Annotated in this window: 45 protein-coding genes and 3 rRNA genes; 13 read left to right on the top strand and 35 right to left on the bottom strand. The window is 55.7% G+C overall.

Annotated elements, in window-relative coordinates; all coding sequences use genetic code 11:
- The first annotated feature begins 45 nt into the window (after nt 1-45).
- On the top strand, nt 46-2,868 hold the full coding sequence (gene uvrA, locus RY075_RS01655) for an excinuclease ABC subunit UvrA (RefSeq protein ID WP_003860287.1): 2,823 nt from the start codon (nt 46-48) through the stop codon (nt 2,866-2,868).
- A 3-nt stretch (nt 2,869-2,871) separates the two neighbouring features.
- Here the strand turns inward: uvrA and RY075_RS01650 are convergent, their stop codons facing one another.
- From RY075_RS01650 to dnaB, 6 genes are all read right to left on the bottom strand, one after another.
- Complete coding sequence (locus tag RY075_RS01650) at nt 2,872-3,225, bottom strand: MmcQ/YjbR family DNA-binding protein (RefSeq protein WP_003860288.1); 354 nt, start codon at nt 3,223-3,225, stop codon at nt 2,872-2,874.
- Between the two features lie 2 nt (nt 3,226-3,227).
- On the bottom strand, nt 3,228-3,644 hold the full coding sequence (locus tag RY075_RS01645) for a secondary thiamine-phosphate synthase enzyme YjbQ (RefSeq protein ID WP_022650227.1): 417 nt from the start codon (nt 3,642-3,644) through the stop codon (nt 3,228-3,230).
- A gap of 112 nt (nt 3,645-3,756) precedes the next feature.
- Nucleotides 3,757-4,470: an acid phosphatase AphA gene (gene aphA, locus RY075_RS01640; protein ID WP_109948761.1), complete on the bottom strand. Its 714-nt coding sequence runs from the start codon at nt 4,468-4,470 to the stop codon at nt 3,757-3,759.
- Between the two features lie 259 nt (nt 4,471-4,729).
- Nucleotides 4,730-5,923 (bottom strand): aromatic amino acid transaminase, encoded by a 1,194-nt coding sequence (gene tyrB, locus RY075_RS01635; RefSeq protein ID WP_022650225.1) that lies wholly within the window; start codon nt 5,921-5,923, stop codon nt 4,730-4,732.
- Between the two features lie 109 nt (nt 5,924-6,032).
- Nucleotides 6,033-7,112 (bottom strand): alanine racemase, encoded by a 1,080-nt coding sequence (alr, locus tag RY075_RS01630; RefSeq protein ID WP_023324011.1) that lies wholly within the window; start codon nt 7,110-7,112, stop codon nt 6,033-6,035.
- A gap of 16 nt (nt 7,113-7,128) precedes the next feature.
- Nucleotides 7,129-8,541 carry a replicative DNA helicase gene (gene dnaB, locus RY075_RS01625; RefSeq protein WP_003860298.1) on the bottom strand — a complete coding sequence of 471 codons (1,413 nt, stop codon included), beginning with the start codon at nt 8,539-8,541 and terminating at the stop codon, nt 7,129-7,131.
- A gap of 60 nt (nt 8,542-8,601) precedes the next feature.
- Here dnaB and RY075_RS01620 point away from each other — a divergent pair, with 60 nt between their 5' ends.
- Nucleotides 8,602-9,585, top strand: coding sequence for a quinone oxidoreductase (locus RY075_RS01620; protein WP_003860300.1), 984 nt, complete (start codon nt 8,602-8,604; stop codon nt 9,583-9,585).
- Nucleotides 9,586-9,769: 184 nt separating this feature from the next.
- On the opposite strand, the gene pspG is transcribed toward RY075_RS01620, so the two are convergent.
- The 4 genes from pspG to RY075_RS01600 form a co-directional block, all read right to left on the bottom strand.
- The gene (gene pspG, locus RY075_RS01615; RefSeq protein WP_003860302.1) at nt 9,770-10,012 is read right to left on the bottom strand and encodes an envelope stress response protein PspG; all 243 of its coding nucleotides are present in this window, start codon (nt 10,010-10,012) and stop codon (nt 9,770-9,772) included.
- A 136-nt stretch (nt 10,013-10,148) separates the two neighbouring features.
- Nucleotides 10,149-11,144 carry a tRNA dihydrouridine(20/20a) synthase DusA gene (gene dusA / locus RY075_RS01610; RefSeq protein WP_032661163.1) on the bottom strand — a complete coding sequence of 332 codons (996 nt, stop codon included), beginning with the start codon at nt 11,142-11,144 and terminating at the stop codon, nt 10,149-10,151.
- An 82-nt stretch (nt 11,145-11,226) separates the two neighbouring features.
- Nucleotides 11,227-12,474, bottom strand: a complete 1,248-nt coding sequence (locus tag RY075_RS01605) for a conjugal transfer protein TraF (RefSeq protein WP_109948760.1) — start codon at nt 12,472-12,474, stop codon at nt 11,227-11,229.
- A gap of 168 nt (nt 12,475-12,642) precedes the next feature.
- Nucleotides 12,643-13,131: a cupin domain-containing protein gene (locus RY075_RS01600; protein ID WP_003860307.1), complete on the bottom strand. Its 489-nt coding sequence runs from the start codon at nt 13,129-13,131 to the stop codon at nt 12,643-12,645.
- Between the two features lie 117 nt (nt 13,132-13,248).
- On the opposite strand from RY075_RS01600, the gene zur reads away from it, so the two are divergent.
- On the top strand, nt 13,249-13,761 hold the full coding sequence (zur, locus tag RY075_RS01595) for a zinc uptake transcriptional repressor Zur (RefSeq protein WP_003860309.1): 513 nt from the start codon (nt 13,249-13,251) through the stop codon (nt 13,759-13,761).
- 47 nt (nt 13,762-13,808) lie between these two features.
- On the opposite strand, the gene RY075_RS01590 is transcribed toward zur, so the two are convergent.
- The 4 genes from RY075_RS01590 to RY075_RS01575 form a co-directional block, all read right to left on the bottom strand.
- Nucleotides 13,809-14,018 carry a CsbD family protein gene (locus RY075_RS01590; protein WP_003860314.1) on the bottom strand — a complete coding sequence of 70 codons (210 nt, stop codon included), beginning with the start codon at nt 14,016-14,018 and terminating at the stop codon, nt 13,809-13,811.
- A 119-nt stretch (nt 14,019-14,137) separates the two neighbouring features.
- On the bottom strand, nt 14,138-15,475 hold the full coding sequence (dinF, locus tag RY075_RS01585) for an MATE family efflux transporter DinF (RefSeq protein ID WP_032661154.1): 1,338 nt from the start codon (nt 15,473-15,475) through the stop codon (nt 14,138-14,140).
- A gap of 63 nt (nt 15,476-15,538) precedes the next feature.
- Nucleotides 15,539-16,147 (bottom strand): transcriptional repressor LexA, encoded by a 609-nt coding sequence (lexA, locus tag RY075_RS01580; protein WP_003860318.1) that lies wholly within the window; start codon nt 16,145-16,147, stop codon nt 15,539-15,541.
- A gap of 108 nt (nt 16,148-16,255) precedes the next feature.
- Complete coding sequence (locus RY075_RS01575) at nt 16,256-16,624, bottom strand: diacylglycerol kinase (protein WP_003860321.1); 369 nt, start codon at nt 16,622-16,624, stop codon at nt 16,256-16,258.
- Nucleotides 16,625-16,778: 154 nt separating this feature from the next.
- On the opposite strand from RY075_RS01575, the gene plsB reads away from it, so the two are divergent.
- Entirely contained in the window at nt 16,779-19,196 is a 2,418-nt protein-coding gene (gene plsB / locus RY075_RS01570) for a glycerol-3-phosphate 1-O-acyltransferase PlsB (RefSeq protein ID WP_058674763.1), read from the top strand.
- 89 nt (nt 19,197-19,285) lie between these two features.
- Here plsB and ubiA read toward each other — a convergent pair whose 3' ends face one another.
- The 5 genes from ubiA to malK all read right to left on the bottom strand — a co-directional run bounded on the left by ubiA (nt 19,286) and on the right by malK (nt 24,353).
- Nucleotides 19,286-20,155 carry a 4-hydroxybenzoate octaprenyltransferase gene (gene ubiA / locus RY075_RS01565; protein ID WP_023315219.1) on the bottom strand — a complete coding sequence of 290 codons (870 nt, stop codon included), beginning with the start codon at nt 20,153-20,155 and terminating at the stop codon, nt 19,286-19,288.
- Between the two features lie 12 nt (nt 20,156-20,167).
- On the bottom strand, nt 20,168-20,665 hold the full coding sequence (ubiC, locus tag RY075_RS01560; protein WP_003860326.1) for a chorismate lyase: 498 nt from the start codon (nt 20,663-20,665) through the stop codon (nt 20,168-20,170).
- Between the two features lie 172 nt (nt 20,666-20,837).
- The gene (gene malM, locus RY075_RS01555; protein ID WP_058674764.1) at nt 20,838-21,776 is read right to left on the bottom strand and encodes a maltose operon protein MalM; all 939 of its coding nucleotides are present in this window, start codon (nt 21,774-21,776) and stop codon (nt 20,838-20,840) included.
- A gap of 114 nt (nt 21,777-21,890) precedes the next feature.
- Nucleotides 21,891-23,201, bottom strand: coding sequence for a maltoporin (locus tag RY075_RS01550; RefSeq protein ID WP_026080558.1), 1,311 nt, complete (start codon nt 23,199-23,201; stop codon nt 21,891-21,893).
- 42 nt (nt 23,202-23,243) lie between these two features.
- A complete protein-coding gene (malK, locus tag RY075_RS01545; RefSeq protein WP_003860329.1) occupies nt 23,244-24,353 on the bottom strand; it encodes a maltose/maltodextrin ABC transporter ATP-binding protein MalK in 1,110 nt (369 codons plus the stop codon).
- A 371-nt stretch (nt 24,354-24,724) separates the two neighbouring features.
- On the opposite strand from malK, the gene malE reads away from it, so the two are divergent.
- The 3 genes from malE to malG all read left to right on the top strand — a co-directional run bounded on the left by malE (nt 24,725) and on the right by malG (nt 28,486).
- Entirely contained in the window at nt 24,725-25,915 is a 1,191-nt protein-coding gene (malE, locus tag RY075_RS01540) for a maltose/maltodextrin ABC transporter substrate-binding protein MalE (protein ID WP_003860330.1), read from the top strand.
- 121 nt (nt 25,916-26,036) lie between these two features.
- Nucleotides 26,037-27,581, top strand: a complete 1,545-nt coding sequence (gene malF / locus RY075_RS01535) for a maltose ABC transporter permease MalF (protein WP_003860331.1) — start codon at nt 26,037-26,039, stop codon at nt 27,579-27,581.
- Between the two features lie 14 nt (nt 27,582-27,595).
- Complete coding sequence (gene malG, locus RY075_RS01530) at nt 27,596-28,486, top strand: maltose ABC transporter permease MalG (RefSeq protein ID WP_003860332.1); 891 nt, start codon at nt 27,596-27,598, stop codon at nt 28,484-28,486.
- A gap of 96 nt (nt 28,487-28,582) precedes the next feature.
- On the opposite strand, the gene psiE is transcribed toward malG, so the two are convergent.
- The 6 genes from psiE to pgi all read right to left on the bottom strand — a co-directional run bounded on the left by psiE (nt 28,583) and on the right by pgi (nt 34,946).
- Nucleotides 28,583-28,993 (bottom strand): phosphate-starvation-inducible protein PsiE, encoded by a 411-nt coding sequence (gene psiE, locus RY075_RS01525; RefSeq protein ID WP_000202963.1) that lies wholly within the window; start codon nt 28,991-28,993, stop codon nt 28,583-28,585.
- A gap of 162 nt (nt 28,994-29,155) precedes the next feature.
- Nucleotides 29,156-31,252, bottom strand: coding sequence for a YjbH domain-containing protein (locus tag RY075_RS01520; RefSeq protein ID WP_032608242.1), 2,097 nt, complete (start codon nt 31,250-31,252; stop codon nt 29,156-29,158).
- Nucleotides 31,252-31,989: a capsule biosynthesis GfcC D2 domain-containing protein gene (locus RY075_RS01515; protein WP_045337030.1), complete on the bottom strand. Its 738-nt coding sequence runs from the start codon at nt 31,987-31,989 to the stop codon at nt 31,252-31,254. Before RY075_RS01515 ends, RY075_RS01520 begins: the two co-directional genes overlap by 1 nt.
- Nucleotides 31,986-32,624, bottom strand: coding sequence for a YjbF family lipoprotein (locus RY075_RS01510; RefSeq protein ID WP_003860339.1), 639 nt, complete (start codon nt 32,622-32,624; stop codon nt 31,986-31,988). The genes RY075_RS01515 and RY075_RS01510 overlap by 4 nt, the downstream gene beginning before the upstream one ends.
- 63 nt (nt 32,625-32,687) lie before the next feature.
- Nucleotides 32,688-32,930, bottom strand: a complete 243-nt coding sequence (yjbE, locus tag RY075_RS01505) for an exopolysaccharide production protein YjbE (protein WP_023315214.1) — start codon at nt 32,928-32,930, stop codon at nt 32,688-32,690.
- A gap of 366 nt (nt 32,931-33,296) precedes the next feature.
- Nucleotides 33,297-34,946: a glucose-6-phosphate isomerase gene (gene pgi, locus RY075_RS01500; RefSeq protein WP_003860343.1), complete on the bottom strand. Its 1,650-nt coding sequence runs from the start codon at nt 34,944-34,946 to the stop codon at nt 33,297-33,299.
- Between the two features lie 374 nt (nt 34,947-35,320).
- Here pgi and lysC point away from each other — a divergent pair, with 374 nt between their 5' ends.
- From lysC to RY075_RS01485, 3 genes are all read left to right on the top strand, one after another.
- Nucleotides 35,321-36,670: a lysine-sensitive aspartokinase 3 gene (gene lysC, locus RY075_RS01495; RefSeq protein WP_003860344.1), complete on the top strand. Its 1,350-nt coding sequence runs from the start codon at nt 35,321-35,323 to the stop codon at nt 36,668-36,670.
- A gap of 93 nt (nt 36,671-36,763) precedes the next feature.
- A complete protein-coding gene (panS, locus tag RY075_RS01490) occupies nt 36,764-37,708 on the top strand; it encodes a ketopantoate/pantoate/pantothenate transporter PanS (RefSeq protein ID WP_022650218.1) in 945 nt (314 codons plus the stop codon).
- 50 nt (nt 37,709-37,758) lie between these two features.
- A complete protein-coding gene (locus RY075_RS01485) occupies nt 37,759-38,031 on the top strand; it encodes a DUF3811 domain-containing protein (protein ID WP_003860346.1) in 273 nt (90 codons plus the stop codon).
- Here RY075_RS01485 and rluF read toward each other — a convergent pair whose 3' ends face one another.
- The gene (gene rluF / locus RY075_RS01480) at nt 38,032-38,904 is read right to left on the bottom strand and encodes a 23S rRNA pseudouridine(2604) synthase RluF (RefSeq protein ID WP_022646725.1); all 873 of its coding nucleotides are present in this window, start codon (nt 38,902-38,904) and stop codon (nt 38,032-38,034) included. It abuts the gene before it with no gap.
- Nucleotides 38,905-39,101: 197 nt separating this feature from the next.
- Between rluF and RY075_RS01475 the strand changes: the two genes are divergently transcribed.
- Together RY075_RS01475 and RY075_RS01470 are read left to right on the top strand one after the other, a co-directional pair.
- Complete coding sequence (locus RY075_RS01475) at nt 39,102-39,404, top strand: type II toxin-antitoxin system RelE/ParE family toxin (RefSeq protein WP_023315213.1); 303 nt, start codon at nt 39,102-39,104, stop codon at nt 39,402-39,404.
- Nucleotides 39,405-39,410: 6 nt separating this feature from the next.
- On the top strand, nt 39,411-39,698 hold the full coding sequence (locus RY075_RS01470) for an addiction module antidote protein (protein WP_032610152.1): 288 nt from the start codon (nt 39,411-39,413) through the stop codon (nt 39,696-39,698).
- On the opposite strand, the gene RY075_RS01465 is transcribed toward RY075_RS01470, so the two are convergent.
- Nucleotides 39,695-41,326 (bottom strand): Na/Pi cotransporter family protein, encoded by a 1,632-nt coding sequence (locus RY075_RS01465; RefSeq protein WP_003860350.1) that lies wholly within the window; start codon nt 41,324-41,326, stop codon nt 39,695-39,697. The two genes, RY075_RS01470 and RY075_RS01465, sit on opposite strands and share 4 nt — an antisense overlap.
- 116 nt (nt 41,327-41,442) lie before the next feature.
- The gene (metH, locus tag RY075_RS01460; protein WP_338627989.1) at nt 41,443-45,126 is read right to left on the bottom strand and encodes a methionine synthase; all 3,684 of its coding nucleotides are present in this window, start codon (nt 45,124-45,126) and stop codon (nt 41,443-41,445) included.
- 193 nt (nt 45,127-45,319) lie between these two features.
- On the opposite strand from metH, the gene iclR reads away from it, so the two are divergent.
- Complete coding sequence (gene iclR / locus RY075_RS01455) at nt 45,320-46,147, top strand: glyoxylate bypass operon transcriptional repressor IclR (RefSeq protein WP_003860353.1); 828 nt, start codon at nt 45,320-45,322, stop codon at nt 46,145-46,147.
- Nucleotides 46,148-46,170: 23 nt separating this feature from the next.
- Here iclR and aceK read toward each other — a convergent pair whose 3' ends face one another.
- From aceK to RY075_RS01420, 7 genes are all read right to left on the bottom strand, one after another.
- The gene (gene aceK / locus RY075_RS01450) at nt 46,171-47,922 is read right to left on the bottom strand and encodes a bifunctional isocitrate dehydrogenase kinase/phosphatase (protein ID WP_003860354.1); all 1,752 of its coding nucleotides are present in this window, start codon (nt 47,920-47,922) and stop codon (nt 46,171-46,173) included.
- Nucleotides 47,923-47,973: 51 nt separating this feature from the next.
- Nucleotides 47,974-49,278 carry an isocitrate lyase gene (gene aceA / locus RY075_RS01445; protein WP_325773959.1) on the bottom strand — a complete coding sequence of 435 codons (1,305 nt, stop codon included), beginning with the start codon at nt 49,276-49,278 and terminating at the stop codon, nt 47,974-47,976.
- 31 nt (nt 49,279-49,309) lie between these two features.
- Nucleotides 49,310-50,911, bottom strand: coding sequence for a malate synthase A (aceB, locus tag RY075_RS01440; RefSeq protein WP_003860359.1), 1,602 nt, complete (start codon nt 50,909-50,911; stop codon nt 49,310-49,312).
- Between the two features lie 269 nt (nt 50,912-51,180).
- Nucleotides 51,181-52,110 (bottom strand): homoserine O-succinyltransferase, encoded by a 930-nt coding sequence (gene metA / locus RY075_RS01435; RefSeq protein ID WP_003860360.1) that lies wholly within the window; start codon nt 52,108-52,110, stop codon nt 51,181-51,183.
- Between the two features lie 224 nt (nt 52,111-52,334).
- Nucleotides 52,335-52,450: ribosomal RNA gene (gene rrf / locus RY075_RS01430) — 5S ribosomal RNA — on the bottom strand.
- Between the two features lie 70 nt (nt 52,451-52,520).
- Nucleotides 52,521-55,426, bottom strand: a 23S ribosomal RNA gene (locus tag RY075_RS01425).
- Nucleotides 55,427-55,626: 200 nt separating this feature from the next.
- A 16S ribosomal RNA gene (locus RY075_RS01420) occupies nt 55,627-57,168 on the bottom strand.
- The 16S, 23S and 5S rRNA genes sit together here, the layout of an rRNA operon.
- Nucleotides 57,169-57,671: the final 503 nt, after the last annotated feature.

The following is a 57,671-nucleotide window of genomic DNA, read 5'->3' as shown; positions in this document are numbered from 1 at the left end:
CCTTCAAACAAATCAGGCAATCCGTGTTCCAACCGGGAAAGGTGAATGGATAAGATCGAAGTTCGGGGCGCCCGCACCCACAATCTCAAGAATATCAACCTCATAATCCCTCGCGACAAACTCATCGTCGTGACCGGGCTTTCGGGGTCTGGCAAATCCTCACTGGCTTTCGACACTTTGTATGCCGAAGGACAGCGTCGTTACGTTGAATCGCTCTCGGCGTACGCGCGTCAGTTCCTGTCGCTGATGGAAAAACCGGATGTCGACCACATTGAAGGGTTGTCTCCTGCTATCTCCATTGAGCAGAAATCCACGTCGCATAACCCGCGATCCACGGTCGGTACCATTACCGAAATCCATGACTACCTGCGTCTGCTGTATGCGCGCGTGGGCGAGCCGCGCTGCCCGGATCACGACGTTCCGCTGGCGGCCCAGACCGTCAGCCAGATGGTGGATAACGTGCTGTCGCAGCCGGAAGGCAAACGCCTGATGCTGCTGGCGCCGATCATTAAAGAGCGTAAGGGCGAACATACTAAAACGCTGGAAAATCTGGCAAGCCAGGGCTATATCCGCGCCCGTATCGACGGCGAAGTGTGTGACCTGTCCGATCCGCCAAAGCTGGAGCTGCAAAAGAAACACACCATCGAAGTGGTGATTGACCGGTTTAAGGTCCGTGAAGATCTGGCGACGCGTCTGGCGGAATCCTTTGAAACGGCGCTGGAACTGTCGGGCGGCACGGCGGTGGTGTCAGACATGGACGATGCAAAAGCGGAAGAGCTGCTCTTCTCCGCCAACTTTGCCTGCCCGATTTGCGGCTACAGCATGCGCGAGCTGGAACCGCGCCTGTTCTCGTTCAACAACCCGGCGGGCGCGTGCCCGACCTGTGACGGCTTGGGCGTTCAGCAGTATTTCGACCCTGATCGCGTGATCCAGAATCCGGAGCTGTCGCTGGCGGGTGGCGCCATTCGCGGCTGGGACAAGCGTAACTTCTATTACTTCCAGATGCTGAAGTCGCTGGCGGAGCACTACAAGTTCGACGTTGAAGCCCCGTGGGCCAGCCTGAGCGCGAACGTACATAAAGTGATCCTGTTCGGTTCCGGCAAAGAGAACATTGAGTTCAAGTACATGAACGATCGCGGTGACACTTCCGTGCGTCGCCACCCGTTCGAAGGGGTGCTGCACAACATGGAGCGCCGCTACAAAGAGACCGAATCCAGCGCGGTGCGTGAGGAGCTGGCGAAGTTCATCAGCAACCGCTCCTGCGCCACCTGCGAGGGCACGCGCCTGCGCCGCGAAGCGCGTCACGTGTTTGTCGAAAACACGGCGCTGCCGACCATCTCAGACATGAGCATCGGCCACGCGATGGACTTCTTCAACAACCTGAAGCTCTCCGGCCAGCGCGCGAAAATCGCTGAAAAAGTGCTGAAAGAGATCGGCGATCGCCTCAAGTTCCTCGTGAACGTTGGCCTGAACTACCTGACGCTTTCCCGCTCGGCTGAAACGCTCTCCGGCGGTGAAGCCCAGCGTATCCGTCTGGCGAGCCAGATTGGCGCAGGCTTAGTCGGCGTGATGTACGTGCTGGATGAGCCGTCTATCGGCCTACACCAGCGCGACAACGAACGCCTGCTCGGCACGCTGGTTCACCTGCGTAACCTTGGCAACACTGTGATTGTGGTTGAGCACGACGAAGACGCCATTCGCGCCGCTGACCACGTGATCGACATCGGCCCGGGCGCTGGCGTGCACGGCGGACAGGTGGTGGCAGAAGGGACGCTGAAAGACATTATGGCGGTGCCCGAGTCGCTGACCGGCCAGTACATGAGCGGCAAGCGCAAAATTGAAGTACCAAAACAGCGCGTGGCGGCGAACCCGGAAAAAGTGCTGAAGCTAACCGGGGCGCGCGGCAACAACCTGAAGGACGTGACCCTGACGCTGCCTGTCGGGCTGTTCACCTGCATCACCGGCGTGTCCGGTTCCGGTAAATCGACGCTGATCAACGATACGCTGTTCCCGATTGCGCAGACTGCGCTGAACGGCGCGACGCTGGCTGAACCTGCACCGTACCGCGACATTCAGGGGCTGGAGCATTTCGACAAGGTTATCGACATCGACCAGAGCCCGATTGGCCGTACGCCGCGTTCCAACCCGGCGACCTATACCGGCGTCTTTACGCCCGTACGTGAACTCTTTGCCGGCGTGCCGGAAGCGCGTTCGCGCGGCTACACGCCAGGACGTTTCAGCTTTAACGTGCGCGGCGGACGCTGTGAAGCGTGCCAGGGCGACGGCGTAATCAAGGTTGAGATGCACTTCCTGCCGGATATCTACGTGCCGTGCGACCAGTGCAAAGGCAAGCGCTATAACCGTGAAACGCTGGAGATTAAGTACAAAGGCAAGACCATCCACGAAGTGCTGGATATGACCATCGAAGAGGCGCGCGAGTTCTTTGACGCCGTCCCTGCGCTGGCGCGTAAGCTGCAAACCCTGATGGATGTGGGTCTGACCTATATCCGTCTGGGGCAGTCAGCGACAACGCTGTCCGGTGGTGAAGCGCAGCGCGTGAAGCTGGCGCGTGAGCTGTCTAAACGCGGTACCGGTCAGACGCTGTACATTCTGGATGAGCCGACCACCGGCCTGCATTTTGCGGATATCCAGCAGCTGCTGGACGTGCTGCACCAGCTGCGCGATCAGGGCAACACCATCGTGGTGATTGAGCACAACCTGGACGTGATTAAAACCGCGGACTGGATTGTCGATCTCGGCCCGGAAGGCGGCAGCGGCGGCGGTGAAATCCTCGTCTCCGGTACGCCAGAGACCGTTGCAGAGTGCGAAGCCTCGCACACCGCGCGCTTCCTCAAACCGTTGCTGTAATCGTTACACGGAGAGCTGCTGTCGGATCGTTTCCGGCAGCAGTTCTACCGCCTGTTGATACGACGCATCTACCAGGTAGTAAATTTGCGAATCTGGCAGCGAGCCGTCGAGAAACACCGTACTCCAGTGTGCTTTATTCAGATGCTTGCTAGGCCTGACATCATCGTGCTGCTGGCGCAGTAAGTCGGCCAGTTCAGGACTGGTTTTCAGTGATGCCGCTGGCCGCGCATCCACCTCTTTCACCATCGCGAACAACACATCCCCCACTTTGATCTGCGTGGCTTTCCAGTCGCTGTGAACGCTCTGTTCTGCGCCCGGCTTGCTCATGCAGTACTGAAGTATCTCCGAAATTGTCATCTTTATTCCCCTTGTAGCGTTGCGATAATTTTACGCGAACCACCGTGAATGCGATGTTCTCCCAGCCAGATCCCCTGCCACGTTCCCAGCAGTAGCCGTCCGTTGTGGACCGGCAGCATCAGCGAGACGCCCAGCAAAGAGGATTTGATGTGTGAGGGCATATCATCCGCCCCCTCGTAATCATGCTCATACGGGGCGTTATCCGGGACGGTTTTCAGAAAATGCCGCTCCATGTCAGACCGGACGGTGGGATCGCAATTTTCATTGAGCGTGAGAGAAGCAGACGTGTGCTGAAGCAGCAGATGCAGCAAACCCGTTTTGACGCGCGACAGGTCGCGGATTTGCCCGATGACTTCGTCCGTCACAAGGTGAAATCCGCGTGGTTTTGCGCTTAAGGTCAGGGTCTGTTGATACCACATGTGTTGCTCCATTATGAAAGGTGAATCTTTCTAAGTGTGCAGCAAGAAAGCGAAAGGTAAAACCCGCGCAGCGAGATTTGCTTAAAAAAGCATTCACCCCGCCGTTAATGCATCAGTATTCAGAGTTAACGATCACCTCTTCACCAAATTTTCCGGCCATCGGCAGCGGTCGGTAGGTGGAGTTCGAGGCGCGTAACACCCTGATACCTCTGGCTCCCACGTCGTGCGCCGCGGTGATGTCGTTATCTGAATCCCCGTAGAACACTTTGATATTTTTCTTTTCCAGCCACTGGGTTTTGGTGTTTTGCCCTTCCTGGTCCCCGGCAAAAATGACCGGATTCATGCTGGCCGCCGGGATCAGAAAATCATCCTGTAGCGTTTTCGAGACGGTTTCGGTTTTGGTCTGGCTACGTCCGGTCACGAAGTAAATGCTGTCGCCGCGCTTTACGTGCATGGCGATCAGCGCGCGGGCAACCTCTTTCGGGATACTGAACTCATCCCAGCTGTTGTTCATCTTTTCCCAGAATTCCGGGTTTTTCAGATAGGCTTCGCTGTCCGGGGAGTACGTTTTTTTGCCGCGCCAGAAACCGGGGCTGGAGAAGAGAACGGTATCGTCAATATCGAAGCCCACGGCCATCGGCGGGCGACCCGTCAGGCTGTTTTCAATTTGTGCCACTGAAACCCAGTGAATGGGGGCCTGTTCGGCAAGAATGGCGGCGGTGGTGCCGGTGTAAAGCGGCGTGGGTGCAGAAGCCCGCGCAACAACGGTACTATTAAGCGAGAACAATAAGCAGGCGGCGCTGAGCGCCAGTGTGATCTTGCGCATATTTTCCCCTGAATATTCAGTTTGTTATCTTTTTATTTTGAGCGGATGGTCAAAAAACTATCCGACCATAACCCCAGCGGGAGGGGAAGGAAAGGAGTTTTTACTTATGAAGCGGAATAAAAAGAAGACGATCACAAAGTGTGGATGAGTGATGTAGGCCCGGTAAGGCGCAGCCGCCACCGGGCAAGATTTTCTGCGGCCTGATGCCCTCACCCCAGCCCTCTCCCACAGGGAGAGGGAGATAATAAGTAGTGAGTACTTACATCACAGCTGCAAACGCCTGCGCCACGCGCTGGACGTTGCTGGCATTCAGACCCGCCACGCACATACGGCCGCTGGCGATCAGGTAGACACCGAACTCTTCACGCAGGCGATCGACCTGCGCTGCGCTCAGTCCGGTGTAGCTGAACATCCCGCGCTGCTTGAGAAGATAATCAAAGTTATGCCCAGGCACGGCCTCTTTCAGGACGTTAACCAGCTCCTGACGCATCGACAGGATGCGCTTACGCATCGCTTCCACTTCCGCAAGCCAGGTGGCTTTCAGTGTTTCGTCACCGAGAACTGTCGCCACCACCTGCGCACCAAAGTTCGGCGGGCTGGAGTAGATACGGCGGACCGTCGCTTTAAGCTGGCCCAGCACGCGGCCCGCCGCTTCAGCGTCTTCACACACCACGGACAGACCGCCAACGCGCTCGCCGTACAGGGAGAAGATTTTTGAGAAGGAGTTGCTGACCAGAGCGGGAAGCCCCGCGCTGGCAATCGCGCGAATGGCGTAGGCGTCTTCCTCCATGCCCGCGCCAAAGCCCTGATAGGCGATGTCGAGGAACGGGATCAGGTTACGCGCCTTCAGTATCTCGATCACCGCATCCCACTGGGCATTGGTGAGGTCCGCACCCGTCGGGTTATGGCAGCACGGATGCAGCAATACGATGCTGCGCTCCGGCAGGGTGTTCAGTTTTTCCAGCAGCGCATCAACGCGCACGCCGTTCGTTTCGCTGTCGAACCACGGATAGGTTTCAACCTTAAAGCCCGCGCCCTCGAAGATCGCAACGTGGTTTTCCCACGTCGGGTCGCTGACCCACACGCCGGAATCCGGGAAGTACTTTTTCAGGAAATCTGCGCCTACCTTCAGCGCACCCGAGCCACCCAGCGTCTGGATAGTCGCTACGCGCTTTTGCGCGAGCACCGCGTGGTCCGCACCAAACAGCAGCGGCGCGATAGTGTTGCGGTAGGTGTTTAATCCTTCCATCGGCAGATAAAGCGAAGCACCGTGCGGGGTTGCGTTAAGACGCGCTTCAGCTTCAGCAACGGCTTTCAACTGAGGAATGATGCCGTCTTCGTTGTAGTAAAGACCAATGCTGAGGTTCACTTTGTCGCTGCGAGGATCTTCTTTGAAACGCTCCATCAAGGAGAGGATAGGGTCGCCGGCGTAGGCGTCTACTTTCTGAAACACGCGATGTTCTCCGGATTATTATGAGGCAGGGAATTCAACAATAAACCGGAAGCGGAAGAAGATCGAGGGGATGTTAACAGAAGCGGGATGCACCGCATCCCGCTCATGCTTAGTCGACGTATTTCATCGCGACCCTTGAGGTAAGACGCGTGATAAGTTCGTAAGCACTCACTTTTGTTATTTCAGCAATACGTTCTACCGGCAGGCCTTCGCCCCACATCACCGCATCGTCCCCCGCTTTATCCTGCGCGTCGGGCCCCAGATCAACACAAATCATGTCCATCGCCACGCGGCCGACAATCTTCACTTCACGACCGTTGACCAGCACCGGCGTGCCCGTTGGTGCGGCGCGGGGATAGCCGTCACCGTAGCCCATCGCCACCACGCCAAGACGGGTATCGCGCTCGCTGATCCAGGTGCCGCCGTAACCTACCGGCTCTCCCGCTTTGTGCTCACGCACGGCAATCAGCTTTGAAACCAGCGACATCACCGGCTTAAAGCCAAAGTCCGGCCCCCAGGGTTTGTGCTCCAGTGGCGATACGCCGTAAAGAATGATGCCCGGACGCGCCCAGTCGAAGTGCGACTGCGGCCACAGCAGAATACCGCCGGATGCCGCGATCGAGCGCATCCCCGGTTTGCCTTCGCAGAAGGTGTTGAAGATATCAAGCTGCTGTTCCGTTGCGCCGCATTCAGGCTCATCGGCGCGGGCAAAGTGGCTGACGATGTTTACCGGCTGACGCACATTTTTGCACTGACACAGACGCTGATAAAACGCCTCCGCGCTTTCCGGCCGCACGCCCAGACGGTGCATGCCCGTGTCGAGCTTCATCCAGACGGTGACCGGTTCGCTCAGTTCGGCCGTTTCCAGCGCGGCCAGCTGTTCTTCGTTATGCACCGCCGTGTGCAGGTGCTGATCGGCAATGGTCGGCAGGTCCGAGGCTTCAAAAAAGCCTTCGAGGAGCAGAATCGGTTGCGTAATTCCACCTGCGCGCAGGCGGAGAGCTTCTTCGAGACGGGCGACGCCAAAAGCGTCGGCATCGGGGAGCGTTCGCGCGGTCTCAAGAAGACCGTGTCCGTAAGCGTTCGCTTTCACGACTGCAACGAGCTTACTGGCGGGCGCCAGTTCTCGCAGACGTTGCAGGTTGTGTCGCAGAGCGCGGCGGTTAATAACAACAGTTGCCGCTTGCATTTGAATTCCTTAGAAATTACTCATCATCATATTGAGGACCGGCATAGTTGTCGAAACGCGACCACTGGCCGTTAAAGGTCAGACGTACCGTACCGATGGGGCCGTTACGTTGCTTACCAATAATAATTTCGGCGATCCCTTTCAGGTCGCTGTTCTCGTGATAAACCTCATCACGATAGATGAACATGATTAAGTCGGCATCCTGCTCGATGGAGCCGGATTCACGCAGGTCGGAGTTGACCGGGCGCTTGTCTGCACGTTGTTCCAGAGAGCGGTTAAGCTGCGACAGCGCCACCACCGGCACGTGCAGCTCTTTGGCTAACGCCTTAAGCGAGCGCGAAATCTCGGCAATCTCCAGCGTACGGTTGTCGGAAAGCGACGGAACGCGCATCAGCTGAAGGTAGTCGATCATGATGAGACCGATGCCACCGTGTTCACGGGCGATACGGCGCGCGCGGGAGCGCACTTCCGTCGGCGTCAGGCCGGAGGAGTCATCAATATAGATGTTCCGTTTTTCCAGCAAAATCCCCATGGTGCCGGAGATCCGCGCCCAGTCCTCATCGTCCAGCTGACCGGTACGGATGCGGGTCTGATCCACGCGCGACAGGGACGCTAGAGAACGCATCATGATCTGTTCAGAGGGCATCTCCAGACTGAAGATAAGCACCGGCTTATCCTGCAACATCGCCGCGTTTTCGACGAGGTTCATTGCAAATGTCGTTTTACCCATCGACGGACGTGCGGCCACGATAATCAAATCCGACGGCTGAAGACCTGCCGTTTTCTTGTTGAGATCGTCATAACCGGTGTTCACCCCCGTCACGCCATCGTGCGGCTGCTGGAAAAGCTGCTCAATACGTGCAACGGTGGCGTCGAGCACATCGGCGATGTTTTTCGGGCCTTCGTCTTTATTCGCACGGCTTTCGGCGATTTTAAAGACGCGGGATTCCGCCAGGTCGAGCAGATCTTCGCTGGTGCGCCCCTGGGGATCGAAACCGGCCTCGGCGATCTCATTCGCCACCGAGATCATCTCGCGGACAACGGCACGTTCACGAACGATATCAGCGTAAGCGCTGATGTTCGCGGCACTTGGCGTGTTTTTTGACAGTTCTGCCAGATAGGCAAATCCGCCGACGCTGTCGAGCTGTCCCAGACGCTCCAGCGATTCTGCGAGCGTAATCAGGTCGATCGGGCTGCCCGACTCCTGCAAACGCGCCATTTCCGTAAAGATGTGGCGGTGCGGGCGGGTATAGAAGTCTTCCGCGACAACGCGCTCGGCGACGTCGTCCCAGCGTTCGTTATCCAGCATTAAACCGCCCAACACCGACTGTTCCGCTTCAATCGAGTGCGGCGGGACTTTTAACCCGGCGACCTGATAATCACGCTCACGAGGTTCAGTCTGTTTGTTGAAGGGTTTGTTTCCTGCCATAGTGAATGGAGTTACCGAGATAAAGAGTGGGTCGAAAGATTACCACATTCTGGAGGAAGCATGGCAACACGTATTGAATTTCACAAGCATGGTGGCCCTGACGTACTCAAAGCGGTGGAATTTACCCCCGCTGCGCCTGGCGAGAACGAAATCCAGGTGGAAAACAAAGCTATCGGCATTAACTACATCGATACCTATATTCGCGGCGGCCTCTATCCGCCTCCGTCGATGCCGAGCGGGCTGGGCACCGAGGCGGCCGGCATCGTCAGCAAAGTGGGCAGCGCGGTTAAGCACATTAAGGAAGGCGATCGCGTGGTGTACGCGCAGTCGGCGCTGGGCGCTTACAGCTCCATCCATAACGTTCCGGCCGAGAAAGCGGCGCTTCTGCCAAATGCGATCGGCTTCGAGCAGGCTGCCGCCTCATTCCTGAAAGGGCTGACGGTCTATTATCTGCTGCGTAAAACCTACGAAATTAAGCCTGACGAGCAATTCCTGTTTCACGCAGCCGCAGGTGGCGTGGGGCTGATTGCCTGCCAGTGGGCGAAAGCCCTGGGCGCGAAGCTGATCGGCACCACAGGCAGCGCGCAAAAAGCGCAGCGTGCGCTGGACGCGGGCGCATGGCAGGTGATCAACTACCGGGAAGAGAGCATCGTTGAGCGGCTAAAAGAGATCACTGGCGGCAAAAAGGTCCGCGTGGTGTATGACTCGGTGGGGAAAGACACCTGGGAATCTTCGCTGGACTGCCTGCAACGTCGCGGGCTGATGGTGAGCTTCGGTAACGCCTCCGGGGCTGTCACCGGGGTGAACCTGGGCATTCTGAATCAGAAAGGATCACTGTACGTCACTCGCCCTTCCCTGCAAGGTTACATCACCAACCGGGAAGAACTTGAGGAAGCCAGCAACGAGCTGTTCTCGCTGATCGCCAGCGGGGTGATTAAAGTGGATGTGGCAGAGGCGCAGAAATATCCGCTGACCGATGCGCAACGTGCGCATGAGGTGCTGGAGAGCCGGGCAACGCAGGGGTCGAGTCTGTTAATTCCCTGAGCCATAAAAAGAAATTGGGCTTCCCGTGGGAAGCCCTTTCTTTTTTTAGTTCGGCTGTATGTAGGGTACAGCTCGATGAATTCTTTAGCGGCAGCCATAGTGACAGATTCGATAAGTAAATCCTATTCTGTTCTAAGGATTGCTGCCGGAAAAGTTGCAGGTATGTGACGTACCCCTCAATACCTTAGTAACGGAAGCGGTTATTACGCTGATAACTGGGCAGTTTTGGTGATTTAATCGCCCGTATGGCCCATACCACCGCAATCGCCAGAAGTAACCACGGCAAGAGTTTAATCGTCAGGGCAAATAAACCGCCGACAAACATCACCACCGTGGCCACAACGAGCGCGGCCAGGATACCGAGCAGCGACACGCCCGTGACCATCAGCATGATAAAGAAACCAATCACAAAAAGTAGTTCAAGCATGGTGCTCTCCCACGAGTTCCCGAATGATGCTGCGATCGTTACAAGAATCATGCCAAAAATAAGTTGTTGTTCTGAAAGCAAAACGCCCCGCAATGTGTTGCAGGGCGTGGCGTATTTGACCATCTTTTAGCGAAATTTAACGTTTATCCGCAACCAGACGCAGCGCGTGTTCCAGTACCTCAATATCCGCACCGGCTTTATGCGCGTTCTCGCTGAGATAACGACGCCACTGGCGCGCACCAGGAATGCCCTGGAACAGGCCAAGCATATGGCGGGTAATGTGGCCCAGATACGTACCATGACTCAGCTCGCGCTCAATGTACGGATACATGGCGCGCACTACGGCCACGGGATCGGTGTCAGCACCCTCAACGCCAAAGATTTCCCGGTCAACCGTCGCCAGAATGCCCGGATTCTGATACGCCTCGCGTCCGACCATCACGCCATCCATATGTTCGAGGTGCGCTTTGGCCTCGTCCAGCGACTTAATACCGCCATTGATCGACATGGTCAGGTGTGGGAAGTCGCGTTTCAGCTGGTACACGCGCGGGTAGTCCAGCGGCGGGATCTCGCGGTTTTCTTTCGGGCTGAGGCCAGAGAGCCAGGCTTTACGGGCGTGGATGATAAACATCTCGCATTCACCCTTCCCTGATACGGTGTTGATGAAATCACACAGAAACTCATAGCTGTCCTGGTCGTCTATGCCGATACGGGTTTTGACCGTGACCGGGATAGAGACGACGTCGCGCATCGCTTTGATGCAGTCCGCCACCAGGTGTGCATTACCCATCAGACACGCGCCGAACATACCGTTTTGCACACGGTCGGACGGGCAACCGACGTTGAGGTTAATCTCGTCATAGCCGCGTTCTTCAGCCAGCTTCGCGCACTGCGCCAGCGCAGCCGGATCGCTGCCACCCAGTTGCAGCGCAACCGGATGCTCCTCTTCGCTGTACGCCAGATAATCGCCCTTGCCATGAATAATTGCGCCGGTAGTGACCATTTCGGTGTACAGCAGCGTATGGCGGGAGAGCTGGCGCAGGAAATAGCGGCAGTGTCTGTCCGTCCAGTCGAGCATTGGCGCAATGGAGAAACGGTGTGCAGGGAAAACGGTCTGGAATTCTGACGACATGGCGAAGTTTTAAGCATCTGGTGGAAAAGGGGCGCTACTATAGCACAAAGAAAAGCCGGAGGCGCAGCGCCTCCGGCGGACTTTAGAACGTCATACTCAACTGTGCCCCTGCGCCCCAGGTCTCGTCTTCGCCATAAAGCCCCATCAGGTCAACGTGGACGGCGTTGAACGGCGCGAAACCGACACCGCCGGTAAAGACATTGCTGTCGTTACCCTTCACGTCGGCACGATAACCCGCACGCACCGCCAGCCAGCTCAGCGGCGTCAACTCGGCACCGACACCCACGTACTGCGACGTATCTTCGCTCTTGAAGCCTTTGGTTTCGGTCAGATCGCCATCGGCGGTCAGCGTCACCAGGTCGTTGTGCCAGGCAGCACCGGCGGTCACTACAGGACTGATTTGATAAGTATCACGCACGCCATCCACTTTCTTCGTGTCGATATCCCGGGAAAAGAGATTTTGTCCGGTTAAACCAACGGTCCAGTTATCGCCGAAGTCAGCAGCAAGACCGGCATCAACGTTAAAACCAGTATCATCATTACGATAGCGACTACTATTGATATCGCCGCTGTCGAAGTTGTAGATGGAAACCGTATAGTTATAGAGCCAGGTTTTTTGCAGCTTTGGCGTGATACCTACGGAGACCGGTACGCCGCTAATGTCAAACTGACGCGCCACCGCCACACCATAGTCCGAAACGATCGCCGCGCGACCAAAACCTTTTGACTTCAAATCATTCGGAGTTACCGCTAACGCGGTGGCTGGAACGGCCTCAATACCGCGCAATGTGTCAATATCGCCCTGATCGATATAGGAACTCACGCGTGCACGCGCATTCGCTTTTGCAACGAATGCTACGGATAACACGTCATTAGGAATACTGACAGCAATCCCGGCACCCGCTTTACCGCTGGCTGTTTTTCCTTTCAGAGAATCCAGTTGATTACCAAGATCGCCAGCGGCGGCTGAGACGTTCCGGGAGGCCGGACTCGTGGGAATGAAGAGATCGACGAAATTGATATTATCCAGCGTGCTGCGATATTTGCTGACGTCGTCGCTGATATCATCAATCTTATCGCGCAGATTGTCCTTATCCGAAATTTGAGCGCCAATGGACGGCAGAATAACCGTGACATCGTCGTCCGGCCTTGCCTTTGCCAGCAGCGCCGGGTTTATCAACACTGCACTGCCATAGTTCCCAGCCGCAACGCCGGTGCCACCCATTGCGTCGCTGCGTGATTCCGTCCAGGTATTGGCTGCTCCCGCCTGATTTGCCATAAAAAAGGAGACAGCGATGCTAACCATCGAAAATTTAAAATGTTTTTTCACAGTGTGCTCGTAAATAGTTTGTTATTAGTTAACCCTGTCTGTTATCACCCAAACAGGAACGAACTATTGCTGTGAATAAGTGCAAAAAGACCCGCTATTTCCTTAAGTTAAATTCCATCCCGGCCTGTTGTAATATGTGACGACCATCAATATTTATAGAAGAGGAAATTATTTTCGCCCAGGTTTTCCATCGTGCGGCCCAAAAAACTGAGGCGGATGGTCGACCCAGCGGTCTTCGCGCGTCGCGGCATACACCGGATTGAGCGGATAGTAGATACGGTTATGTTTTTTATTGGCCTCACCCACCACCAGTAAGCGCACCTCTTCATCGGTATTGTTGATAAAGGTGTGACACACGCCCGTCCCGGCTGGAAATCCCACGCTGTCTCCGGGTTCGAGCTTCCATAAATAGCCATTGATCCAGGCCTCAGGGTAACCCTCCAGAACGTAAACAAACTCCTCTTCGTCGCTTTCCGCATGCGGATAAGATGTGCGGCGTCCGGGCGGCAGCCGTTCATGGTGAATACCAATGCGGCCGAGACCCAGTTTGCGGGCCAGCGGCGCGCCAATAGAAAAACGTTCGTTGCTGTCAGGATACGTTGCGTCATCAGCGCCTTCCACGTCCCGCCAGTGCCGAATACAGTCAGGTCTTTTCATTTTGCGATCTCCTGATTTGCGATGCGTCAGGTATAGCACAGCCTGGCGGATCTCGGTGTTTTTAGCAGAACATGATAAAGTGAGAGTTTTCACCCCTTACCACATCCGAGGTGCCCGATGGACAAGTCCACAAAAGAGCTGTTAGCGCAAGCTGAAAAGCTGTGCGCGCAACGCAATGTGCGCCTGACCCCGCAGCGCCTTGAGGTACTGCGTCTGATGAGCCTGCAACAGGGCGCCATCAGCGCCTACGATCTGCTCGATCTGCTGCGTGAAAGCGAGCCGCAGGCAAAACCGCCGACCGTTTATCGGGCGCTGGATTTTCTGCTGGAGCAAGGATTTGTGCATAAAGTGGAATCAACAAACAGCTATGTGCTGTGCCATCTTTTTGACCAGCCAACTCACACGTCCGCCATGTTTATCTGCGATCGCTGTGGTGTGGTGAAGGAAGAGTGTGCGGAAGGTGTGGAAGATATTATGCATACGCTGGCAGCCAGAATGGGCTTTGCGCTGCGACATAACGTGATTGAAGCCCACGGCTTATGTTCTGCCTGCGTGGAGGTGGAGTCATGCCGTCATCAGGATGACTGTCAGCACGATCACTCTATCCTGGTGAAGAAAAAGCCGCGTTAAAGCCAAAGAAAAAGGCGGCTCAGGGCCGCCCTTGGGGATAGTACCGGTTACCAGCGGTAGTCGTTACGGGTTTCCCAGTCTTTGACTTCGTTTTCCGCCTGATCTTTTTCGTAACCGTAGCGCTCCTGGATTTTACCTACCAGCTGATCGCGCTTACCTTCAATGACGGTCATATCGTCATCTGTCAGCTTACCCCACTGTTCTTTCGCTTTACCTTTGAATTGCTTCCAGTTGCCGCCGATTTCGTCTTTATTCATCATCGTGTCCTCGTGTTAAGCGTCTATGAGTATCGCCCGCTACGTTCTTTTCTGCTGGACGTGATTATTATTGTAGTTAAGGATTCGGTAGTTGTTTTTATATTCGGAATCTTTAACCGTTACGATATATCGTGCGGGGCTGGAAACCAGGTATTGTTTCGCCAGTGACGATGCCAGATAACGGCCAGCGAAAGGCCACGCAGTGAGAGAAACACCGCCAGCGCCAGCCACAGACCATGATTGCCGAGATACGGCAGGGTCAGCAGCGTCAGGCCAAACCCCGCCGCCGCGACGGCCATGCTGTTGCGCATCTCCGCCCCTCGCGTCGCACCAATAAACATGCCGTCCAGCAAATAGCACCACACACCCACCACCGGTAATACTACCTGCCAGAGGATGTAGCGATCGGCCAGCTCACGTAGCGCGGGCAACGAGGTGAGTAGCGCGACAATATGCTCACCAAAACAGGCGTATACCAGAGCAAAGGCCAGCGCCACCAGGCCCGCCTGACGACAGGCAGCACGCCAGACCTCACGTAACTGGCCGCTTTCACGCGCGCCATAGGCCTGCCCTGAATGCGCCTCGACGGCGTAAGCAAAACCATCCAGCGCGTAAGCGGTAAAGGTCAGTAACGTCATGAGCACTGCGTTGACTGCGACGATTTCAGGCCCAAGACGCGCACCAAAAACGGTTAAGGCGCCAAAGCAGAGTTGCAGCAGGAGCGAACGGAGCATGATGTCGCGATTAAGCGCCAGCAGCTTACGAATGTTGCCGCGCCAGGCCGATTTCAGCAGATCCAGGGTGATACCGCGCATCGCCAGTACGCGCCAGACCATTCCCAAACCAATTAGCAGCGTACCGTACTCGGCAATCGCCGTGGCCAGCGCCGCGCCCCGGACGTTCATGTGCAGCCCCATCACCAGCCACAGATCGAGCATAATGTTAAGCAGGTTGCCTACCACCAGCAGGATCACCGGCGCGCGGGCGTACTGCACGCCCAACAGCCAGCCCAGCAGGACCAGGTTTGCCAGTGAAGCGGGCGCGCTGAGCCAGCGAATTTCGAGGAACCGCCGGGCCTGTTCCAGTACGGCATCGCTGCCGCCCACAATATGGAGCGCAAAATCAATCAGCGGCGTACGCAACAGAACGATTAACGCGCCAGCACCGAACGCCAGAATGAGCGGCTGAACCAGCGCACGCGCCAGACGCAGGGGATCTTTTGCACCATACGCCTGGGCCGTCAGGCCCGTCGTACTCATGCGCAGAAAAAGCAGCAGCATAAAGAGAAAGCTGGTCGCCGTTGCGCCGATCGCGACGCCGCCGAGATAAATCGGCGAATCGAGATGCCCGATAACCGCCGTATCCACCAGCCCAAGCAGAGGAACGGTAATATTGGAAAAAATCATCGGTAGCGCAAGACGCCACAACGCCTTATCGGCAGAAGTTAGCAATGCCATGGAAATTACCGGAATCAGAAAACAGGCCAGGCTGTAGAGGAACTACAGCCTGTCAGGAAGAGATTACAGCCATTCACCGTTGCGGATAACGCCGACCGCCAGTCCTTCAATAGAGAAGCTCTGCTCGCGGAGATCCACCACAATCGGGGAGAATTCATTGTTTTCAGGCAGAAGCTGCACGGTATTGCCTTGTTTCTTCAGGCGCTTAACCGTCACTTCATCATCAATGCGCGCCACCACGACTTGCCCGTTACGCACGTCCTGCGTTTTGTGTACCGCCAGCAGATCGCCATCCAGAATACCGATATCTTTCATGGACATTCCGCTAACGCGCAGCAGGAAATCGGCGCTCGGCTTGAACATGCCTGGATCAACCTGATAGTGCCCTTCGATGTGCTGCTGCGCCAGCAGAGGTTCACCTGCCGCTACGCGACCCACCAGCGGAATACCGCTCTCTTCTTCCACCAGCAGACGAATACCGCGTGAGGCGCCGGAAACAATCTCAATCACGCCCTTACGCGCCAGCGCTTTAAGGTGCTCTTCGGCAGCATTAGGAGAACGGAAGCCCAGACGCTGCGCAATTTCTGCACGCGTGGGTGGCATACCCGTCTGGCCGATATGATCCCGAATGAGATCAAACACCTCTTGCTGCCTGGTCGTTAACGCTTTCATACCGCCCCCTGGGTGTATATACAGTTATGCTGTGAGTATATACAGTCAAAGGCGATTTTGGAACCAAAAACTGCACAAAAAACCAGGGACTTAATTATTCCTCGAGGCTCATCGGAAATGCGACCAAAGCAGCGTGACCCAGGTGATCGCCGCAGTGATAATCGCCAGCAGTACGGCAGCGGAACCCATGTCTTTCGCCCGGCCAGACAATTCATGGAATTCCGACCCGATTCGGTCAACAACGGCCTCAATAGCGCTATTAAGAATTTCCACTATCATCACCAGAAAGACAGATCCGATGAGCAGTACGCGGGTGATAGCATCAACATCAAGGAAGCAGGCGATGACAACGGCAACGATTGCAGCAACCGCCTCCTGGCGGAAAGCGGCTTCATTAACCCATGCAGCGCGGAAACCTTTCCATGAATAACCGGCAGCTTTAATGATTCGAGTTAACCCAGTGGTATTATTGGCCATTAAAAGAACCTTTTATGATAAATAGCGTCTGTAACTAAAGCCGCAGCGCGTTTTGCTGCAACCTGAAGTATGACGGGTAACAACAGAAATTTTGCGCGCTTTCTGTTATCCTTGCGCCGCAATTGCATTATTAACCAGAGGCTTTACATCGTTTATGTCCGGCTGGCCACGAATTTACTACAAATTACTTAATTTACCATTAAGCGTCCTGGTAAAAAGTAAGTCTATCCCAGCAGAACCTGCGCTGGAATTAGGGCTCGATACGTCGCGCCCTATTATGTACGTTTTGCCTTATAACTCGAAGGCAGACCTGCTGACGCTTCGCGCTCAATGTCTGGCGCACGATTTACCTGACCCACTTGAACCGCTGGAAGTCGACGGTACGCTGCTGCCACGCTACGTGTTCATCCATGGCGGGCCGCGCGTGTTCACCTATTACACGCCGAAAGAAGAGTCCATTAAGCTGTTCCATGATTACCTCGATCTGCACCGCAGCAACCCCGATCTGGACGTGCAGATGGTGCCGGTGTCGGTGATGTTTGGCCGTCGTCCGGGGCGCGAAAAAGGGGAAGAGAACCCGCCGCTGCGTATGCTCAACGGCATTCAGAAGTTTTTCGCCGTCTCCTGGCTGGGACGCGACAGTTTTGTCCGCTTCTCACCTTCCGTTTCACTGCGCCGCATGGCGGATGAACACGGCACTGACAAAATCATTGCGCAAAAGCTGGCGCGCGTTGCGCGTATGCACTTTGCACGTCAGCGTCTGGCGGCCGTTGGACCACGTCTCCCGGCACGTCAGGATCTGTTCAACAAGCTGCTGGCTTCCAAAGCGATTGCCCGTGCCGTAGAAGACGAAGCGCGCAGCAAGAAAATTTCGCACGAGAAAGCGCAGCAGAACGCAATCGCGCTGATGGAAGAGATCGCCGCGAACTTCTCCTACGAGATGATTCGCCTCTCTGACCGTATCCTCGGCTTCACGTGGAACCGCCTCTATCAGGGGATTAACGTCCACAACGCCGAACGCGTGCGTCAGTTAGCGCACGACGGCCACGAGATTGTCTATGTGCCCTGCCACCGCAGCCACATGGACTACTTGTTGCTCTCTTACGTGCTCTATCACCAGGGGTTGGTGCCACCGCATATTGCTGCCGGTATCAACCTGAACTTCTGGCCAGCAGGCCCGATTTTCCGCCGTCTGGGTGCGTTCTTCATTCGTCGTACCTTTAAAGGTAACAAGCTTTACTCCACCGTCTTCAGGGAGTATCTGGGCGAGCTGTTCAGCCGCGGTTATTCTGTGGAGTACTTTGTTGAAGGCGGTCGCTCGCGTACCGGTCGTCTGCTCGATCCAAAGACCGGCACGCTGTCGATGACCATTCAGGCCATGCTGCGTGGCGGTACCCGTCCTATCACGCTGGTGCCGATTTACATCGGTTATGAACACGTGATGGAAGTGGGCACCTACGCGAAAGAGCTGCGCGGTGCGACTAAAGAGAAAGAGAGTCTGCCGCAGATGCTGCGTGGGCTGAGTAAATTGCGCAACCTCGGCCAGGGATACGTGAACTTTGGCGAGCCCCTGCCGCTGATGACATATCTGAACCATCATGTTCCGGAGTGGCGCGAGTCTATCGATCCTATCGAAGCGGTACGTCCGGCCTGGCTGACGCCAACGGTCAACGGCATTGCATCCGAGCTGATGGTACGCATCAACAATGCTGGTGCGGCAAACGCCATGAACCTGTGTTGTACTGCGCTTCTGGCCTCTCGCCAGCGTTCACTGACCCGCGAACAGCTGACCGAGCAGATTGACTGCTACCTGGATATCATGCGCAACGTGCCGTATTCCGTGGATTCGACCGTGCCGTCTGCCACCGCCAGCGAGCTGATCGATCACGCGTTGCAGATGAACAAGTTCGAAGTCGAGAAAGATACGATTGGTGACATCATCATTCTGCCGCGCGAGCAGGCCGTGCTGATGACCTACTACCGTAATAACATCACGCACATGCTGATGCTGCCGTCGCTGATGGCGGCCATTATTACCCAGCACCGCCGTATTTCGCGTCAGGAGCTGCTGCGCCATATTCAGGCCATCTACCCGATGCTGAAAGCGGAGCTGTTCCTGCGCTGGAGTAAGGATGAACTGGCGGCAGAGCTCGATAAAATGACGGCAGAGATGCATCGTCAGGGGCTGATTACCATCAGTGATGAACTGCATATCAATCCGTCACGTTCACGTACCTTGCAGCTCCTGGCTTCCGGTGCGCGTGAGACGTTGCAGCGCTACGCCATTACCTTCTGGTTGCTGAGTGCAAATCCGTCCATCAACCGCGGTACGCTGGAAAAAGAGAGCCGGACGCTGGCCCAGCGCCTCTCCGTTCTGCATGGCATTAACGCCCCGGAATTCTTCGACAAAGCGGTATTCAGCTCCCTGGTGCTGACGCTGCGCGACGAAGGGTACATTAGCGATACGGGCGATGCCGAGCCGGAAGAGACGATGAAGGTTTACCAGATGCTGGCAGAGCTGATTACCGCGGATGTGCGTTTAACGATTGAGAGTTCGACGCAGGGCGAATGATGCTAAAGCCGGGTGACGCTAACGCTTACCCGGCCTACATGTTCCGCTAAATCGTAGGCCGGGTAAGGCGAAGCCGCCACCCGGCTTTTTTATGACCAGTAACTCATCGCCAGGCCCAGAAACAGCACCAGCCCGACGTAGTTATTATTCAGAAACGCTTTAAAGCAGGCTTCACGCTCGCGCTTCGCGATCAGCTTCTGCTGATACGCAAACAGCAGCCCCGCCACCAGTACGGACCAGTAAAACTCCCAGTTCAGCCCGTTCAGGCGACCAATCGCCACCATCAGCGCCAGCACCGCCACCTGTAATATGCCGATGATCAGCTTGTCGTGACGACCAAACAGGATCGCCGTCGATTTGATGCCAATCTTGAGATCGTCATCGCGATCGACCATCGCGTATTGGGTATCGTACGCAACGGCCCAGAGAATATTCGCCAGGAACATCAGCCAGCAGCTGAGCGGAACGGACTCGCTGACCGCGGCAAACGCCATGGGAATCGACCAGCCAAATGCCGCACCCAATACCACCTGCGGCAGATGGGTGTATCGCTTCATGAACGGGTAAACCCAGGCCAGCGCCAGAGCCGCAACGGACAGTAGAATGGTCATGGTGTTAAGGGTTAACACCAGCATGAAAGAGAGAAGCACCAGCACCACAAACAGAATGCGCGCCTCTTTCCCGGTCACCTGACCGCTCGGCAGAGGACGATTCGCGGTGCGCTTAACATGTCCATCAAATTTCCGGTCAGCATAGTCGTTGACCACACAACCCGCAGCGCGCATCAGCCAGACACCCGCCACAAACACCGCCAGGATCCACAACGGCGGCACGCCCGGCGTGGCAACCCACAGCGCCCATAAGGTCGGCCACAGTAGCAGCAGCGCGCCAATGGGTTTATCAGTACGCATCAGGCGGTGATAGGCCAGCAGCTTATTCTGCGTCAGACTCCACTCCATTTTCTCTCCCTCTTAGTACAACGGCGATGCAGGCAAAAAGAGTTCCGTCAGTATTAACGGCTTGCCACTCAAACGAAGGCGGGAACGGCGCCCCCACAAATCGGCATCGCAACCAATTTCAATAAAATCACGGGTCAGTTCAGACGAGGTGAACAGATAGCGCCCCAGGGGCGTTTTGCCGAGGCGTTGCAATGCAAGCTCCGGCCCGGAAAGTGTAGACTCAGGAACCACCGTCCGCCCGGCAAGCCACGGCTCGCCATCTGCACAGAGTAAAATTTCACGCAGCCAGTAGCGTTCTTCCTGCGGCAGCAGCGGCAGCTCGCTGGCAATCTCCGCAGGCGAGACAAACCCTTCCTGAATCATCGTCACCGTGACCGTTTTACCCTGTTGCTCAAAACGTTTTGTCATGGAATCTTCCAGCAGCAGCCAGTCCAGTTGCTCCGGGTTAAGCGCGGGTATTTGGTCGAAATAGCGTAGCGCACGCAGCTGCGTTAGCGCGGGGTGTGACATGCCAGACTCTCCGATACATAACGTAAAGGCATTGTATCGCAGATTGGCAAAATGAGGGCGGACAAACAGAATTTAACGATCACTATCGCAACAATGGTGCAACTTAGCCAAAAAAAGTGCGCCCGCGAAGGCGCACCAAACGACTAACAAAATCAGCACTGTGGGGAGACGGTTACCCCTTGCCTTTTACACTGCTGATAAAGGTGGAACGGGCAGTGGTTGAACCTAAACGCTCGGCTTCATCAAGCAGTTTCAGCGCTTTATCGACATCGCCGTTTTTAACTGCCTGCTTGATGGCGTTGTTAAAGTACGTTTCAGTATCGTTAAGCACCGGCTCGGCTTTTTTCGCCGGGGCCGGAGCCGCGGCCGGTGTTGCGGCTGGCGCGGCATACACAGGCGCGGCAGTATTACCCACCGTTACCGGCCCCGGGCCAGATGAGCCAAACAGCGGGCCTACGAGTACGCTGGAGGCGCTGTTGGTGGAGACTTTCAGCTTGATCATGCCGTCGGTAGTATGGCGAGCATGCGGATCCGGGATATCCGGGACAGCGTTACCGGTGCCTTTTGCGTAGGCTTTCGCCGGATCAACCAGCTTCGTTGTCTGTTGCAGATCTTTTTCAGTCGTGAACACCAGGACATAAATCTTCTGCTGACCCAGGGCTGGCGTCAGGCGCATAACGCCTTCCAGCCGATCGGCACTCATGACGCCAGGCTCCTGATAGCTGAAATAGTCGCTTGGGAAGAATGCGGATGGCGTCATGCTCTGATCGAGGATCAGCACGTTAGGCGCGAAGACGCTGGTCTGTTTATTGACTTCACTGGTTAACGTCAGGGTCAGCTCGCCGATATTCGCCGGCACGCTGAAAGCCGCAACCGGACCGCTGATACCCGGCACGTTCAGCGACTGACCGCCAGCGGCAAGCTGCGTGGTTTGAGTTTTCGACTGATCAACTGGCGTCCACACCAGTTGCTGAAGAGCCGCAGCCGGAATAGCTGGCGCAGCACTGGTATTTTGAGGAACAAAATTCACATCTGCATAGGTGAGCGCAGGCGCACAGGCCAACAGCCCCGCAGAGAGGCACAGCGCGACGAGACTTTTCTTCATTTTCATTGTTATTACCTCTGATAGCGTGAGCACTGCGGTGGCCAGGCAATAGCGCGCAGCACCCTAAGGAGAGAGGGGCTTACGCCCCTCTTTTCAGGTCATTACGTCAGGCTCGACGAATTACCACCAGATTTCCATCTGGGCGCCGAAGGTCCACTCATCGTTGTCGCCACGGCTGAAGGTTTTCGCGGAGGTGTCGCTATACGCTACGCCAGAGGTGTAACCTGCACCTGAGTCGTTGTTTGCATAGCCCCATTTCTCATCCCACTTCGCGTAGGTTGCGAAGACACGGATAGCCGGACGGGACCAGATGCTGTCGCCTGCCTGCCATTGCTGTGCCAGGGTGATTTTGTACTGGCTGTTTTTGTCGTCAGTTTTCTGAGACTTAACGTTGTCGTAGCCCACTTCCAGCAAGGTGCTCATGATCGGCGTCCATTTGAACATTGGACGAACACCCACGGTCCACCACTCGGTACCGTTGTTGTTGTCACGATCGATGTTCTGGTACATACCGACGTACATCAGGTCCCAACGGTCTGCCAGGGTGATTGCACCGTGGTCCAGCACGCGCCACATAGAGCCGTCGTTATCGATGCTGCCGCCCTGTGGAATACCTTTACCGTTAGAGGTCATGGAATCCGTACCGTATTGCAGTACGAACTTGTTGAATCCTTTCATCATGCTCTGGGTGTGTTCAGCGGTGAACAGCCAGCCATCTTTAGAGGCGCCAGGTTGCAGATAGTAGTCGTCAGGAATGTTGGTATGACCGTAGTCAACGCCCAGCTCCAGCGTACCGCCCGGGTTGGTTTCCAGACCGGCTAAACGGACGTCGAAGACATCGTTTGGTACCACGTTGTCATAAATACGGTCGCCGTTCGCATCACGATCGGCGAAGGTTGCAGAACCGCCGGACTCAGAAGAACGGGTCGCTGCCAGAGAGAGTTTACCAAAGCCCAGATCGATGTTTTCAATACCGGCACCAGGACCAGAGATATCCCAGTAGTAGAAGTCGATCATGTGTACGTCATGACGCTGATAGAAGCGCTTACCGGCCCAGATGGTAGAGCCTGGCAGCCATTCAATCAGGTTTTTACCCTGCACGTTAGCTTCACGGAAGGCCGGGCTGGTGGATTCCCAGTCATTCTGTTGAGAAACGGAGTACGCTACGTTGGTGTCGAAATAGAAGCTCTTGTCGCCTTCTTTCCACACTTCCTGGCCCAGTTTCAGTTCGGCGTAGGTTTCACATTCGTTACCGAGACGGTATTTACTTTGTGCGCCTGTTGCCTGGAAACATTGTTGTTCACCGCCACTTCCGGTCCAGCCAATGCCGGAACGAGCATAACCTTTAAAGTCTACGGCGCCCGCCTGGGCAGACAGGATGCCTGCCGCAATGGCGACAGCCAGAGGGACTTTGCGCAGAGTAATCATTATTCTATCTCCTGAGATCATTGCTTTTCTTTGTAATTGGAATGCTTAAACGCCTGGCTCTTTGTGCAACCGACGACATGCAGTGCCATCCTCACGGAACAGATGGCAACGCTCTGGCGGCAAACCGATAGCGAATGTGGCACCCTCTTCTACCAACACCACGTCATTCTGGCGGTAGACCAGGTTCTGACGGATGGCGGGGATCTGGATATGAATCTGTGTTTCGTGACCAAGCTGTTCGACGACCTGAACTTCACCTTCCAGCGTCACATCAGCGATGTGGCTCGGCAGTAAATGCTCAGGGCGGATACCGAGGGACATATTGGCCCCCACCTGTACGTTGGCGCTGTCGACCGGCAGCCAGACTTGCTGACGGTTTGGCAGCTCCACCTGTACCTGTTCGATTGCCGTCGCGGTCACTTTTACGGGCAGGAAGTTCATCTTTGGCGAGCCAATAAAGCCCGCAACAAAGCGGTCTGCCGGGTAGTGATACAACTCCAGCGGTTTGCCCACCTGCGCCACGCGACCGGCATCCAGCACCACGATTTTGTCGGCCAGCGTCATCGCTTCGACCTGATCGTGGGTGACGTAAATCATCGTGCGTCCAAGGCGTTTGTGCAGACGGGAGATTTCGATACGCATCTGGACGCGCAGGGCGGCATCCAGGTTAGAGAGAGGTTCATCGAGCAGGAACACGCGCGGCTCGGCCACCAGCGTACGGCCGATCGCCACACGCTGACGCTGACCGCCGGAGAGCGCCTTCGGTTTACGCTCCAGCAGATGTGCCAGCTGAAGCACTTCCGCCACCTGGGTGACGCGCTGGTTAATGGTCTCTTTTTTCGCGCCGGCCAGCTTCAGGCCAAAGGACATGTTCTCGGCAACGGAAAGATGCGGATAAAGCGCATAAGACTGGAACACCATGCCCACGCCGCGTTCTGCTGGTGGGATGTCGTTCATTCGGGTATCACCAATAAATAAATCGCCACTGGTGATGGTTTCAAGACCGGCAATCATACGCAGCAGAGTCGATTTACCACAGCCTGATGGACCCACGAACACCACAAATTCACCTTCGTGGATGTCCAGATTGATGTCTTTTGACACCACTACGTCGCCCCAGGCTTTCGTTACATTACGCAGCTGTACGCTCGCCATGCCCTTCTCCCTTCGTTACAACCTGTCACCGACAGAAACATTCAAGATAAGTTCACTATGCGTGTTCCATTACTTTCGTGAATCCTCCACCCCCCGGCTTTTTTATGGGGGAGGAGGCGGGAGGATGAGAGAGCAGGCTCTGCGACCGCAGCTGAGGGGCCGAGGCGAAAATCGTGAAGCGGCCTGCAAAATTCAGTGGGTTTTTATGTGCGCCAGCACTCATAACTTAAATTTATGTTACAGGGATCACACAAACAGGGGGTGGGGCGTAGGGACTGGGAGGATGGAAAGAGGATGTCAAATAAGGAGACTGAGTCACGTTGAACCACCTTATGTATCCACGAGCACATCACCAATAAAGGATGGCAGATATGAAGATCAAGACTGGCGCACGCGTTTTCGCATTGTCCGCCCTCGCAGCAATGATGATTTCCGCACCGGCTCTCGCCAAAATTGAAGAAGGTAAGCTGGTTATCTGGATTAACGGCGACAAGGGCTATAACGGTCTGGCCGAAGTGGGCAAAAAATTTGAGAAAGACACCGGTATCAAAGTCACCGTAGAGCACCCGGACAAACTGGAAGAGAAGTTCCCGCAGGTTGCGGCAACGGGCGATGGTCCGGACATTATCTTCTGGGCGCATGACCGTTTCGGGGGCTACGCGCAGTCTGGCCTGCTGGCAGAAGTTACGCCAGACAAAGCCTTCCAGGACAAACTGTTCCCGTTCACCTGGGACGCCGTTCGCTATAACGGCAAGCTGATCGCTTACCCAATCGCGGTTGAAGCCCTGTCACTGATTTACAACAAAGACCTGGTGCCAAACCCACCGAAAACCTGGGAAGAGATCCCTGCTCTGGATAAAGAGCTGAAGGCGAAGGGTAAATCCGCTCTGATGTTCAACCTGCAAGAACCGTATTTCACCTGGCCGCTGATTGCTGCCGACGGCGGCTACGCGTTCAAGTTTGAAAACGGCAAATATGACGTGAAAGACGTGGGCGTGGACAGTGCGGGCGCGAAAAAAGGTCTGACCTTCCTGGTTGACCTGATTAAGAACAAACACATGAACGCGGATACTGACTACTCCATCGCGGAAGCGGCGTTCAACAAAGGCGAAACCGCGATGACCATCAATGGTCCGTGGGCCTGGACCAACATCGACAAGAGCAAAATCAACTACGGCGTGACCCTGCTGCCAACCTTCAACGGCAAACCGTCTAAACCGTTCGTGGGCGTGCTGAGCGCAGGCATCAACGCCGCCAGCCCGAACAAAGAGCTGGCGAAAGAGTTCCTCGAAAACTACCTGCTGACCGATCAGGGTCTGGATGAAGTGAACAAGGACAAACCGCTGGGCGCCGTTGCGCTGAAATCCTTCCAGGATCAGCTGGCGAAAGATCCACGTATTGCGGCCACCATGGATAACGCCCAGAAAGGCGAAATCATGCCGAACATCCCTCAGATGGCTGCATTCTGGTACGCCACCCGTACCGCGGTCATCAACGCTGCAAGCGGTCGCCAGACTGTCGATGCCGCGCTGAAAGATGCTCAGGGTCGTATTACTAAGTAAGTCTGAAAAACGGCGGGTGGCGCATGCGCTTACCCGCCCTACGACTACGGCACGATCCGTAGGTCAGGTAAGCGCAGCGCCACCTGACGATAAGTTTCCACCGTTGTAGAGGAAGAACCCCATGGATGTCATTAAAAAGAAACACTGGTGGCAAAGCGACGCACTGAAGTGGTCAGTGATAGGTCTGCTGTGTCTGCTGGTGGGTTACCTTGTTGTTTTAATGTACGTGCAAGGGGAATACCTATTCGCCATCATGACGCTGATTTTAAGCTCGGTTGGCCTGTATATTTTCGCCAACCGTAAAGCGTATGCCTGGCGCTATGTTTACCCGGGCGTTGCCGGGATGGGGCTGTTTGTCCTCTTTCCGTTGATCTGCACCATCGCGATTGCCTTTACCAACTACAGCAGCACCAACCAGCTCGCGCAGGAGCGTGCCACCCAGGTGCTTCTGGACCGTTCTTATCAGGCGGGTAAAACCTTTAACTTCGGCCTGTATCCTGCGGGTGATGAGTGGAAGTTAGCGCTCACTGACGGTGAGAGCGGCAAAACCTATCTTTCCGACGCGTTCAAATTTGGCGGTGAGCAGAAGCTGACCTTAAAAGAGGCTGCGGCCCTGCCGGAAGGTGAACGTGCCAACCTGCGTATCATCACCCAGAATCGCCAGGCACTGACCCAGCTCACCGCCGTACTGCCAGACGAAAGCAAAGTGATCATGAGCTCGCTGCGCCAGTTCTCCGGCACCCAACCGCTCTATACCCTGGCGGATGACGGCACGCTGACCAACAACCAGAGCGGCGTGAAGTACCGCCCGAACAACGATATCGGTTTCTATCAGTCTGTGAATGCCGACGGCAGCTGGGGGGATGACAAACTCAGCCCGGGCTATACCGTCACCATCGGCTGGGACAACTTTACCCGCGTGTTTACCGACGAAGGCATCCAGAAACCGTTCTTCGCCATCTTCGTCTGGACGGTGGTCTTCTCGGTGCTGACCGTAATCCTGACCGTGGCCGTGGGCATGGTGCTGGCCTGCCTCGTGCAGTGGGAGTCCCTGAAGGGCAAAGCGATTTACCGCGTGCTGCTGATTCTGCCGTACGCCGTGCCGTCGTTCATCTCGATTCTGATTTTCAAAGGGCTGTTTAACCAGAGCTTCGGTGAAATCAACATGATGCTGAGCGCGCTGTTCGGCATTAAACCGGCCTGGTTCAGCGACCCGACCACCGCTCGCTCGATGATTATCATCGTGAACACCTGGCTGGGCTATCCGTACATGATGATCCTGTGCATGGGGCTGCTGAAGGCCATCCCGGACGACCTGTACGAAGCCTCGGCGATGGACGGCGCGGGTCCGTTCCAGAACTTCTTCAAAATTACCCTGCCGCTGCTCATTAAGCCGCTGACGCCGCTGATGATTGCCAGCTTCGCCTTTAACTTTAACAACTTCGTGCTGATTCAGCTGTTGACTAACGGTGGCCCGGACCGTCTCGGCACCACCACGCCGGCAGGCTATACCGACCTGCTCGTGAGCTACACCTACCGCATCGCCTTCGAGGGCGGCGGCGGTCAGGACTTCGGCCTGGCGGCGGCGATTGCCACCCTGATCTTCCTGCTGGTTGGCGCCCTGGCGATTGTTAACCTGAAAGCCACACGTATGAAATTTGACTAAGGAGGGCACTGAACATGGCAATGGTACAACCCAAATCTCAGAAACTGCGCCTCCTCGCGACGCACTTAGGCCTGCTGATTTTCATCGCGGCGATCATGTTCCCGCTGCTGATGGTTATCGCCATATCCCTGCGTTCGGGGAACTTCGCCACCGGGAGCCTGATCCCGGACGAAATCTCCTGGGAGCACTGGAAGCTCGCGCTGGGCTTCAGCGTGGAACACGCGGATGGCCGCGTCACGCCGCCGCCGTTCCCGGTGCTGCTGTGGCTGTGGAACTCGGTGAAGGTGGCAACCATCACAGCCATCGGCATCGTGACGCTCTCCACCACCTGTGCTTACGCCTTCGCCCGTATGCGTTTTCCGGGCAAAGCGACCCTGCTGAAAGGGATGCTGATTTTCCAGATGTTCCCGGCCGTACTGTCGCTGGTGGCGTTATATGCCTTGTTTGACCGTCTGGGCCAGTACGTGCCGTTCATCGGCCTGAACACTCACGGCGGCGTGATCTTCGCCTATCTCGGCGGTATCGCCCTGCACGTGTGGACCATTAAAGGCTATTTCGAAACCATCGACGGCTCGCTGGAAGAAGCGGCGGCACTGGATGGCGCGACACCGTGGCAGGCGTTCCGCCTGGTGCTGCTGCCGTTGTCGGTGCCGATTCTGGCGGTGGTGTTTATTCTGTCGTTTATCGCGGCGATCACCGAAGTACCGGTCGCCTCTCTGTTACTGCGCGATGTAAACAGCTACACCCTGGCCGTCGGTATGCAGCAGTATCTCAACCCGCAAAACTACCTGTGGGGCGACTTTGCCGCGGCGGCCGTCCTCTCTGCCATCCCGATTACCGTGGTGTTCCTGCTGGCCCAGCGCTGGCTGGTCAACGGCCTGACGGCGGGCGGTGTGAAAGGTTAAGTTTCATTTGTTATGCCACTGCAACCCTCAACTTTAGACGTATTGTATTGAACCAACTTGTGACTGTTGTTAGGCGCTCTTCGGAGCGCCCTTTTTTTATTCGCGTTTTAGCCGCTTTGAGTTGCACAGCCAGAGGGTGATCACCAGCAGCAGGATCGCCGCCGAGTAGATCAGCACGTCGAGCGGGGATTTATGATCGACGATGATCAGCCGCACAATGGCGGTGATGCCAATGTAGACAAAATAGCGCAGCGGGAAGTGAAAGCCGGACTGAAAGTACTTCACAATCAGGGCGATAAATTCAAAGTAGAGAAAGTAGACCACCAGGCCTTCCACCAGTGCGTATTTGCTGGTTTGCTCAGGAGCAAAGAGCACATCCGCCAGATGCACCGTCTCTTTACCCAGAAAAACGACCAGGATCAGGCCAAGGCTCAGCAGACCGAGGTTCAGTACGGTCTGGAGTATCGTTGAGATAAACTCAACGCGCGGACGAGTCAGGGATGTCATACAGCACCTCATTCTCCAGGGCGAGGTTCCTGTATAACGCAAAAATGTGACGGGGATCTATATTTTTTGTTTATGTTTGGCGCATTCGCCCGGTGGCGCTGCGCTTACCGGGCCTACAAAAACCGTAGGCCGGGCAAACGCAGTGCCGCCCGGCGTGAAGCATCAGCGGAAGTTAATGTTCTTATCGCTGGTCATATCATACAGCTGGAATTTACGTCCAAGCTGCTGACCGCCGTCGCGCGTCAGCGGCGTCCAGCCCACTGCCGCACGGCTGCGGGTTGGGCCTGATGAGAACAGATCCAGCGGAATCGACACGTACACCCCTTTGGTGAAGTCCCCTTCCCCGTACTCGTCTGGCGAAACGTTGGTGATGGTGGCATAGCCGCCCACCACAACGCCGCTGTCAAAGTGTTTGGAGATATCCAGCGTGCCGCCCTTATCGCCCGCCAGATACTGGCCGACGCTGGCTTTTACCAGCACGTCCTGCGCGAACGACGGCGTCCAGTAGGCGGTCAGGTGGCCGGTTTTGACGCTGTAGTCGGTGAACTTCATCATGTCCTGCGCGCTGCGCCAGTCACGCTGTTTCACGTAGTTGGCATCAACCCCAAACGCCCAGTTGCTGTCGACAGGACGATAAAGCACTTCTGCCCCGGCGCCGCCGAACATGGTTTCCAGATAGCCACCGTAAACCTGGCCGTAGAAACCGTTGCCGAAGTACTGGAAGTAGTTGGCCTGGAGGTTATTCACGTAGATATCGTTCTGCACGTATTCACGCACGCGGGTACGCACGCGCGGCAGTTTTGAATCGTTCGGCGGGTTGGTGTAGTTAAATTTGTCGTAGTTGTTGGCAAGGTTGCCGAACAGGCTACCGGTGGTCAACAGGTGGTCGGTCACCCACAGATCCGCCGTCGCCATCGCGCCCAGCTGATACATGTAGAAGTTTTCCGGCCCACCCACGGACTGGTTCAGCACCGGATCGATATGGAAATCGAAGCGCGATTTATCGATATACCAGCCCTGCTCGGTGGTTTCCGGCACCACCGGCTCAACGCGTTTTTGCACCAGCTCGGTTTCATGCCCGAGCGGTTCGCCTTCAAGATGACGCTTAAGGCTGGCAACATCGGTTTCGGTGGTGACCTGCGGCAGATTCAGGCGGTTCTCCGTCACGCGGATCGTGCGGATCCCCTCCGGCAGATCGTTCATGACGATCCGGTTGGCGCGCTCGATCCCTTCGCGGGAGTCGCGGTATTTCACCTGCTCGCCGGTAACATACAGCGTATCGCCTTTGGTCTGGATCTTCGGATCCGCCAGGCCCGCGTTATATTTCAGCAGCGTCAGCTGGTTCGCTACCACGGAGTGCTGAATGATCGCATCCTGCGGCTCCGGCTGATATTTTGGCCGCGGGTTGTCATTATAGTGCGGCCGCATGTCGTTAAAGTTAGTGCGCAGGGTAAAGCCAAACATCAGGGTATTACCGCGCTCATAGCTGAGGTTAACGTCGGCCCAGTCGGTGACGCGGTAAATAGCGCCGACGTTAAACTTGCTCTTCTGCTCAATTTTGCCGGCAAAATCTTCGCTGTAGTTATTACCTTCGTACTCCAGCTTCAGGCGCAGCGGCTGCCATGGCGTTTGATACTCTACACCACCAAACAGCGAGGCCGGGCCGTGGAACATCTGGTCGCCGTTGATGGAGCCCGCTTTCTGGTAGCTGTTATCACGGTAGCAGTATTTATCACTGTAGGAGCAGAACGGATTTTTGACGTTGCCGCTGGTACCCAGATAGCCCCATCCCAGACCGAGTGAGAAATCAAACGGTCCCCAGGCTTTGCTGGCCACGATGTATTCCGCGTCAAACAGGCCGGTCCCGCCAATGTCTTTCGCACCAACGGAAACCTGCGGCATCCAGTAGCTCTCTTCCCACAGGCGCAGCTTCACGTCGAAGGCTTTGTCTTTGTAGGTCTGATCGCCGGAGAAAGCGTCTACGCTGCTGTACTGTTTTGTACGCACGTCGGTGTAGCGCAGCGTGGTCTCCAGCCAGGGGAACAGCTGCACGGACGCAGAGTAGTAACGGTACTGATCGTTATCGCGATAGTTAAGGCTGATTTCCCCCTCGCGGGCCATACGCGCGGTTGGGGTTTGCAGTAAGCCCACGCCGCCAAAATCGGACTGCGACGGGCCGATGGGTGCCGGATACGTTTCTGCATGACAGGCGGCACTCACGCACAGTGCAAGCATGCTGTAGAGATAGGTTTTTTTCATTATTCCGGTATCCGCTGTATCAGGGAGCGAAGGATATCGGCATTAAGCCCGTCATACGCTTTCGTCCAGAAATGGTCGGCAAAACCGACAAAAATGATGCTGCCCGGCATAGGTTCGATATGGCGTTTATTCCAGTAAGCCACCGACGCTTTCTGCGTATGCCCGTCCGGATAGACCACCCAGGCATAGCTTTTATCCGCTCCGCTGAGCAGACTTTGCTCGTCGAGATAGCTCGCCACGTCCCGGCCCGGCGTAAACGGCTTTTTGCCAGGGCTGCTGAGAAGCCCCATCACGGTGACGGTGGAAGGCTGAGCCGGAAGCCACAAGGTATAGTCCCCTTCCAGCGACGGATTGCCGTTTTCCGCGACACGCACTTCGTCGGGATCGAGATTCACCTTCTGGCGCCCCGTCACCTTAACCGCCTGAAGCTGCTGACGCAGGCTAGTAATAGCCGCGGCATCGTCGGCATCTTCCTGTTGTGCCAGCCCGCTCAGTCGGGCGAGCAGCGCCTGATGTTTTTGTTCCGCTACAATCGTCGCCTGACGCTCGCTGATAACCGCCCCGGTCCACCAGCTTTTCGCCAGCCTCGGCTGCCCCACCAGATCGAGCAGATGCCCGGCATTGGTTAAGGTTTTAGGTTTTTCGCTGTCCGGGGTGTAGACCTGTACCGTTCCCGCAGACCACGCCAGCGGCGAGGCCAGGCTGGCGAGAAGCGCAATGTGGATGAACATTTTCATGATTTCGCCGCCTTGATCAGGGTGGTCTTCACCGGGAAGAAACCGGCACCGAGATACTGTAAGGACTGGCGGATTTGCCCCTCTTCGTCCACCCAGAAGCGGTTATGCCAGGTGGCCTGATCGGTTGTCACCTCTTCATCCAGCACGCGCACCTGCGTTTCGTCGCTGCCCACTTTGACACTATCCGTACCGTCCCAGCGGAAGGTGGATCGGGCCGTGGCGTAGCGCACCTGTTTGTGCTCGGTCCAGCCCATCGTGCGCGTCCAGCTTGCGCCATCGACAATCTGATTCGGCTTGATGAGCGGATCTTCAGCCAGGTTGTTCACCTCAAGCAGGTTGTCGCCGCCGAGCAACGTTTTCACGATGCGGGAATGCTGCGTCACGATGGTGGCCTGATCCTGCGTCACCCATTTCTGCTGCCCGTTTTCATCGAAAGCGAGCACCACAAACAGTTGCGGACCATCGTTTAGCTGCATGTACTGGCTGGCATACGGCATGTTCTGAAGTTCGTCATCGGTCAGATGCACGCCCGGCGTGCCGAACATGCTGTCCCACAGTGAGTGGCCCAGCCCTTTGGTGGTAGCTGAGCACGCCTGCAACAGCAGGCAAATCAGGATGATTGCAGGTCGCTTCACGACTCTTCTCCGAAGGGGCGAAATAACCACACCGAAGTGTGGTTATGATTAAAACACCCGGTATTACTGGGTGCTGGTCGTCGTAGTGGTCGTGGTTCCGGTATTGGAGCCATCACCGCCACCGGTTGCCGCCAGCGCGACACCCACGGCTGAACTTACGGCGCTGGTGCTGGCTGCGGTAGAACTCCCCGCAGACGCAGACGTCGCTGCCGCCCCTGCTGCTTCCCCGACCTGGACCGGAGCTGCATAGACAGACGTCGCCGCAAGCGCAGATATGGCAAAAATGCCATACAGTACTTTCTTCATAACAATTTCCCTTCAATGAATGAATGGAGATTTGCCCGAAAAGAAATTCAGGCGGATTCGAGTATACACAACTAAAGCAGTGGGTTTACCGTGGGGGTAAATAGGGATGAGGTTTTCAGACTAATGGTTAAAAATGGAAGGAAAAAAGAATCAAGTAAATATATAATCAATATAAATCAATAAGTTATAATATAAGAACATTAAAGCATCACTCCGTATTTTCTTAAAATAAACCTCAGCAATTAACGGGGTTACCGTCTTTTTCGGATTAAACTCAGATTCAGAATTTGAGATAACTAACAGACATCAGGAATTATCCGATAAAAAAATGCCGGCATATCGCCGGCATTGTTCATGACATATTTATTACGCACGCCAGGCTTTATAACGGTTAATCAGACCATTGGTGGAGCTGTCGTGGCTGTCGATCGCTTTATCGTCACCCAGCTCTGGCAGAATGCGGTTTGCCAGCTGTTTGCCCAGCTCAACGCCCCACTGGTCAAAGGTGAAGATGTTCAGAATAGCGCCCTGAGTGAAGATTTTGTGCTCGTAGAGGGCAATCAGCGCCCCCAGGCTGAACGGCGTGATTTCGCGCAGCAGAATGGAGTTAGTTGGACGGTTGCCTTCGAACACTTTAAACGGCACCACGTGCTCCAGCGTTGCCGGATCTTTACCCTGATCACGGTACTCCTGCTCAACCACCTCGCGGGATTTACCGAACGCCAGCGCTTCGGTCTGGGCGAAGAAGTTAGACAGCAGCTTCGGATGGTGGTCGGACAGTGGGTTGTGCGTAATCGCCGGGGCGATGAAATCGCACGGTACCATTTTGGTGCCCTGGTGGATCAGCTGGTAGAACGCGTGCTGACCGTTGGTGCCCGGCTCGCCCCAGATGATTGGGCCAGTCTGGTAATCCACCGCGTTGCCGTTACGGTCAACGTACTTGCCGTTGGATTCCATGTTGCCCTGCTGGAAGTAGGCCGCAAAGCGGTGCATGTACTGGTCGTACGGCAGAATCGCTTCGGTTTCAGCGCCGAAGAAGTTGTTGTACCAGATCCCGATCAGCGCCAGCAGCACCGGCAGGTTTTTCTCAGGCGCGGTGGTGGAGAAGTGTTTGTCCATCGCGTGCGCACCGGAGAGCAGCTCAACGAAGTTGTCGAAGCCGACGGACAGAATGATGGACAGGCCGATTGCAGACCACAGAGAGTAGCGGCCGCCAACCCAGTCCCAGAACTCGAACATGTTCGCCGTATCAATGCCGAACTCACCCACCGCTTTACCGTTGGTGGACAGCGCCGCGAAGTGTTTCGCCACGTGCTTTTCGTCACCCGCGGTTTTCAGGAACCAGTCGCGCGCGCTGTGGGCGTTGGTCATGGTTTCCTGAGTGGTGAAGGTTTTAGACGCCACCAGGAACAGCGTGGTTTCCGGGTTCACCTTTTTCAGCACTTCAGCGATGTGGGTCCCATCGACGTTGGACACGAAGTGCATGTTGAGGTGGTTTTTGTACGGGCGCAGCGCCTCGGTCACCATGAACGGGCCGAGGTCAGAGCCGCCGATACCGATGTTTACGACGTCGGTGATCGCTTTGCCGGTGTAGCCTTTCCAGCTACCTGAGATGATCGCTTCGGAGAAGGTTTTCATCTTTTCCAGCACCGCGTTCACTTCCGGCATCACATCTTTGCCGTCAACGATGATTGGGGTATTGCTACGGTTGCGCAGCGCCACGTGCAGCACGGCACGGTCTTCGGTGCGGTTGATCTTCTCACCGGAGAACATGGATTTGATGGCATCTGCCAGTTCAGTCTCTTTCGCCAGATCTTGCAGCTTCGCCAGCGTCTCTTCGGTGATACGGTTCTTGGAGAAATCCACCAGCATCAGGTCATCGAAGGTGGCGGAAAACTTGCTGAAACGATCGGCATCTTTCGCGAACAGATCCGCGATGGTGACGTCTTTCATTTCATCAAAATGTTTCTGTAGTGCCTGCCATGCAGCGGTCTGCGTTGGGTTGATGTTTTTCATAGCAATACTCTTCTGATTTGAGAATTGTGACTGCGGTCGATTGTAGCGCCTGCAAATAAAAATTGTGATGGTTTTTATGCCATTGCCCTGGTCTGCATCAAACGCAGGTGAAAAGACCCGAAAAGTATAGCTGCTGTCGCGCCCTTCCGGCGTGGCGAAATGTTGGTCAAAAAGGGGTAAAAAGGAGCATAAAATATGGGCCTGTTATAAGTCCTGTTTCTGAGGGGTACCCCCCCATGAAAAATCCGCATAATCCCAGCATTGACAGGACCTCCCCCGCATTTTATTTATAGGGCCGTATTTTGCGCCTGCACCTGTTCTCGCTTCATTCTTGTGCCAAGGTCGCTCTATTCATTCCCTGACACGAGGTTGTTATGACGAGTTTTGTGGTCGCCAAGTTTGGCGGCACCAGTGTGGCAGACTACGATGCCATGAACCGCAGCGCCGATGTGGTGCTGGCCGATCCGAATACCCGCCTGGTGGTACTTTCCGCCTCAGCCGGCGTGACGAACCTGCTGGTTTCTCTGTCTGAAGGACTGGAAGCGACCGAGCGTTTCGTGAAGCTGGATGCACTGCGCAAAATTCAGTTCGACATTCTCGAGCGTCTGCAAAACCCGAACGTCATTCGTGAGGAAGTGGAACGCCTGCTGGAAAATATCACCACTCTGGCCGAAGCCGCGTCGCTGGCAACCTCTACCGCCCTGACCGATGAGCTGGTCAGCCACGGTGAACTAATGTCTACCCTGCTGTTCGTTGAGATCATGCGCGAGCGCAATATTCAGGCGCAGTGGTTCGACGTGCGTAAAGTCATGCGCACCAGCGACCGCTTTGGCCGCGCCGAGCCGGACGTGGAAGTCCTGGCTGAGCTGACTAACCAGCAGCTTGCCCCGCGCCTGGATGAAGGCATAGTGATCACCCAGGGCTTTATCGGCAGCGAAGCCAAAGGGCGCACAACCACGCTGGGCCGTGGCGGTAGCGACTACACCGCCGCCCTGCTGGGTGAAGCCCTGCACGCCACCCGCGTGGATATCTGGACGGACGTGCCGGGAATCTACACCACCGACCCGCGCGTGGTCTCTGCGGCAAAACGTATTGACGTGATCGCCTTTGAAGAAGCGGCTGAAATGGCGACTTTCGGCGCGAAAGTGCTGCACCCGGCCACGCTGTTGCCCGCCGTGCGCAGCGACATTCCGGTCTTCGTTGGCTCAAGTAAAGATCCAAAGGCGGGCGGGACGCTGGTCTGCAAGAAAACCGAGAACCCGCCGCTGTTCCGCGCGCTGGCCCTGCGTCGTAAGCAGACGCTGGTTACCCTGCACAGCCATAATATGCTGCATTCCCGCGGCTTCCTGGCAGAAGTGTTTGGCATCCTGGCGCGCCACAATATCTCTGTAGATTTGATTACCACTTCCGAAGTGAGTATTGCGCTGACGCTGGACACCACCGGTTCAACCTCAACGGGTGATACCCTGCTGACGCAGTCGCTGCTGATTGAGCTTTCCGAGTTGTGCCGTGTGGAAGTAGAAGAAGACCTGGCGCTGGTGGCCATCATCGGCAACAAGCTGTCGCGCGCCTGTGGCGTGGGTAAAGAGGTGTTCGGCGTGCTCGACCCGTTCAATATCCGCATGATCTGCTACGGTGCATCCAGCTACAACCTCTGCTTCCTGGTCCCTGCCGATCAGGCCGAGCAGGTCGTGCAGAAACTTCATCAGAATTTGTTTGAATAAAATTCGTTAGCACGTTAAACAATATCGATAAGCCGGGCACAGACCCGGCTTTTTTATAACAAAACAACACGACAATACTGCAAGGAATTCACTATGCTCTCCGCTATCACCCGGCTGTTCCCGTTATGGGCGCTGCTGCTCTCTGTACTCGCGTATTACACTCCTGCCACGTTCACGGGCATTGGTCCGTGGGTCACCACGCTGCTGATGCTGATTATGTTCGGCATGGGCGTGCATCTGAAAATTGACGATTTCAAACGCGTGCTGTCTCGCCCGGCGCCGGTTGCCGCAGGGATTTTCCTGCACTACCTGGTGATGCCGCTCGCGGCCTGGCTGCTGGCGATGGCCTTTAAGATGCCGCCCGACCTTTCCGCCGGGATGGTGCTGGTGGGGAGCGTTGCCAGCGGCACGGCATCTAACGTCATGATCTATCTGGCGAAAGGCGACGTGGCGCTTTCCGTCACCATCTCGTCCGTTTCCACGCTGGTGGGCGTGATTGCCACGCCTCTGTTAACCCGCCTGTATGTCGACGCGCATATCCAGGTGGACGTGATGGGCATGCTGCTCAGCATCCTGCAAATCGTGGTGATCCCGATTGCGCTGGGGCTGGTGATCCACCATCTCTTCCCGCGGGTGGTGAAAGCGGTTGAGCCGTATCTGCCCGCGTTTTCGATGATCTGCATACTGGCCATTATCAGCGCCGTGGTAGCCGGTTCCGCATCGCACATTGCTTCGGTGGGCTTTGTGGTGATCGTCGCGGTTGTGCTGCATAACACTATTGGTCTGCTGGGCGGTTACTGGGGCGGGAAGCTGTTTGGCTTTGACGAATCCACCTGCCGCACGCTGGCGATCGAAGTGGGGATGCAGAACTCCGGCCTGGCGGCGGCGCTGGGTAAAATTTACTTCTCACCGCTGGCAGCGCTACCGGGGGCGCTGTTCTCCGTCTGGCATAACCTGTCCGGTTCGCTGTTAGCAGGGTACTGGTCCGGTAAGCCGATTGATGACCAACCGAAAAAAGATGCGGTGAAACAGGGTTAATTGTCCCGGCTTGCTTTACACTGAAGCCTCCCCATCAGGAGGCTTCAGCAATGGCTACACCACGTTTGACCCAGAAAGACATGACCGAAGCCGAGCAGCGCGAACTTAAAACGCTTCTCGACCGCGCCCGCATCGCGCATGGCCGCACGCTGACGAACGCCGAAACCAATCAGGTTAAAAAAGAGTACATCGACAAGCTGATGGCGCAACGTGAGGCTGCGGCGAAAAAAGCCCGCAAGCTGAAAAAAGAGCAGGCTTATAAGCCGGATGCAGAGGCGACCTTTTCCTGGTCCGCCAATACATCAACCCGTGGAAGGCGCTAATCAGCGCCCTTTCTTTTTGCGCCCCGGCTGGGTAAAGCGTTTTCCGTTGCCCGGCTTGCCTCGCCCTTTCTCTTCCGCCTGCGGTGCCTTCACCACCGGACGCTTAATCGCCTGCGTTTTCGGTTTGGCTTTAGCTTTCGGCTTCGCTTCGGACGAGGAGTTCTCGATAAGTTTGAACAGCTCGATCAGCTCGTCGTCCGTTAGGTCACGCCACTCGCCCAGCGGGATCCCGGACAGGCTGACGTTCATGATGCGCGTGCGTTCCAGCTTCGTCACTTCATAACCGAAGTACTCGCACATGCGGCGGATCTGGCGGTTCAGGCCCTGAACCAGCGTGATGCGGAACGCGAACGGCGCTTCTTTTTTGACTTTACACTTCTTCGTCACGGTGCCCAGAATCGGCACGCCTGCGCCCATCCCGCGAATGAACTCGTCCGTCACCGGCTTGTTCACCGTCACGATGTACTCTTTCTCGTGGTCGTTACCGGCACGCAGAATTTTGTTGACCAGATCGCCGTGGTTGGTGAGGAAAATCAGCCCCTGAGAGTCTTTATCCAGACGGCCAATCGGGAAAATGCGGCTGCTGTGGTTCACGAAATCAACAATGTTGTCCCGCTCGCCATCTTCCGTGGTGCTGACAATCCCAACCGGTTTGTTCAACGCGATAAACACCAGGTCTTCGGCATCACGCGGTTCGATGACCTGACCATTCACTTTCACCACATCGCCAGGTACCACCTGATCACCAATGGTGGCGCGTTTGCCGTTAAGAAACACGTTACCCTGTTCAATGTAACGGTCAGCCTCGCGACGTGAGCAGATCCCGCTCTCGCTAATGTATTTGTTTAATCGGGTTGATTGAGTTGGCAGCATAGTTTCTCCTGTGAAGGGCGAAATATACCTTAGGTTTGGGCTGGAAAAAAAGATTAGCCGACGGTTACTGAGACGGGTTTTTTAGTTTGCGAGACGCTTTCAGGATTTAGCGTCAGGCTATTTATCCTTGAGCTAACTCCTTTTAGCCTTACTCTCCAGAGACAATTGCTTGTAGTTTATAAATCACAGGGAGTAATATGAAGGAGATCGTTCAGACAGAATCCTTCCGACGCTGGGAGCAAAATTTAAAGGACAGGCGGGCAAAGACGATTATCGCTTCCCGCCTCTTTAGGCTGGCAAATGGCTTAGCGGGCGACATTAGACCCGTGGGGGAAGGTATCAGTGAACTGAGGATCCACTTTGGCCCGGGCTACAGAGTCTATTTTAAGGACCAGGGCAATTGCATCATCGTGCTGTTATGTGGTGGTGACAAAAGCAGCCAGGCCAGAGACATACTTATGGCAAAAATGCTGAGCAATGTATCCCAATGGCAGGAGTGAATGAGCATGCATAAATTAACACCCTACGATCCAGCCAACGCACTGGTGGATGACGAGGAAATCGCTGTGTTTATGGCTGATGCATTAGAGACGGGTGACTCAGCGTACATTGCTAAAGCGCTGGGCGTCATCGCCCGAGCGAAAGGGATGTCGACCATTTCCCTGCAAACGGGCCTGTCACGAGAACAACTGTATCGATCATTCAGTGATAAGGGGAACCCAACGCTCAAAACCACGCTGGCGGTCATGAAAGCATTGGGCCTTGGGTTAACAATCAAACCCTCTGGGGATTAATACTCATCCCGCTCGTCGTCTTCATCCGGTTGCTCCATCACGCTGTACGCCACCGCGCAGAACAACGAGTTGAGACGTTTCATATCGCCCAGCAGCCCCAGATGGAGCGAGCTGGTTTCGATACTCTGCACGTTCTGCTGATGCAGACGCTCAACGTGGGCGTGCGAGTAGCGGCGATTAAGGATGCGGAAACGATGCTTGTTGCGGCGCAGGCGGCGCGCGCTCGGCACGTCGCTGGAGAAGAAGACCGACATCGCCAGCTTCAGGTTGCTGACCAGCTGTTCGTGCAGCGCTTCCAGCTCCTTCAGCCCTTCCACAGAAAACGCCCGACGTGCTGCCAGGGATTTGTCCGCGATTTCACTGCCCATACGCTCGACAATATCCGAAGCCTGCTCCAGGTTAAGCGACATCTCAATGATTTCCGCCCAGCGGCGGGATTCCTCTTCCGCCAGCTCGTCCTGGGGGATCCGCGCCAGATAGAGCTTGATGGCGGTATACAGCACGTTGATATCGTCCGCCAGCCTGCGCAACTCTTTTTCTTCGCGCGGCTCGCCGTGCATCACCTTTTGCAACCCTTCCAGCATGGTTTCCATCGCGTCACCCATGCGCAGCGTTTCGCGGGCGGCATTGGCGATGGCCAGCGCGGGCGTGTCCAGCACAGAGGTGTCCAGATGCTTCGGTTTAAGGCGCGCGTCCAGCTCCGGTTCATCACGAATTAGCCGCTCGCAGAAGCGGGCCATCGGCGCGGCAAACGGCACCATCGCCAGGCAGCGCACCAGGTTGTAGAAGACGTGGAAGTAGATCACCAGCTCCGCTTTCGGCAGAGAGAGATTGTCCATCAGGTTCGCCAGCGGGTGCACAAACGGAAGAATGATCAGGCTACCCACCAGCTTGAAGAGCAAACTCCCCAGCGCCACGCGGCGGGCGGCAGCGTTGGCGGCGCTGTTGTTGAGCATCGCCAGCAGGCCAGAGCCGAGGTTGGCACCGATCACCAGGCACAGCGCCACCGGGAAGGAAATGACCCCTGCGGCGGTTAAGGTCGCCGTCAGCAGGACCGCTGCCAGGCTGGAGTAGCTGACGATGGCGAATACTGCGCCGATCAGCGCATCCAGCATAATATCGCCGGTTAACGAGGCGAAGATGACCTGTACACCGTTGGCCTGGGTGATCGGCGTGACAGCCTGCACAATCAACTCCAGCGCCAGCAGGATCAGCCCGAGGCCAATACCGACGCGGCCAAGCTGCCCGGCACGGCTTTGCTTACGGCCGAGGAAGAAAATGACGCCGATAAAAATCAGCAGCGGCGACAGCCAGGAGAGATCGAACGTCAGGATACGCGCCATCAGCGCGGTACCGACGTCGGCGCCCAGGACAATCACCAGCGCCGGGGCGAGCGCCACCAGATCCTGCGCCACGAACGAGGTGACGAGCATGGTGGTGGCGTTGCTGCTTTGCACCAGCGCCGTGACGCCAATACCCGCGCAGAAGGCGAGCGGCTTCTTCTCAACGCTGCCGCTGAGAACGGTACGTAAACGTGCGCCAAACACACGCATCACGCCGGTACGAACGATATGGGTGCCCCATACCAGCAGTGCGACTGCGGAGAGCAGGTGTAACAACGTCAACACGGTAGGCATTCCTCCTTATCGTTATTCGTTTTCCTGAGGTTCAGTATAAGGGTTTAAACGTAAGAAAGAGACAAGGCACCATAGCGGTGCCCTGTTTGTTGTAAGGAAAAGTGACGTTAGTCTGCTTCGTAGCCTAAATTCGGCGCCAGCCAGCGTTCCACCTCTGACACGCTCATGCCTTTACGCAGAGCGTAATCCTCAATCTGATCGCGCTGAAGCTGTGCCACGGCGAAGTACTTGCTGTCCGGATGGCTGAAGTACCAGCCGGAAACGGACGCGCCCGGCCACATGGCAAATGACTCGGTGAGCTTCATGCCCGTATGCGCTTCTACGTCCAGCAGTTTCCAGATAGTGCCCTTCTCGGTGTGTTCCGGGCAGGCCGGATACCCCGGCGCCGGTCGAATGCCCTGGTAATTTTCGCGGATCAACTCCTCGTTGCTGAGATTCTCATTGGCCGCGTAGCCCCAGTGCACCTTACGTACGCGCTCGTGCAGATACTCGGCAAAGGCTTCCGCCAGGCGATCGGCAATCGCTTTCACCATGATTTTGTTGTAATCATCGTGGTGCGCGTCGTACGCATCCGCCAGCGCGTCTTCTTCCAGACCACCGGTTACGGCAAAGGCGCCGATATAGTCGGCTTTACCGGAGAGTTTCGGTGCGACGAAATCCGCCAGGCAGTAGTTGGCAAAGCCCACTTTCTCGGTTTGCTGGCGCAGATGGTGGCTCACGGCCAGCACATGGGTGCGGGTTTCATCGCGGTAGATTTCCACGTCGTCGCCCACGCGGTTCGCCGGGAACAGCCCCACCACGCCGCGCGGGTTGAGGGCTTTCTCTGCGCTCAGCCTGTCGAGCATGTCGTTAGCATCTTTAAACAGGCGCTTCGCCTCTTCGCCCACCACCTCATCTTCAAGAATGCGCGGATATTTGCCCGCCAGCGACCAGGTCATGAAGAACGGCGTCCAGTCGATGTAGTTACGCAGCGTTTCGATGCTGGCCGTCACGTCCTGCACGCCCAGACGGTGTGCGACCGGCGGCGTATGGCTGGACCAGTCGAACGCCAGATCGTTTTCGCGCGCCGCCTGAAGCGAAACCGGCGGCGTGCGCGGTTTCTTACGTCCATGCTGAATGCGGACGGTTTCATACTCTTTGCGGGTGCGGGCGACAAAGTCATCGCGCTGGGTGTCAGACAGCAGCGCGGAGACCACGCCCACGGTGCGCGAGGCGTTTTGGACATACACCGTCGGCCCACTGTAGTTCTGCTCGATTTTCACCGCCGTGTGGGCTTTCGAGGTGGTTGCCCCGCCAATCAGCAGTGGAATGGTGAAGCCCTGGCGCTCCATCTCTTTTGCCACGTTGACCATTTCGTCCAGCGACGGCGTAATCAGCCCGGAAAGACCAATCAGATCCGCATTCACCTCACGCGCGGTCCTGAGGATTTTATCCGCCGGGACCATCACGCCAAGATCGATAATTTCGTAGTTATTACACTGCAACACCACGCCAACGATGTTTTTGCCGATGTCGTGTACGTCGCCCTTCACGGTGGCGATGACCATTTTACCGTTACTGGAGCCCTTCTCTTTGCTGGCTTCGATAAAGGGTTCCAGATACGCCACGGCCTGTTTCATGACGCGGGCGGATTTCACCACCTGCGGCAGGAACATTTTGCCCTCGCCAAACAGATCGCCGACCACGTTCATGCCGTCCATCAGCGGCCCTTCGATCACTTCAATCGGACGGGCGGCCTGCTGACGCGCTTCCTCAGTATCCTCCTCGATAAACTCGGTAATGCCTTTTACAAGCGAGTATTCCAGACGCTTATTCACATCCCAGGAGCGCCATTCGGCCTGTTGAACGTTGGCTGATTCGTCAGATTTACTGCCGCGGTATTTTTCCGCCAGATCCAGCATGCGTTCGGTGGCGTCGTCACGACGATTGAGGATCACGTCTTCTACGGCGTCGCGCAGCTCGGCTGGCAGATCGTCGTAAATTGCCAGCTGGCCGGCGTTGACGATCCCCATGTCCATCCCGTTGCGGATGGCATAGTAGAGGAACACGGCGTGGATCGCCTCACGAACCGGGTCGTTGCCGCGGAACGAGAACGAGACGTTTGACACGCCGCCGGAGATCAGCGCATGCGGCAGTTCGCGTTTAATGTCTTCACACGCGCCGATGAAGTCCTGGGCGTAGTTGTTGTGCTCTTCGATGCCGGTCGCGACGGCGAAGATGTTCGGGTCGAAGATGATGTCTTCCGGCGGGAAGCCCACCTCTTCGGTCAAAATTTTGTACGCGCGGCGGCAAATCTCAATCTTGCGCTCGCGGGTATCGGCCTGACCCACTTCATCGAAGGCCATCACCACCACGGCGGCCCCGTAGCGACGCACCAGCTTCGCGTGGTGGATAAAGGTATCGACCCCCTCTTTCATCGAGATGGAGTTAACGATGCCTTTGCCCTGAATGCACTTCAGCCCTTTTTCGATGACGTCCCATTTGGAGGAGTCAATCATGATCGGCACGCGGGCGATATCCGGCTCACCGGCAATCAGGTTGAGGAAACGCACCATCGCCGCTTCGGCGTCGAGCATCCCCTCGTCCATGTTGATATCGATAATCTGCGCGCCGCTTTCCACCTGCTGGCGGGCAACGTCCAGCGCTTCGCTGTACTTCTCTTCTTTGATCAGACGCTTGAACTTCGCAGAACCGGTAACGTTAGTACGTTCACCCACGTTCACAAACAGGCTGTCGTCGCCGATGGTCAACGGCTCCAGGCCGGACAGACGACAGGCTACCGGAAGCTCGGGTAGCTTGCGCGGCGGCAGTCCGGCCACGGCATTGCTCATGGCGGCGATATGCTCAGGCGTGGTGCCGCAGCAGCCGCCGACGATGTTGAGGAAACCAGATTCGGCCCACTCGCGGATTTGCGCCGCCATGGTGTCGGCATCCAGATCGTACTCACCGAACGCATTCGGCAGACCGGCGTTCGGGTGGGCGGTGACGTAGCACTCTGCGATGCGTGAAAGCTCCTGCACGTACTGGCGCAGCTCGTCCGGCCCCAGCGCGCAGTTCAGGCCGAAGGAGAGCGCTTCGGCATGGCGCAGAGAGTTATAAAACGCTTCGGTTGTCTGGCCGGAAAGCGTGCGCCCCGAGGCATCGGTGATGGTGCCGGAAATCATGATCGGCAGGTCGACGCCCAGCGACTCGAACTCCTCTTTTACCGCGTAAATTGCCGCTTTGGCGTTGAGGGTGTCGAATACGGTTTCAATCAGGATCAGGTCGGAGCCGCCTTCCACCAGCGCTTTAGTGGACTCCCGATACGCGGCCACCAGCTGGTCAAAGGTGATGTTACGATACGCCGGGTCGTTCACGTCCGGAGAAATCGACGCGGTGCGGTTGGTTGGGCCCAGCACCCCGGCTACGTAGCGCGGCTTGTCCGGCGTACGGGCCGTCCATTCGTCGGCGCAGGCGCGCGCCAGCTTCGCCGCTTCAAAGTTGATCTCCGCCGACAGGGATTCCATCTGGTAATCCGCCATGGCGATGGTTGTCGAGTTGAAGGTGTTGGTTTCTACAATATCCGCACCCGCGTCGAAGTAAGCGTTGTGGATATCTATGATGACTGACGGTTTGCTCAACACCAGCAGGTCATTGTTCCCTTTCAGGTCACAAGGCCAGTCGGCAAAGCGCTCGCCGCGGAAATCGTCTTCACTCAGACGATAGCCCTGGATCATGGTGCCCATGCCGCCGTCCAGCACCAGAATTCGTTCATTTAACTGCGCACGCAGTTGCTCTACTTTGCTGCTCACACTTGCTCCCGACAACGCTCAACAAGGCCAAAAGGCTGCGTTCCATACTGGCACAATCTCGCAGGGTGGAAAAGTCGCTCAGCGGTAACATGAGACATGTTCACTATCACTCCTCCGATCAGTCAGGAAAGCGGTTGCAAAACCACCAAATAAAACGAAAATGATTTCCACGATACAGAAAAAGGAGTCCGTCATGGTTACGACCGTTCCCGCTAAACGCGGCAGAAAACCTGCTGCAACCACCGCTGCACAACCTGGCGGACAGGTTCAATCCCTGACGCGCGGCCTGAAGCTGCTGGAATGGATAGCCGAATCGCACGGCAGCGTGGCCCTGACGGAGCTGGCGCAGCAGGCTGGCCTGCCGAACTCCACCACGCACCGTCTGCTGACCACCATGCAGCAGCTCGGCTTCGTGCGTCAGGTGGGCGAGCTGGGACACTGGGCGGTGGGGGCGCATGCGTTTATTGTCGGCAGCAGCTTCCTGCAAAGCCGCAACCTGCTGGCGATTGTCCACCCGATTCTGCGCAAGCTGATGGAGGAGTCCGGCGAGACGGTAAACCTGGCCGTACTGGATCAGAGCGATCACCAGGCGATTATTATCGACCAGGTGCAGTGTACGCAGCTGATGCGCATGTCCGCACCGATTGGCGGCAAGCTGCCGATGCACGCCTCTGGCGCAGGGAAAGCGTTTCTCTCGCAGCTGAGCGAAGAGCAGGTAACGGGGCTGCTGCACCGTAAAGGGCTGCACGCCTATACCCACGCCACGCTGGTGTCGCCCGTGCATCTGAAAGAAGATCTGGCTCTGACCCGCAAGCGCGGCTATTCGTTTGATGACGAAGAACATGCCCTCGGGCTGCGCTGCCTCGCGTCCTGCATTTTTGACGAGCACCGCGAGCCGTTTGCCGCCATCTCCATCTCCGGGCCGATTTCACGCATGACCGACGACCGCGTCACCGAGCTGGGCGCGATGGTGATTAAGGCCGCGAAAGAGGTGACGCTGGCGTATGGTGGGATTCGTTAAACGTGCATTGCCGCCTGATGCCCTCACTCCGGCCCTCTCCCACAGGGAGAGGGAGAAAAGCGGATGCAAAACCGCTGCTTGCGGCGGTAAGCGTAGACATCTTCCACGTGTCCGTTTTTGATCCGCGTTTGCAGCCCGCGCCAGTAGCTGGCGCGGAACAGATCGGCATGCATCTCTTCGAATAGCGGCCCGATGCGCGGGTCGGCACACAGCCAGTGGCGAAACTCCTCCGGAAACACATCGCCCGGCGATACGCTGTACCACGGCTCGCTGGACAGTTCATCTTCCGGGTAGCGCGGCGCCGGGATATCGCGGAAGTTCACCTCGGTCATGTAGCAAATTTCATCGTAATCGTAGAACACCACCCGCCCGTGACGGGTGACGCCGAAGTTTTTAAACAGCATGTCGCCGGGGAAAATATTGGCGGCGGCGAGCTGGCGAATCGCATTGCCGTACTCTTCAATGGCGTCTCGTAAAGCCTGGCCTTCGGACTGCTCCAGCCAGATATTTAGCGGCACCATCCGGCGTTCGATATAGAGATGGCTAATCGCAATCTTATCGCCAAGATCGGTAATTTTCGTCGGCGCTTCCTGCATTAGCAGCGACATCAGCGACGGATCGATCTGCTGCTTATCCAGCACAAAGTTTTCAAACTCCTGGGTATCGGCCATTCGCCCGACACGATCGTGCTCTTTAACCAGCTGATAGCAGGCGCGAACGTGCGCGGCGCTCATCTCCTTCTGCGGGGCGAATTTATCCTTAATCACCTTAAACACGCGGTCGAAGCCCGGCAGTGTGAAAACCAGCATCACCATGCCGCGGATCCCCGGCGCTTCGATAAACTGCTCATCAGCCGTGGTGACATAACGCAGGTATTCCCGATAACTTTCCGTTTTGGCATGCTTCTGACAGCCAATCGCCATGTACAGCTCGGCGGTGGTTTTGCCCGGCAGGATCTCGCGCAGCCACTCCACCAGGGCGGCAGGCAGTGGGGCATAGACCATGAAATAGGAACGGGCGAAGCCAAATACGATACTGGCCTCAGCGCTGGTAGTCAGGCAGGTATCGACAAACAGTTGGCCGTCGTCGGTACGGTGAATGGGCAGCAGAAACGGCACGATGGCTGTCGGCGTAACCAGTTTGCCCACCAGCCAGGCGGCCTTATTCCGGTAGAAAAGCTCGTTGGCAACCTGCAAATGGCTGCGGCTGAGCACCTCCTCGCCGAAGGTTTCATTGAGATACGCATGGATATAGCCGATATCCCGGGGTTTATTCTCCCACGGCAGGCGCAGCGGCAAATCCGTTAAGACGCGGTGCAAAAGCTTTTCCCAGCCGCGATCGGGAAAGAAATCTTTCGCCAGCGGACGCGGAATGGTACGGAAGCGGCGCTCCGGCTGGGAGCTGAAGATAAATAACCGCTCAGGAGATAATGAGCGGTGGTCAAATAACCGGCAATAGACGGAGTTGAAAAAGCTCTCCGCAATCTCGAAGCGCGGGTAGTCGGGTAACAGATGGGTGTAGTGCTCTTTCACGCGCAGTAAAAAATCCGCATCCGGGCTTTTACCGTCGGTGATACAGCGCAGTTGCTCCACCACCAGACCTACGTGGTGATCATAAAGATGGATACGCTGCTTCATGGCCTGCTGAACCGCATGCCAGTCGGCGTGCTCGAAACGCTGTTGCGCGCCGGAGGTGACTTCCAGAAAGCGGCCATATTGGGCATCGAAGCCCTGCAAAATAGTTTGGGCAATCAGTAATTCCAGACCACGCGACATATATTCCCCCTCACCCCAACCCTCTCCCCGAGGGGGGAGAGGGGGAAAAGATTAGAACTGTGCTTCTTCCGTTGAGCCCGTTAATGCCGTGACGGAGGAGGCCCCGCCCTGAATAATCGTGGTCACATTATCGAAGTAGCCGGTTCCCACTTCCTGCTGGTGCGAAACGAAGGTATATCCCTCTTTGCCTGCCGCAAATTCTGGCTGCTGCACCTTCTCAACATAGTGCTTCATGCCTTCGCCCTGCGCGTAGGCGTGCGCCAGGTCGAACATGTTGAACCACATGCTGTGGATACCCGCCAGGGTGATGAACTGGTACTTGTAGCCCATATCCGACAGCTGCTGCTGGAAGCTGGCGATGGTGGTATCGTCCAGATTCTTTTGCCAGTTGAAGGACGGCGAACAGTTATAGGCCAGCAGCTTGCCCGGATACTTCGCATGAATCGCATCGGCAAAACGCTTCGCCAGCGCCAGATCCGGCGTGGAGGTTTCACACCAGACCAGGTCAGCGTAAGGGGCATAGGCCAGACCGCGGCTGATGGCCTGTTCGATACCGGCATGCGTGCGATAGAACCCCTCGCTGGTGCGCTCGCCGGTAATAAATTCGCTGTCGTACGGATCGCAGTCAGAGGTGATCAGGTCCGCCGCATCAGCATCGGTACGGGCAATCACCAGCGTCGGCACGCCGAGCACGTCAGCAGCCAGACGCGCGGCAACCAGCTTTTGGATCGCTTCCTGGGTTGGTACCAGCACTTTCCCGCCCATATGCCCGCACTTCTTGACCGACGCCAGTTGATCTTCAAAGTGAACGGCCGCTGCACCGGCCTCAATCATGGATTTCATCAGCTCAAAGGCGTTCAGCACGCCGCCGAAACCGGCTTCCGCATCGGCGACGATCGGCAGGAAATAGTCTATAAAACGCGGATCGTGGGGTTCGATACCCGCGGCCCACTGGATCTGATCCGCACGGCGGAAGGTATTGTTGATCCGATCCACCACTGACGGCACCGAGTTCGCCGGATAAAGAGATTGATCCGGATACATGCTGGAGGCAAGGTTAGCATCCGCCGCGACCTGCCAGCCGGAAAGATAGATAGCTTCAATGCCGGCCTTCGCCTGCTGCAATGCCTGACCGCCAGTCAGTGCGCCGAGGCTGTTGATATAGCCTTTTTTAGCTCCCCCTTGCAGCAGATCCCACATTTTTGCCGCGCCGTTCTGCGCCAGCGTACATTCCGGGTTAACCGAGCCGCGTAACTTCACCACTTCCTCTGCGCTGTACGGGCGGCGAATGCCTTCCCAGCGCGGTTGGGTCCACTCTTTTTGTAACTCTTCGATCTGTTGGGTACGGGTTTTCATGTGCAGATGCTCCATATTGTTATGTGGTGAATTACGCCAGGAAGCGGTAGCCCGGCAGGGTCAGGAAGTCGATTAAGTCATCAGAGGTGGTGATTTGCTCCATCAGACGTGCAGCATCGTCAAAACGCCCACTGCTGAAGCGGTGCTCGCCCAGTTCGTCCTGGATGACCCGCATCTCTTCGGCCAGCATCTGACGGAACAGGGCTTTGGTTACCGGTTTGCCGTTGCTGAGCGTTTTTTGATGGTGGATCCACTGCCAGATGGAGGTACGTGAAATTTCCGCCGTGGCGGCATCTTCCATCAGGCCGTAAATCGGCACGCAGCCGTTGCCGGAGATCCATGCCTCGATGTACTGCACGGCGACGCGAATATTGGCGCGCATGCCCTCTTCCGTACGCTCGCCCGCACACGGCGCGAGCAACTGTTCTTCTGCGATGGGCGCATCATCTTCACGGGTGACAAACAGCTGGTTTTTGTTGTCGCCGAGTACGCGGTTAAAGACTTCCATCGCCGTATCGGCCAGACCAGGATGGGCAATCCACGTCCCGTCGTGGCCATTACGGGCTTCCAGCTCTTTATCGGCTTTCACCTTGTTGAGCACATGGTTGTTACGCTCAGCATCTTTGCTCGGGATAAAGGCCGCCATGCCGCCCATCGCAAAGGCGCCGCGTTTGTGACAGGTCTTAATCAGCAGGCGCGAGTAGGCGCTGAGGAACGGTTTATCCATAGTCACAACCTGACGATCCGGCAATACCCGGTCGGCATGGTTTTTCAGCGTTTTGATGTAGCTGAAGATGTAATCCCAGCGGCCGCAGTTCAGGCCCACAATATGGTCACGCAGCGCATGGAGGATCTCATGCATCTGGAATACGGCAGGCAGGGTTTCAATCAGCAGCGTGGCTTTAATGGTGCCGCGCGGCAGGCTGAAGCGGTCTTCTGCGTAGCTGAAAACTTCACTCCACCACGCCGCTTCCTGCCAGGACTGGGTTTTCGGCAGATAGAAATAGGGGCCGCTGCCTTTCGCCAGCAGGTTTTTATGGTTGTGGAAGAAGTACAGCGCAAAGTCGAACAGGCTGCCCGGAATCGCTTCTCCGCGCCAGGTGACGTGCTTTTCTGGCAAATGCAGACCGCGTACGCGACAGATCAGCACCGCCGGATTCGGTTTGAGCTGGTAAATTTTACCGGCTTCGTTGGTATAGCTGATGGTGCCATTGACGGCGTCGCGCAGGTTGATCTGCCCGTCGATAACTTTCTGCCAGTCCGGTGCCAGCGAGTCTTCAAAATCGGCCATAAAGACTTTGACGTTGGCATTCATGGCGTTGATCACCATTTTGCGCTCTACCGGGCCGGTGATCTCCACACGACGATCCTGTAAATCTTCAGGGATTCCGCGGATTTTCCAATCACCATGACGAATGGAAGCAGTTTCCGAAATAAATCCTGGCAACTTGCCGTTATCGATCCCCTGCTGTTGGTGAATGCGCGCCGCCAGCAGTTTATTACGCTGTGGCGTAAAGCGAGTCACCAGTTCAGTCAGAAACTCTACCGCTTCTGCCGTCAAAACTTGCTGTTCTTGCTCACCATTCGGCTGGGTAAAGGTCAGTTCATCGACCGTTGTTGCCTGTTGAGTCATCGTTCTGCTCCTCATCAAAGATCCAAATCACGCCCCCGACGCGAGCGAAAGATCGTTGTGTAGTTTTCGCTCAGCAGAATTAAGACTATCTATAATTTTTCCAAAATCAAAAACAATTTCCATTTTAATTTTAATTGCAACGCAACTTCATGATTACTATAGAGTTAAAGTTTCCTGGTATGTTGAACAGGATTTCGGAAATAAAAAAGGCACCCGAAGGTGCCTGATCTGAATAGCTGAAACGCTTTAGGATCGTTTAATGCAGACGATTACTCCAGCGTCGGATTCATGTGGCGAAGATCGTACGGCGTAATCTGGTAGACGTAATAGTTGAGCCAGTTGGTAAACAGCAAATTTCCATGACTACGCCAGGTTGCCCGAGGCGTGTTTTGTGGATCGTTTTTCGGGAAATAGTTGTACGGGACATCCGGATTCAGACCCGCTTCAACGTCACGAAAATACTCTGCCGCGAGGGTATGCGGATCGTACTCAGGATGGCCGGTAACGAACGCGATGCGTTTGTCTTTACTGGCGAACAGGTAGGCATCGCCGTCTTCCGTTTCGGCCAGGATTTCCAGGTCGGTATAATCGCGGATCAGCTGTGCCGGAAAATCGGCGTAGCGAGAATGCGGGGCCAGGAAAGTGTCATCGAAACCACGCGTCAGCAGCGCATGCGGGTGAAGAATGTGGTGTTCGTATACGCCAGAAAGTTTGTCGCTACGGGTTTGCTTGGGAATGCCATAGAGGATATTCAGTGCGGCCTGTACCGCCCAACAGACAAATAAGGTGGACGTGACGTGATCTTTTGCCCACTCCAGCACCTGCCTGATCTGTGGCCAGTAGGCAACGTCATTAAATTCCACCAGACCCAGCGGTGCGCCGGTGACGATCAGCCCATCGAAATTCTCATCGCGAATATCTTCAAAATTACAGTAGAAGTTATTCAGATGCTCAGCAGGCGTGTTGCGTGACTCACGCGCGTCAATGCGCAGCAGCTGGATATCAACCTGAAGCGGAGAGTTGGAGAGCAAACGCAGGAACTGGTTCTCTGTTTCGATCTTCTTTGGCATCAAATTAAGGATCAGCACCTTCAGCGGGCGAATTTCCTGACCAGAAGCACGCGAAGTTGTCATTACGAAGACATTCTCTTCACGCAAGAAATTGACGGCTGGTAGCTCGTCCTGCACCCGAATCGGCATAACCTTAAATCCTCACAGCATACGTATAAACGTTTAGACATCCAGACAGCTAACGATACCCAGAAACGGGGTTAATGTCGAGCCTGCAAGCGTAAGGTGAGAAAGTTTCAAGGAGGGGATGGTGCGGTTTGATGCCCTCACCCCGGCCCTCTCCCACAGGGAGAGGGAGAAAAACAAAAGCAAAAAACCCCGCACCTTACGGTACGGGGTTCTTCTTGTTTGATGCCTGGCAGTTCCCTACTCTCACATGGGGAGACCCCACACTACCATCGGCGCTACGGCGTTTCACTTCTGAGTTCGGCATGGGGTCAGGTGGGACCACCGCGCTAAAGCCGCCAGGCAAATTCTGTTTAATCTGTATCAGGCTGAAAATCGTGTCTGTCTCTTCGCCAAAACACCTTCGGCGTTGTAAGGTTAAGCCTCACGGTTCATTAGTATCGGTTAGCTCAACGCATCGCTGCGCTTACACACCCGACCTATCAACGTCGTCGTCTTCAACGTTCCTTCAGGAGACTTAAAGTCTCAGGGAGAACTCATCTCGGGGCAAGTTTCGTGCTTAGATGCTTTCAGCACTTATCTCTTCCGCATTTAGCTACCGGGCAGTGCCATTGGCATGACAACCCGAACACCAGTGATGCGTCCACTCCGGTCCTCTCGTACTAGGAGCAGCCCCCCTCAATTCTCCAGCGCCCACGGCAGATAGGGACCGAACTGTCTCACGACGTTCTAAACCCAGCTCGCGTACCACTTTAAATGGCGAACAGCCATACCCTTGGGACCTACTTCAGCCCCAGGATGTGATGAGCCGACATCGAGGTGCCAAACACCGCCGTCGATATGAACTCTTGGGCGGTATCAGCCTGTTATCCCCGGAGTACCTTTTATCCGTTGAGCGATGGCCCTTCCATTCAGAACCACCGGATCACTATGACCTGCTTTCGCACCTGCTCGCGCCGTCACGCTCGCAGTCAAGCTGGCTTATGCCATTGCACTAACCTCCTGATGTCCGACCAGGATTAGCCAACCTTCGTGCTCCTCCGTTACTCTTTGGGAGGAGACCGCCCCAGTCAAACTACCCACCAGACACTGTCCGCAACCCGGATCACGGGTCTACGTTAGAACACCAGCCATTAAAGGGTGGTATTTCAAGGATGGCTCCACGCAGACTGGCGTCCACGCTTCAAAGCCTCCCACCTATCCTACACATCAAGGACCAGTGTTCAGTGTCAAGCTATAGTAAAGGTTCACGGGGTCTTTCCGTCTTGCCGCGGGTACACTGCATCTTCACAGCGAGTTCAATTTCACTGAGTCTCGGGTGGAGACAGCCTGGCCATCATTACGCCATTCGTGCAGGTCGGAACTTACCCGACAAGGAATTTCGCTACCTTAGGACCGTTATAGTTACGGCCGCCGTTTACCGGGGCTTCGATCAAGAGCTTCGCGTTGCCGCTGACCCCATCAATTAACCTTCCGGCACCGGGCAGGCGTCACACCGTATACGTCCACTTTCGTGTTTGCACAGTGCTGTGTTTTTAATAAACAGTTGCAGCCAGCTGGTATCTTCGACTGATTTCAGCTCCGTCCGCAGGGACTTCACCTACATATCAGCGTGCCTTCTCCCGAAGTTACGGCACCATTTTGCCTAGTTCCTTCACCCGAGTTCTCTCAAGCGCCTTGGTATTCTCTACCTGACCACCTGTGTCGGTTTGGGGTACGATTTCGTGTTACCTGATGCTTAGAGGCTTTTCCTGGAAGCAGGGCATTTATCACTTCAGCACCGTAGTGCCTCGTCATCACACCTCAGCGTTAACAAGGTACCGGATTTACCTGGAACCTCCGCCTACATGCTTAAACCGGGACAACCGTCGCCCGGCTGACATAGCCTTCTCCGTCCCCCCTTCGCAGTAACACCAAGTACAGGAATATTAACCTGTTTCCCATCGACTACGCCTTTCGGCCTCGCCTTAGGGGTCGACTCACCCTGCCCCGATTAACGTTGGACAGGAACCCTTGGTCTTCCGGCGAGCGGGCTTTTCACCCGCTTTATCGTTACTTATGTCAGCATTCGCACTTCTGATACCTCCAGCATGCCTCACAGCACACCTTCAACGGCTTACAGAACGCTCCCCTACCCAACAACGCATAAGCGTCGCTGCCGCAGCTTCGGTGCATGGTTTAGCCCCGTTACATCTTCCGCGCAGGCCGACTCGACCAGTGAGCTATTACGCTTTCTTTAAATGATGGCTGCTTCTAAGCCAACATCCTGGCTGTCTGTGCCTTCCCACATCGTTTCCCACTTAACCATGACTTTGGGACCTTAGCTGGCGGTCTGGGTTGTTTCCCTCTTCACGACGGACGTTAGCACCCGCCGTGTGTCTCCCGTGATAACATTCTTCGGTATTCGTAGTTTGCATCGGGTTGGTAAGCCGGGATGGCCCCCTAGCCGAAACAGTGCTCTACCCCCGAAGATGAGTTCACGAGGCGCTACCTAAATAGCTTTCGGGGAGAACCAGCTATCTCCCGGTTTGATTGGCCTTTCACCCCCAGCCACAGGTCATCCGCTAATTTTTCAACATTAGTCGGTTCGGTCCTCCAGTTAGTGTTACCCAACCTTCAACCTGCCCATGGCTAGATCACCGGGTTTCGGGTCTATACCCTGCAACTTAACGCCCAGTTAAGACTCGGTTTCCCTTCGGCTCCCCTATACGGTTAACCTTGCTACAGAATATAAGTCGCTGACCCATTATACAAAAGGTACGCAGTCACCCCATAAAGAGGCTCCCACTGCTTGTACGTACACGGTTTCAGGTTCTTTTTCACTCCCCTCGCCGGGGTTCTTTTCGCCTTTCCCTCACGGTACTGGTTCACTATCGGTCAGTCAGGAGTATTTAGCCTTGGAGGATGGTCCCCCCATATTCAGACAGGATACCACGTGTCCCGCCCTACTCTTCGAGTTCACAGCATGTGCATTTTCGTGTACGGGACTATCACCCTGTACCGTCGGACTTTCCAGACCGTTCCACTAACACACAAGCTGATTCAGACTCCGGGCTGCTCCCCGTTCGCTCGCCGCTACTGGGGGAATCTCGGTTGATTTCTTTTCCTCGGGGTACTTAGATGTTTCAGTTCCCCCGGTTCGCCTCGTTAACCTATGTATTCAGTTAACGATAGTGCAACGAATTGCACTGGGTTTCCCCATTCGGACATCGCCGGGTCAAAGGTTCATATCACCTCGCCGGCGCTTTTCGCAGATTAGCACGTCCTTCATCGCCTCTGACTGCCAGGGCATCCACCGTGTACGCTTAGTCGCTTAACCTCACAACCCGAAGATGTTTCACTTCATGGTTGCGAAAATTTGAGAGACTCGAACACACATGAGCTGTGTGTCGTTTCAATTTTCAGCTTGATCCAGATTTTTAAAGAGCAAAACTTCTTAATGCACTCAAAAAGTACATTCAGAAGTTCATCATTCATCAGACAATCTGTGTGAGCACTACAAAGGCAGGTTCTTTAAGGTAAGGAGGTGATCCAACCGCAGGTTCCCCTACGGTTACCTTGTTACGACTTCACCCCAGTCATGAATCACAAAGTGGTAAGCGCCCTCCCGAAGGTTAAGCTACCTACTTCTTTTGCAACCCACTCCCATGGTGTGACGGGCGGTGTGTACAAGGCCCGGGAACGTATTCACCGTGGCATTCTGATCCACGATTACTAGCGATTCCGACTTCATGGAGTCGAGTTGCAGACTCCAATCCGGACTACGACGCACTTTATGAGGTCCGCTTGCTCTCGCGAGGTCGCTTCTCTTTGTATGCGCCATTGTAGCACGTGTGTAGCCCTACTCGTAAGGGCCATGATGACTTGACGTCATCCCCACCTTCCTCCAGTTTATCACTGGCAGTCTCCTTTGAGTTCCCGGCCGGACCGCTGGCAACAAAGGATAAGGGTTGCGCTCGTTGCGGGACTTAACCCAACATTTCACAACACGAGCTGACGACAGCCATGCAGCACCTGTCTCAGAGTTCCCGAAGGCACCAAAGCATCTCTGCTAAGTTCTCTGGATGTCAAGAGTAGGTAAGGTTCTTCGCGTTGCATCGAATTAAACCACATGCTCCACCGCTTGTGCGGGCCCCCGTCAATTCATTTGAGTTTTAACCTTGCGGCCGTACTCCCCAGGCGGTCGACTTAACGCGTTAGCTCCGGAAGCCACGCCTCAAGGGCACAACCTCCAAGTCGACATCGTTTACGGCGTGGACTACCAGGGTATCTAATCCTGTTTGCTCCCCACGCTTTCGCACCTGAGCGTCAGTCTTTGTCCAGGGGGCCGCCTTCGCCACCGGTATTCCTCCAGATCTCTACGCATTTCACCGCTACACCTGGAATTCTACCCCCCTCTACAAGACTCTAGCCTGCCAGTTTCGAATGCAGTTCCCAGGTTGAGCCCGGGGATTTCACATCCGACTTGACAGACCGCCTGCGTGCGCTTTACGCCCAGTAATTCCGATTAACGCTTGCACCCTCCGTATTACCGCGGCTGCTGGCACGGAGTTAGCCGGTGCTTCTTCTGCGGGTAACGTCAATTGCTGAGGTTATTAACCTCAACACCTTCCTCCCCGCTGAAAGTACTTTACAACCCGAAGGCCTTCTTCATACACGCGGCATGGCTGCATCAGGCTTGCGCCCATTGTGCAATATTCCCCACTGCTGCCTCCCGTAGGAGTCTGGACCGTGTCTCAGTTCCAGTGTGGCTGGTCATCCTCTCAGACCAGCTAGGGATCGTCGCCTAGGTGAGCCGTTACCCCACCTACTAGCTAATCCCATCTGGGCACATCCGATGGCAAGAGGCCCGAAGGTCCCCCTCTTTGGTCTTGCGACGTTATGCGGTATTAGCTACCGTTTCCAGTAGTTATCCCCCTCCATCAGGCAGTTTCCCAGACATTACTCACCCGTCCGCCACTCGTCAGCGAAGCAGCAAGCTGCTTCCTGTTACCGTTCGACTTGCATGTGTTAGGCCTGCCGCCAGCGTTCAATCTGAGCCATGATCAAACTCTTCAATTTAAAAGTTTGATGCTCAATGAATTAAACTTCGTAATGAATTACGTGTTCACTCGTTGAGACTTGGTATTCATTTTTCGTCCGAGGACGTTAAGAATCCATGTCACTTTGAGTGCCCACACAGATTGTCTGATAAATTGTTAAAGAGCAGTTGCGACGCGCTTCAGCGCTCTGTCGCGAGGTGGCGTATATTACGCTTTCCTCTTTCAGAGTCAACCCTGATTTTCAGGATTTTTTCTCTTCAACCGACCGGGTTGTTTGTGAAGTGATTCACATCCGCCGTGTCGATGGAGGCGCATTATAGGGAGTTCTCCGCTGGCCGCAACCGCTAAATGACAGAAAAATGACTGACTGCTGCATTCCCCAGCAAAACCCCGCCTTATACCCTTTTACACACAGAGTTATCCACAGCGCTGCGAAAAAGTGAAAATATGCGAGCGTTGCGCAAACGTTTTCGTTAAAATGCTCGCGCTTTACAAGGATGCCTCGTCAGGTGTGTTAGATGA

The sequence above is a fragment of the Enterobacter sp. JJBC genome (assembly GCF_036936505.1).
Classification (GTDB): Bacteria; Pseudomonadota; Gammaproteobacteria; order Enterobacterales; family Enterobacteriaceae; genus Enterobacter; species Enterobacter hormaechei_C.
Note: the sequence above shows the minus strand (reverse complement) of the source record. Positions and strands in the feature narration are given on the sequence as shown.

What these genes read in the sequence shown, in the direction of transcription:
- uvrA (WP_003860287.1), top strand. Translation starts at nt 46, where the DNA reads ATGGATAAGATCGAAGTTCGGGGCGCCCGCACCCACAATCTCAAGAAT.
- RY075_RS01650 (WP_003860288.1), bottom strand. Translation starts at nt 3,225, where the DNA reads ATGACAATTTCGGAGATACTTCAGTACTGCATGAGCAAGCCGGGCGCA.
- RY075_RS01645 (WP_022650227.1), bottom strand. Translation starts at nt 3,644, where the DNA reads ATGTGGTATCAACAGACCCTGACCTTAAGCGCAAAACCACGCGGATTT.
- aphA (WP_109948761.1), bottom strand. Translation starts at nt 4,470, where the DNA reads ATGCGCAAGATCACACTGGCGCTCAGCGCCGCCTGCTTATTGTTCTCG.
- alr (WP_023324011.1), bottom strand. Translation starts at nt 7,112, where the DNA reads ATGCAAGCGGCAACTGTTGTTATTAACCGCCGCGCTCTGCGACACAAC.
- dnaB (WP_003860298.1), bottom strand. Translation starts at nt 8,541, where the DNA reads ATGGCAGGAAACAAACCCTTCAACAAACAGACTGAACCTCGTGAGCGT.
- RY075_RS01620 (WP_003860300.1), top strand. Translation starts at nt 8,602, where the DNA reads ATGGCAACACGTATTGAATTTCACAAGCATGGTGGCCCTGACGTACTC.
- pspG (WP_003860302.1), bottom strand. Translation starts at nt 10,012, where the DNA reads ATGCTTGAACTACTTTTTGTGATTGGTTTCTTTATCATGCTGATGGTC.
- dusA (WP_032661163.1), bottom strand. Translation starts at nt 11,144, where the DNA reads ATGTCGTCAGAATTCCAGACCGTTTTCCCTGCACACCGTTTCTCCATT.
- RY075_RS01600 (WP_003860307.1), bottom strand. Translation starts at nt 13,131, where the DNA reads ATGAAAAGACCTGACTGTATTCGGCACTGGCGGGACGTGGAAGGCGCT.
- zur (WP_003860309.1), top strand. Translation starts at nt 13,249, where the DNA reads ATGGACAAGTCCACAAAAGAGCTGTTAGCGCAAGCTGAAAAGCTGTGC.
- RY075_RS01590 (WP_003860314.1), bottom strand. Translation starts at nt 14,018, where the DNA reads ATGAATAAAGACGAAATCGGCGGCAACTGGAAGCAATTCAAAGGTAAA.
- dinF (WP_032661154.1), bottom strand. Translation starts at nt 15,475, where the DNA reads ATGGCATTGCTAACTTCTGCCGATAAGGCGTTGTGGCGTCTTGCGCTA.
- lexA (WP_003860318.1), bottom strand. Translation starts at nt 16,147, where the DNA reads ATGAAAGCGTTAACGACCAGGCAGCAAGAGGTGTTTGATCTCATTCGG.
- RY075_RS01575 (WP_003860321.1), bottom strand. Translation starts at nt 16,624, where the DNA reads ATGGCCAATAATACCACTGGGTTAACTCGAATCATTAAAGCTGCCGGT.
- plsB (WP_058674763.1), top strand. Translation starts at nt 16,779, where the DNA reads ATGTCCGGCTGGCCACGAATTTACTACAAATTACTTAATTTACCATTA.
- ubiA (WP_023315219.1), bottom strand. Translation starts at nt 20,155, where the DNA reads ATGGAGTGGAGTCTGACGCAGAATAAGCTGCTGGCCTATCACCGCCTG.
- ubiC (WP_003860326.1), bottom strand. Translation starts at nt 20,665, where the DNA reads ATGTCACACCCCGCGCTAACGCAGCTGCGTGCGCTACGCTATTTCGAC.
- malM (WP_058674764.1), bottom strand. Translation starts at nt 21,776, where the DNA reads ATGAAAATGAAGAAAAGTCTCGTCGCGCTGTGCCTCTCTGCGGGGCTG.
- malK (WP_003860329.1), bottom strand. Translation starts at nt 24,353, where the DNA reads ATGGCGAGCGTACAGCTGCGTAATGTAACGAAAGCCTGGGGCGACGTA.
- malE (WP_003860330.1), top strand. Translation starts at nt 24,725, where the DNA reads ATGAAGATCAAGACTGGCGCACGCGTTTTCGCATTGTCCGCCCTCGCA.
- malF (WP_003860331.1), top strand. Translation starts at nt 26,037, where the DNA reads ATGGATGTCATTAAAAAGAAACACTGGTGGCAAAGCGACGCACTGAAG.
- malG (WP_003860332.1), top strand. Translation starts at nt 27,596, where the DNA reads ATGGCAATGGTACAACCCAAATCTCAGAAACTGCGCCTCCTCGCGACG.
- psiE (WP_000202963.1), bottom strand. Translation starts at nt 28,993, where the DNA reads ATGACATCCCTGACTCGTCCGCGCGTTGAGTTTATCTCAACGATACTC.
- RY075_RS01520 (WP_032608242.1), bottom strand. Translation starts at nt 31,252, where the DNA reads ATGAAAAAAACCTATCTCTACAGCATGCTTGCACTGTGCGTGAGTGCC.
- RY075_RS01515 (WP_045337030.1), bottom strand. Translation starts at nt 31,989, where the DNA reads ATGAAAATGTTCATCCACATTGCGCTTCTCGCCAGCCTGGCCTCGCCG.
- yjbE (WP_023315214.1), bottom strand. Translation starts at nt 32,930, where the DNA reads ATGAAGAAAGTACTGTATGGCATTTTTGCCATATCTGCGCTTGCGGCG.
- pgi (WP_003860343.1), bottom strand. Translation starts at nt 34,946, where the DNA reads ATGAAAAACATCAACCCAACGCAGACCGCTGCATGGCAGGCACTACAG.
- lysC (WP_003860344.1), top strand. Translation starts at nt 35,321, where the DNA reads ATGACGAGTTTTGTGGTCGCCAAGTTTGGCGGCACCAGTGTGGCAGAC.
- panS (WP_022650218.1), top strand. Translation starts at nt 36,764, where the DNA reads ATGCTCTCCGCTATCACCCGGCTGTTCCCGTTATGGGCGCTGCTGCTC.
- RY075_RS01485 (WP_003860346.1), top strand. Translation starts at nt 37,759, where the DNA reads ATGGCTACACCACGTTTGACCCAGAAAGACATGACCGAAGCCGAGCAG.
- rluF (WP_022646725.1), bottom strand. Translation starts at nt 38,904, where the DNA reads ATGCTGCCAACTCAATCAACCCGATTAAACAAATACATTAGCGAGAGC.
- RY075_RS01475 (WP_023315213.1), top strand. Translation starts at nt 39,102, where the DNA reads ATGAAGGAGATCGTTCAGACAGAATCCTTCCGACGCTGGGAGCAAAAT.
- RY075_RS01470 (WP_032610152.1), top strand. Translation starts at nt 39,411, where the DNA reads ATGCATAAATTAACACCCTACGATCCAGCCAACGCACTGGTGGATGAC.
- iclR (WP_003860353.1), top strand. Translation starts at nt 45,320, where the DNA reads ATGGTTACGACCGTTCCCGCTAAACGCGGCAGAAAACCTGCTGCAACC.
- aceK (WP_003860354.1), bottom strand. Translation starts at nt 47,922, where the DNA reads ATGTCGCGTGGTCTGGAATTACTGATTGCCCAAACTATTTTGCAGGGC.
- aceA (WP_325773959.1), bottom strand. Translation starts at nt 49,278, where the DNA reads ATGAAAACCCGTACCCAACAGATCGAAGAGTTACAAAAAGAGTGGACC.
- aceB (WP_003860359.1), bottom strand. Translation starts at nt 50,911, where the DNA reads ATGACTCAACAGGCAACAACGGTCGATGAACTGACCTTTACCCAGCCG.
- metA (WP_003860360.1), bottom strand. Translation starts at nt 52,110, where the DNA reads ATGCCGATTCGGGTGCAGGACGAGCTACCAGCCGTCAATTTCTTGCGT.